The sequence below is a fragment of the Helicobacter apodemus genome, assembly GCF_000765745.2.
Classification (GTDB): Bacteria; Campylobacterota; Campylobacteria; order Campylobacterales; family Helicobacteraceae; genus Helicobacter_D; species Helicobacter_D apodemus.
In genome coordinates, this window is the sequence record NZ_JRPC02000010.1 from 1 (window position 1) to 57671 (window position 57671).

At 33.1% G+C, this 57671-nt stretch carries 56 protein-coding genes and 7 tRNA genes (1 of these 63 running past the window's edge); 39 read left to right on the top strand and 24 right to left on the bottom strand.

The genetic code is table 11. The features are described from left to right. Positions 1-50 precede the first annotated feature (50 nt). The 4 genes from LS72_RS04590 to LS72_RS11550 are packed head-to-tail and all read right to left on the bottom strand — an operon-like array spanning position 51 to position 1029. Positions 51-308, bottom strand: coding sequence for a hypothetical protein (locus tag LS72_RS04590; protein ID WP_138155110.1), 258 nt, complete (start codon positions 306-308; stop codon positions 51-53). 10 nt (positions 309-318) lie between these two features. Next, positions 319-519 (bottom strand): hypothetical protein, encoded by a 201-nt coding sequence (locus tag LS72_RS04595; RefSeq protein ID WP_034555712.1) that lies wholly within the window; start codon positions 517-519, stop codon positions 319-321. Positions 520-569: 50 nt separating this feature from the next. Further along, on the bottom strand, positions 570-902 hold the full coding sequence (locus LS72_RS04600) for a hypothetical protein (protein WP_138155112.1): 333 nt from the start codon (positions 900-902) through the stop codon (positions 570-572). After that, positions 895-1029: a hypothetical protein gene (locus tag LS72_RS11550; RefSeq protein ID WP_269149275.1), complete on the bottom strand. Its 135-nt coding sequence runs from the start codon at positions 1027-1029 to the stop codon at positions 895-897. The genes LS72_RS04600 and LS72_RS11550 overlap by 8 nt, the downstream gene beginning before the upstream one ends. A 408-nt stretch (positions 1030-1437) precedes the next feature. On the opposite strand from LS72_RS11550, the gene LS72_RS04605 reads away from it, so the two are divergent. The 7 genes from LS72_RS04605 (at position 1438) to LS72_RS04635 (ending at position 9317) form a co-directional block, all read left to right on the top strand. Beyond that, positions 1438-2622, top strand: a complete 1185-nt coding sequence (locus tag LS72_RS04605; protein ID WP_034553484.1) for an acetyl-CoA C-acetyltransferase — start codon at positions 1438-1440, stop codon at positions 2620-2622. Continuing rightward, positions 2619-3266 carry a CoA transferase subunit A gene (locus LS72_RS04610; RefSeq protein WP_034553483.1) on the top strand — a complete coding sequence of 216 codons (648 nt, stop codon included), beginning with the start codon at positions 2619-2621 and terminating at the stop codon, positions 3264-3266. Before LS72_RS04605 ends, LS72_RS04610 begins: the two co-directional genes overlap by 4 nt. A gap of 2 nt (positions 3267-3268) precedes the next feature. Then, positions 3269-3913 carry a 3-oxoacid CoA-transferase subunit B gene (locus LS72_RS04615; protein ID WP_034553482.1) on the top strand — a complete coding sequence of 215 codons (645 nt, stop codon included), beginning with the start codon at positions 3269-3271 and terminating at the stop codon, positions 3911-3913. A 10-nt stretch (positions 3914-3923) separates the two neighbouring features. Next, positions 3924-4688: a 3-hydroxybutyrate dehydrogenase gene (locus LS72_RS04620; protein ID WP_034553481.1), complete on the top strand. Its 765-nt coding sequence runs from the start codon at positions 3924-3926 to the stop codon at positions 4686-4688. Positions 4689-4698: 10 nt separating this feature from the next. Continuing rightward, positions 4699-5982: a GntP family permease gene (locus LS72_RS04625; RefSeq protein WP_034553480.1), complete on the top strand. Its 1284-nt coding sequence runs from the start codon at positions 4699-4701 to the stop codon at positions 5980-5982. Between the two features lie 11 nt (positions 5983-5993). Beyond that, the gene (locus tag LS72_RS04630; RefSeq protein WP_034553479.1) at positions 5994-7355 is read left to right on the top strand and encodes a TIGR00366 family protein; all 1362 of its coding nucleotides are present in this window, start codon (positions 5994-5996) and stop codon (positions 7353-7355) included. A gap of 204 nt (positions 7356-7559) precedes the next feature. Next, positions 7560-9317 (top strand): tetratricopeptide repeat protein, encoded by a 1758-nt coding sequence (locus tag LS72_RS04635; protein ID WP_034553478.1) that lies wholly within the window; start codon positions 7560-7562, stop codon positions 9315-9317. 237 nt (positions 9318-9554) lie between these two features. Here the strand turns inward: LS72_RS04635 and LS72_RS04640 are convergent, their stop codons facing one another. Then, the gene (locus tag LS72_RS04640) at positions 9555-10763 is read right to left on the bottom strand and encodes a hypothetical protein (protein WP_034553475.1); all 1209 of its coding nucleotides are present in this window, start codon (positions 10761-10763) and stop codon (positions 9555-9557) included. A gap of 608 nt (positions 10764-11371) precedes the next feature. Between LS72_RS04640 and LS72_RS04645 the strand changes: the two genes are divergently transcribed. Both LS72_RS04645 and LS72_RS11555 read left to right on the top strand, forming a co-directional pair. Then, positions 11372-11872, top strand: coding sequence for a PAS domain-containing protein (locus tag LS72_RS04645; protein WP_034553473.1), 501 nt, complete (start codon positions 11372-11374; stop codon positions 11870-11872). Positions 11873-11913: 41 nt separating this feature from the next. Further along, positions 11914-13263, top strand: coding sequence for a methyl-accepting chemotaxis protein (locus LS72_RS11555; RefSeq protein ID WP_269149276.1), 1350 nt, complete (start codon positions 11914-11916; stop codon positions 13261-13263). Between the two features lie 198 nt (positions 13264-13461). On the opposite strand, the gene LS72_RS04655 is transcribed toward LS72_RS11555, so the two are convergent. Next, positions 13462-15249 carry an aminopeptidase P family protein gene (locus tag LS72_RS04655; RefSeq protein ID WP_034553469.1) on the bottom strand — a complete coding sequence of 596 codons (1788 nt, stop codon included), beginning with the start codon at positions 15247-15249 and terminating at the stop codon, positions 13462-13464. Positions 15250-15410: 161 nt separating this feature from the next. Here LS72_RS04655 and LS72_RS04660 point away from each other — a divergent pair, with 161 nt between their 5' ends. Next, a complete protein-coding gene (locus LS72_RS04660; protein WP_034553467.1) occupies positions 15411-16157 on the top strand; it encodes an extracellular solute-binding protein in 747 nt (248 codons plus the stop codon). Positions 16158-16440: 283 nt separating this feature from the next. Here LS72_RS04660 and LS72_RS04665 read toward each other — a convergent pair whose 3' ends face one another. Then, entirely contained in the window at positions 16441-17886 is a 1446-nt protein-coding gene (locus LS72_RS04665) for a saccharopine dehydrogenase family protein (protein WP_034553465.1), read from the bottom strand. A 150-nt stretch (positions 17887-18036) separates the two neighbouring features. Here LS72_RS04665 and LS72_RS10645 point away from each other — a divergent pair. From LS72_RS10645 to LS72_RS04685, 5 genes are all read left to right on the top strand, one after another. Further along, positions 18037-18135 (top strand) — tRNA-Sec (locus LS72_RS10645). A 68-nt stretch (positions 18136-18203) separates the two neighbouring features. Next, on the top strand, positions 18204-21311 hold the full coding sequence (locus LS72_RS04670; protein WP_238700710.1) for an FtsK/SpoIIIE family DNA translocase: 3108 nt from the start codon (positions 18204-18206) through the stop codon (positions 21309-21311). Positions 21312-21494: 183 nt separating this feature from the next. Beyond that, positions 21495-22082 carry a hypothetical protein gene (locus LS72_RS04675; protein ID WP_034555056.1) on the top strand — a complete coding sequence of 196 codons (588 nt, stop codon included), beginning with the start codon at positions 21495-21497 and terminating at the stop codon, positions 22080-22082. A gap of 71 nt (positions 22083-22153) precedes the next feature. Then, a tRNA-Met gene (locus LS72_RS04680) sits at positions 22154-22231 on the top strand. Positions 22232-22234: 3 nt separating this feature from the next. Then, positions 22235-22311, top strand: a tRNA-Arg gene (locus tag LS72_RS04685). Between the two features lie 113 nt (positions 22312-22424). Here the strand turns inward: LS72_RS04685 and LS72_RS04690 are convergent. The 5 genes from LS72_RS04690 to LS72_RS04710 form a co-directional block, all read right to left on the bottom strand. Continuing rightward, positions 22425-22501, bottom strand: a tRNA-Asp gene (locus tag LS72_RS04690). Positions 22502-22504: 3 nt separating this feature from the next. Then, positions 22505-22580: transfer RNA gene (locus LS72_RS04695), tRNA-Val, on the bottom strand. 30 nt (positions 22581-22610) lie between these two features. Further along, positions 22611-22685: transfer RNA gene (locus tag LS72_RS04700), tRNA-Glu, on the bottom strand. 13 nt (positions 22686-22698) lie between these two features. After that, positions 22699-22774 (bottom strand) — tRNA-Lys (locus LS72_RS04705). A gap of 53 nt (positions 22775-22827) precedes the next feature. After that, on the bottom strand, positions 22828-23847 hold the full coding sequence (locus tag LS72_RS04710; RefSeq protein ID WP_034555057.1) for a CinA family protein: 1020 nt from the start codon (positions 23845-23847) through the stop codon (positions 22828-22830). Between the two features lie 74 nt (positions 23848-23921). Between LS72_RS04710 and ppk2 the strand changes: the two genes are divergently transcribed. Then, positions 23922-24782, top strand: coding sequence for a polyphosphate kinase 2 (ppk2, locus tag LS72_RS04715; protein WP_414458062.1), 861 nt, complete (start codon positions 23922-23924; stop codon positions 24780-24782). A gap of 21 nt (positions 24783-24803) precedes the next feature. Here ppk2 and LS72_RS04720 read toward each other — a convergent pair whose 3' ends face one another. Continuing rightward, the gene (locus tag LS72_RS04720) at positions 24804-25913 is read right to left on the bottom strand and encodes a phospholipase A (protein WP_034554888.1); all 1110 of its coding nucleotides are present in this window, start codon (positions 25911-25913) and stop codon (positions 24804-24806) included. A 136-nt stretch (positions 25914-26049) separates the two neighbouring features. Here LS72_RS04720 and kpsM point away from each other — a divergent pair, with 136 nt between their 5' ends. The 5 genes from kpsM to kpsS all read left to right on the top strand — a co-directional run bounded on the left by kpsM (position 26050) and on the right by kpsS (position 31584). Continuing rightward, a complete protein-coding gene (gene kpsM / locus LS72_RS04725; RefSeq protein WP_034554887.1) occupies positions 26050-26814 on the top strand; it encodes a capsule polysaccharide transporter KpsM in 765 nt (254 codons plus the stop codon). Next, positions 26811-27470: an ABC transporter ATP-binding protein gene (locus LS72_RS04730; RefSeq protein ID WP_034554886.1), complete on the top strand. Its 660-nt coding sequence runs from the start codon at positions 26811-26813 to the stop codon at positions 27468-27470. The genes kpsM and LS72_RS04730 overlap by 4 nt, the downstream gene beginning before the upstream one ends. Further along, positions 27471-28601 carry a capsule biosynthesis protein gene (locus LS72_RS04735; protein ID WP_034554885.1) on the top strand — a complete coding sequence of 377 codons (1131 nt, stop codon included), beginning with the start codon at positions 27471-27473 and terminating at the stop codon, positions 28599-28601. Beyond that, on the top strand, positions 28601-30337 hold the full coding sequence (locus LS72_RS04740; RefSeq protein ID WP_138155114.1) for a polysaccharide biosynthesis/export family protein: 1737 nt from the start codon (positions 28601-28603) through the stop codon (positions 30335-30337). The genes LS72_RS04735 and LS72_RS04740 overlap by 1 nt, the downstream gene beginning before the upstream one ends. Before the next feature lie 65 nt (positions 30338-30402). Then, on the top strand, positions 30403-31584 hold the full coding sequence (kpsS, locus tag LS72_RS04745; protein ID WP_034554636.1) for a capsule polysaccharide modification protein KpsS: 1182 nt from the start codon (positions 30403-30405) through the stop codon (positions 31582-31584). Here the strand turns inward: kpsS and galE are convergent. From galE to LS72_RS04765, 4 genes are read right to left on the bottom strand one after another with little or no spacing between them, the layout of a single operon-like run. Beyond that, positions 31576-32586: a UDP-glucose 4-epimerase GalE gene (gene galE, locus LS72_RS04750; RefSeq protein ID WP_034554634.1), complete on the bottom strand. Its 1011-nt coding sequence runs from the start codon at positions 32584-32586 to the stop codon at positions 31576-31578. The genes kpsS and galE overlap by 9 nt on opposite strands. Positions 32587-32595: 9 nt before the next feature. Next, entirely contained in the window at positions 32596-32949 is a 354-nt protein-coding gene (locus LS72_RS04755; RefSeq protein WP_034554632.1) for a hypothetical protein, read from the bottom strand. Between the two features lie 7 nt (positions 32950-32956). Next, positions 32957-34330: a cytochrome P450 gene (locus LS72_RS04760; protein ID WP_034554631.1), complete on the bottom strand. Its 1374-nt coding sequence runs from the start codon at positions 34328-34330 to the stop codon at positions 32957-32959. After that, positions 34323-35456, bottom strand: coding sequence for a hypothetical protein (locus LS72_RS04765; protein ID WP_034554630.1), 1134 nt, complete (start codon positions 35454-35456; stop codon positions 34323-34325). The genes LS72_RS04760 and LS72_RS04765 overlap by 8 nt, the downstream gene beginning before the upstream one ends. Positions 35457-35607: 151 nt before the next feature. Between LS72_RS04765 and glmS the strand changes: the two genes are divergently transcribed. Continuing rightward, on the top strand, positions 35608-37395 hold the full coding sequence (gene glmS / locus LS72_RS04770) for a glutamine--fructose-6-phosphate transaminase (isomerizing) (protein ID WP_138155116.1): 1788 nt from the start codon (positions 35608-35610) through the stop codon (positions 37393-37395). A 388-nt stretch (positions 37396-37783) separates the two neighbouring features. On the opposite strand, the gene ftsZ is transcribed toward glmS, so the two are convergent. The 4 genes from ftsZ to nusA form a co-directional block, all read right to left on the bottom strand. Beyond that, positions 37784-38935, bottom strand: a complete 1152-nt coding sequence (gene ftsZ / locus LS72_RS04775) for a cell division protein FtsZ (RefSeq protein WP_034554380.1) — start codon at positions 38933-38935, stop codon at positions 37784-37786. A gap of 20 nt (positions 38936-38955) precedes the next feature. Continuing rightward, positions 38956-40371, bottom strand: coding sequence for a cell division protein FtsA (gene ftsA / locus LS72_RS04780; protein WP_034554381.1), 1416 nt, complete (start codon positions 40369-40371; stop codon positions 38956-38958). A gap of 28 nt (positions 40372-40399) precedes the next feature. Continuing rightward, positions 40400-41863 (bottom strand): peptidylprolyl isomerase, encoded by a 1464-nt coding sequence (locus LS72_RS04785; protein ID WP_034554382.1) that lies wholly within the window; start codon positions 41861-41863, stop codon positions 40400-40402. 69 nt (positions 41864-41932) lie between these two features. Beyond that, positions 41933-43054: a transcription termination factor NusA gene (nusA, locus tag LS72_RS04790; RefSeq protein WP_034554383.1), complete on the bottom strand. Its 1122-nt coding sequence runs from the start codon at positions 43052-43054 to the stop codon at positions 41933-41935. Positions 43055-43228: 174 nt separating this feature from the next. Here nusA and LS72_RS04795 point away from each other — a divergent pair, with 174 nt between their 5' ends. The 17 genes from LS72_RS04795 to LS72_RS04875 all read left to right on the top strand — a co-directional run bounded on the left by LS72_RS04795 (position 43229) and on the right by LS72_RS04875 (position 56108). Then, positions 43229-43471 (top strand): HP0268 family nuclease, encoded by a 243-nt coding sequence (locus tag LS72_RS04795; protein WP_034554384.1) that lies wholly within the window; start codon positions 43229-43231, stop codon positions 43469-43471. A gap of 10 nt (positions 43472-43481) precedes the next feature. Continuing rightward, on the top strand, positions 43482-44798 hold the full coding sequence (miaB, locus tag LS72_RS04800) for a tRNA (N6-isopentenyl adenosine(37)-C2)-methylthiotransferase MiaB (RefSeq protein WP_084590165.1): 1317 nt from the start codon (positions 43482-43484) through the stop codon (positions 44796-44798). Positions 44799-44800: 2 nt separating this feature from the next. Next, positions 44801-45460, top strand: a complete 660-nt coding sequence (locus tag LS72_RS04805; RefSeq protein ID WP_084590166.1) for a lysophospholipid acyltransferase family protein — start codon at positions 44801-44803, stop codon at positions 45458-45460. Next, complete coding sequence (locus tag LS72_RS04810; RefSeq protein ID WP_084590167.1) at positions 45457-45948, top strand: hypothetical protein; 492 nt, start codon at positions 45457-45459, stop codon at positions 45946-45948. Before LS72_RS04805 ends, LS72_RS04810 begins: the two co-directional genes overlap by 4 nt. Positions 45949-46094: 146 nt before the next feature. Next, on the top strand, positions 46095-47162 hold the full coding sequence (locus tag LS72_RS04815; RefSeq protein ID WP_034554385.1) for a lytic transglycosylase domain-containing protein: 1068 nt from the start codon (positions 46095-46097) through the stop codon (positions 47160-47162). Positions 47163-47168: 6 nt separating this feature from the next. Continuing rightward, positions 47169-47978 carry a septal ring lytic transglycosylase RlpA family protein gene (locus LS72_RS04820; protein ID WP_138155118.1) on the top strand — a complete coding sequence of 270 codons (810 nt, stop codon included), beginning with the start codon at positions 47169-47171 and terminating at the stop codon, positions 47976-47978. Positions 47979-47980: 2 nt separating this feature from the next. After that, entirely contained in the window at positions 47981-48553 is a 573-nt protein-coding gene (hisB, locus tag LS72_RS04825; RefSeq protein ID WP_034553348.1) for an imidazoleglycerol-phosphate dehydratase HisB, read from the top strand. Next, entirely contained in the window at positions 48550-49044 is a 495-nt protein-coding gene (locus tag LS72_RS04830; protein WP_034553347.1) for a KdsC family phosphatase, read from the top strand. The genes hisB and LS72_RS04830 overlap by 4 nt, the downstream gene beginning before the upstream one ends. Continuing rightward, a complete protein-coding gene (locus LS72_RS04835; RefSeq protein ID WP_052087250.1) occupies positions 49028-49615 on the top strand; it encodes a hypothetical protein in 588 nt (195 codons plus the stop codon). The genes LS72_RS04830 and LS72_RS04835 overlap by 17 nt, the downstream gene beginning before the upstream one ends. Continuing rightward, entirely contained in the window at positions 49612-50088 is a 477-nt protein-coding gene (locus LS72_RS04840) for an LptA/OstA family protein (RefSeq protein ID WP_034553346.1), read from the top strand. The genes LS72_RS04835 and LS72_RS04840 overlap by 4 nt, the downstream gene beginning before the upstream one ends. Continuing rightward, positions 50085-50690, top strand: a complete 606-nt coding sequence (gene yihA, locus LS72_RS04845; RefSeq protein ID WP_034553344.1) for a ribosome biogenesis GTP-binding protein YihA/YsxC — start codon at positions 50085-50087, stop codon at positions 50688-50690. The genes LS72_RS04840 and yihA overlap by 4 nt, the downstream gene beginning before the upstream one ends. A gap of 2 nt (positions 50691-50692) precedes the next feature. Continuing rightward, positions 50693-51214, top strand: coding sequence for a GNAT family N-acetyltransferase (locus LS72_RS04850; protein ID WP_034553343.1), 522 nt, complete (start codon positions 50693-50695; stop codon positions 51212-51214). Next, positions 51181-51639 (top strand): hypothetical protein, encoded by a 459-nt coding sequence (locus LS72_RS04855; protein ID WP_238700712.1) that lies wholly within the window; start codon positions 51181-51183, stop codon positions 51637-51639. The genes LS72_RS04850 and LS72_RS04855 overlap by 34 nt, the downstream gene beginning before the upstream one ends. Next, on the top strand, positions 51636-53471 hold the full coding sequence (gene mrdA / locus LS72_RS04860; RefSeq protein ID WP_034553341.1) for a penicillin-binding protein 2: 1836 nt from the start codon (positions 51636-51638) through the stop codon (positions 53469-53471). Before LS72_RS04855 ends, mrdA begins: the two co-directional genes overlap by 4 nt. Next, positions 53464-54681, top strand: coding sequence for a bifunctional phosphopantothenoylcysteine decarboxylase/phosphopantothenate--cysteine ligase CoaBC (gene coaBC / locus LS72_RS04865; protein ID WP_034553340.1), 1218 nt, complete (start codon positions 53464-53466; stop codon positions 54679-54681). Before mrdA ends, coaBC begins: the two co-directional genes overlap by 8 nt. Further along, on the top strand, positions 54678-55433 hold the full coding sequence (locus LS72_RS04870) for a hypothetical protein (RefSeq protein ID WP_034553339.1): 756 nt from the start codon (positions 54678-54680) through the stop codon (positions 55431-55433). Before coaBC ends, LS72_RS04870 begins: the two co-directional genes overlap by 4 nt. Continuing rightward, a complete protein-coding gene (locus LS72_RS04875) occupies positions 55434-56108 on the top strand; it encodes a di-trans,poly-cis-decaprenylcistransferase (protein ID WP_034553338.1) in 675 nt (224 codons plus the stop codon). It abuts the gene before it with no gap. 7 nt (positions 56109-56115) lie between these two features. Here the strand turns inward: LS72_RS04875 and LS72_RS04880 are convergent, their stop codons facing one another. The 3 genes in view from LS72_RS04880 to LS72_RS04890 are tightly spaced (at most 22 nt apart) and all read right to left on the bottom strand, a layout consistent with a single transcriptional unit that may run on beyond the window. Continuing rightward, entirely contained in the window at positions 56116-56934 is an 819-nt protein-coding gene (locus tag LS72_RS04880) for a MetQ/NlpA family ABC transporter substrate-binding protein (protein WP_034553337.1), read from the bottom strand. 22 nt (positions 56935-56956) lie between these two features. Beyond that, positions 56957-57607, bottom strand: coding sequence for a methionine ABC transporter permease (locus tag LS72_RS04885; protein ID WP_034553336.1), 651 nt, complete (start codon positions 57605-57607; stop codon positions 56957-56959). Between the two features lie 9 nt (positions 57608-57616). Then, a protein-coding gene (locus LS72_RS04890) for a methionine ABC transporter ATP-binding protein (protein ID WP_034553335.1) crosses the window boundary here: on the bottom strand, positions 57617-57671 show its 3' portion. 902 nt of this gene lie beyond the right edge of the window; only the last 55 of its 957 coding nucleotides appear in the window; its start codon lies off the right edge, out of view; its stop codon occupies positions 57617-57619.

Consider the following 57671-nt stretch of genomic DNA (forward strand, 5'->3'; position numbering starts at 1 on the left):
GCTATAATCACTTATCCATTTGGCAAGATGGATACAAAAAGTAAAAACCTTTATAGTAAGCTAAAAGCTCGGTCTCTTTTTGAGGCTGAGCTTTTTTTTTGGCTATTTGGTTGGGGTGCGTGGGAGGAGCTTACCATAAAGGAGTCCATAATGCTGGAACTTCTAAATTTCTGCATTGCGATACTTGCCATATTGCTTACCTTATTTCGTGAAGAAATTAGGAAATGGTTAAGGTTAAAGTAATTGCCGTTTTTTACTTTGTCGCAAGGACTTGCCACCCTTGCGATTTTTAAATGTATTTCTCTCATTCTAGCTTCCTTAATGCACTTTCACTTTGCTTAAGACTTCTAGGGTTTGTATATATCCTTTCTCTCCTTGCAGAGTTGAAAGTAATCTGACTTTATAGCCTTTTTTCAATAATCGTTCTGCTTCCTCATTGACACTAAGTGTCAATTTAGCCATAGTTGGCTCACTTATATGCTTCATGTATAGAAAATGGTATTCTTTGTTTTTAAACATTGTTTCTCCTTAATTTTGTGATTATTGCCTCAACAAGTATTGAATGCATTTCATCTTGCACATACCATATCCCTCATTACTTCATTAACACCACTTAATATTCCGATAGTCTCTGCAAAATCATCAATTTTCCCACATTGGTGTTTAATTTTCTCTCCACTACTTAGAGGACAACGATTATTTAAACATTCTTTAATAGCAGTCTTGGTTGTGGTATTAGAATTTGTAGTTTTACTAAAAACCTCTATTAGCATAAGCATAAAAGATAAGATAATTAAACATAGAATAAAAATAGAAAGTATGGGTTTGGTGTTAATCTTGTTTTCTTTAAAAATGCTCCTTAAGGTATTTAATGCTTTATTTGGCAATATTTTACTACTCACCCATTTCCTCCATTGCTATAATCTTTTTAATAGCCTCACCAACTTCTAATCCCTTATCGGTTAATTCTTTTATCTTTGCCTTATCTTTTGGGTCTGTTGTTGTTAAATAATAAAAGAATCTATCCATTACAAGTCTATAAGGAATTTTTATTTCTCAGGTGTAAGTGGGATAACCCTAGCTCACACATTACTATTTAGGATTGTTAGGAGATTTGCTTGTCTTTTTCATCATAGACAGAGAACAAACCTTTGTCATTAAGTTCGGCATACACAATAGCCATATTTACTCCTTGTAATGTTTTAGCCCTCTCAAATTATACCCTCCCCCTATCTCTCTTATAAAATACTTAAATAAAGCTGAATTTTTAAAGTCTCTTAAATGGTTAATAATAAGGTTACTTTTGTAACAAAATTCCAAATTTTATGCTTAAAAAGCTCTATTTAAGTCTAATAAAAGAGGGGGGGGGGGCAAAATAAAAGAGATTTAGATAAGGAATCTAGCCTTATCTAAAATTATGATTTTTAGGAGTTATGAATGGAGGAAGTTGCCATAATTAGCGCAAAAAGAACCGCCATTGGGTCTTTTTTAGGAAGTTTAAAAAATACAAATGCCATAGATTTAGCCTCTGTGGTTTGCAAAGAAATTTTAAAAGAATCTAACCTTCAAGCAGAGTTTGTAGAAGAGCTTATTTTAGGGCAGATTCTTCAAGCTGGGCTTGGGCAAAATCCTGCTAGACAAATTGCCCTTAAAGCAGGAATGGGGACAAAAGCGGGGGCTTATGTAGTCAATAAGCTCTGTGGGTCTGGGTTAAAAGCTATTGCCCTAGCTGCACAAAGCATTATGCTAGGAGAGGCAGAAATTATCCTTGCAGGAGGAGTTGAGAATATGTCTTTATCCCCCTTTTTACTAGAAAATGTCCGCAATGGCTATAGAATGGGTGATAGAAACCTTATAGATAGTATGTTAAAAGATGCTCTAACTTGTTCGATAAATAACTACCATATGGGGATAACGGCTGAAAATCTAGCTAAGCAATATAAAATCTCAAGGAAAGAACAAGACGAATTTGCCCTCCTCTCCCAACAAAAAGCAACAAAAGCCATAAAAGAGGGCAAATTTAAAGAAGAAATTGTGCCAATCACCTTACAAAATAAAGGAGAAGCAAGAGTTTTTGATACAGATGAATTTGTCAAAAAAGACTTAGAGCTACAATCCCTCTCCTCCCTTAAACCTGTCTTTAGTAAAGAAGGTAGCGTAACAAGTGGAAACTCCTCTGGGATTAATGATGGAGCAGCTTTTGTCTTGCTTACTACTAAAGCAAAGGCTAAAGAGCTTAATCTCCCGATATTAGCTACTCTCAAAGCCTTTGCTAGTATCGGAGTAGAACCTAGTATTATGGGTATTGGCGCGGCAATGGCTGCTAAAAAAGTCTTAGAAAAAACAAAAATGCAGATTAATGATATGGACTTAATCGAATCTAATGAAGCTTTTGCAGCACAAAGCCTAGCTTGCCTAAAAGAGTTTCAACCAAAGCTTGATAGGGTCAATGTCAATGGGGGTGCTATTGCCTTAGGACATCCTGTTGGTGCAAGTGGAGCTAGGATTGTAGTAACACTCTTACAAGCAATGAAAAGGCAAAACAAACAATGGGGATTAGCCACATTATGTGTAGGTGGAGGAGCTGGAATTGCAGCTATTTTTGAAAGGAGTGGGCAATGAAAATAATCTCTGCAAAAGAAGCCGCAGACTTGATAAAAGAAGGGGATTCTGTAATGCTAGGTGGTTTTATGGGTTGTGGTAGTGCCATCTCTTGTATAGATGCCCTCGTAGAAAAAGGGACAAAAAACCTTACACTCATAGGGAATGATACCGCTAGAGAGGACTTTAGCTATGGCAAACTCATTAGGAATAAACAAATCAAAAAAGCCATCACCACACATATTGGAACCAATAAGGAAACAGGCAGACAAATGAGTGATGGAGAGCTTGAAGTTATCCTTGTCCCTCAAGGAACACTAGCTGAACGCATTAGAGCTAGTCGCTCTGGGCTTGGTGGTGTGCTTGTTACTACAGGATTAGGCACAGAAGTAGCTCAAGGCAAACAAATCATTAATGTAGATGGTAAAGATTATTTGCTAGAACGTCCTTTACGTGCTGATATTGCACTCATTTATGCAACCTATGCGGATAAATACGGAAATCTTGCTTATGATGGCACAACAAGGAACTTCAATGTGCTTATGGCTATGGCGGCAGATTTAGTTATCGTAGAAATAGAAGAAATGCTTGATACACCGCTTAATCCTAATAATGTCGTAGTACCGGGTATTGCAATAGATTATATCGTGCAACATAAGGAATAGAAATGCAAAAAGAACAAATAATAGAAATTATTGCTAAAAGGGTAGCAAAGGAATTTAAAGATGGAGATTTAGTCAATCTCGGCATTGGAATGCCAACGCAAGTGAGTAACTATATCCCAGAAGGCATTAACATCTACTTACAATCTGAAAATGGTATGCTAAAAATGGGTCCAACTCCCAAGAAAGAGCAAGAAAATAGCCGAATCACTACTGCAGGAGGTGCTCCATCAAGCATATTAGAAGGGGGTATGTTTTTTGATTCTGCTTTTAGCTTTAGTCTTATTCGTGGCGGATTTGTGGATATTACCGTGCTTGGTGCTTTAGAAGTTGATAGTGAAGGCAATCTTGCCAACTGGATAATCCCAGGTAAGCTAGTGCCGGGAATGGGTGGGGCTATGGATTTAGTCAATGGTGTAAAAAAAGTCATTATTATGATGGAGCATACTGATAAATATGGCAAAAGTAAGCTTAAAAAACAATGCATACTTCCGCTAACGGGGGCAAGATGTGTAGATTTACTGGTTACAGAGCTTGGAATCTTTAGCTTTAAAGAGGGTAAATGCAAACTTATGGAACTTCAACCCAATGTAAGCTTAGAGGAGATTAAGTCAAAAACTGAAGCAGATTTTGAAATTTGCCTAAATTAAAGGAGATCTTATGGAAAAAGTAGCCATTATTACCGGTTCTGCAAGTGGAATAGGATTTAGTATCGCAGAGGCTTTTTATCAAAAGGAGTATAAGGTTGTTTTCTCTGATATTCACAACAAAGCCTTACAAGATTGCACTGATAAATTCGATAAAACCAAATGCCTTGGAATCCCCTGTGATGTTAGCAAGGAAGAGGATATTAAACATTTAATCCAAACAACCAAAAATCACTTTGGCAGGATTGATGTTTTTATCAACAATGCAGGTTTGCAATATGTTGCAAACCTTGAAGATTTTCCTACTGATAAATTTGTCCAAATGCTAAATGTTATGTTAGTTGGCACATTCCTTAGCACAAAATATGTCTTACCCCTTATGAAAGCACAAAACTTTGGGAGAATCCTTAATATGTCCTCTATCAATGGGCTAATAGGATTTGCTGGAAAAGCTGCTTATAATAGTGCAAAACACGGAATTATAGGTTTGACAAAAGTTACCGCCTTAGAATGTGCGACCTATAATATCACCGCCAATGCCATTTGTCCAGGATATATTGATACGCCACTCGTTAGAGGACAAATGCAAGATTTAGCCAATACAAGGGGTGTAAGTGCGGAAAATGTCCTTAATGAAGTCCTCTACCCCCTAATCCCTCAAAAACAACTTATTGATACTAAGGATATTGCCGCTTTAGCGTTATTTTTAAGCTCTAATGAAGCCAAACACATAACAGGTGCTAATCTAGTAATTGATGCTGGATATACCGCACAATAAGGGAGATTAAATGTTAGGGATTATACTAGGATTAATTGTTTTAATGCTCTTAGCCTATCTTGGTTGGTCTATTATTTGGGTGGCCCCTATAGCGGCTGGGATTGTAGCTTTAGGAGGAGGATTAGATTTATTAGATTCTTATACTAATGTCTATATGAATGGTTTTGTAAGCTTTGCTAAATCCTGGTTTCCTGTCTTTATGCTTGGAGCTATATTTGGAAAGCTTATGCAAGTTACTAATATGGCAACTTCTGTATCTTTAATGATAGGTAAATTACTCGGAGAAAAAAGAGCGATTTTAGGGGTAATTCTCTCTTGTGCGGTGCTTACCTTTGGGGGAGTTAGTCTTTTTGTTGTAGTATTTGCAGTATATCCTTTAGCATTAGGGCTTTTTAAAGCTGCTAATATTTCAAGAAGACTAATACCCGCTACCCTAGCATTAGGTTCTTTTACTTTCACAATGGCAGCACTTCCGGGAAGCCCACAGATTCAAAACCTTATTCCTATAAAATACTTTGATACAACTGCTATGGCAGCACCCATTACTGGGATAGTAGCAAGTTTGATTATGTTTTTAGGAGGATATTTCTACTTAAAATATAGGGAAAACACTTTAAGGATTAATGGGGAGGGTTATTTAGAGCCAAAAGAAACTTACAAAGAGCAAAACAAGAATAAAATTCCTAACTTTTTACTCTCTTTAGTCCCCTTATTTTGCGTGGTTATCTTACTCAATATTTTTGACTTTAATATCATTAATGCTTTACTTTGTGGAATTATTCTAATCTTAATACTCAATATAACCCATTTTAAAAGATTCATTCCTGCTATTAATGAGGGAGCTTCTGGGTCTGTGGTTGCCATTATTAATACAAGTGCAGCTGTGGGATTTGGCTCTGTGGTAAAAAATGTGCCGGGTTTTCAAAGTTTAATTGATTTGCTCTTAAGCATCAAAGGAAGCCCTTTAATTTCTGAAGCCATAGCGGTTAATCTCCTAGCAGGTGCCACAGGATCTGCAAGTGGAGGGCTTGGCATAGCTTTAGAAGCTTTGGCAGATAAATACAAAGAAATAGCCCTCAATCAATCCATACCCTTAGAACTTTTTCACAGGATTGCTTCTATCTCCTCTGGTGGGCTTGACGCACTTCCTCATAATGGTGCTGTTTTAACACTACTTGCTATTACAGGGCTTAGCCATAAACAAAGCTATCTTGATATTTGTGTTGTTGCTGTGATAATCCCCATTGTCGCTTTAATAGTAGGGATTATTTTAGCAACTTTTGGAATCTATTAAAGGAGTTTGCAATGTTTCTTTTAAGAAAATTTACACAAGGCTGTGTTTTTCTTGCTGCAAAATGTTTGCCTGATTCTTTTGTTTTAGTGATTTTGCTTTCTTTAATTGTTTTTTGTCTAGGAATATTTACAACAGGACAAAGTCCGCTAGAGATGATTAATCATTGGGGAAATGGTGCTTGGAATCTTCTTGGCTTTTCTATGCAAATGGCTTTAGTCTTAGTCTTAGGACAAGCCCTAGCAAGTGCCTCTATTATTCAAAACATGCTCACAAAAATTAGTAAAATCCCACAAAGCAAAAGTGCAAGCATTATGTTAGTTTGCTTTTTAAGCCTAATAGCAAACTGGATTAATTGGGGATTTGGACTTGTTATTTCTGCTATTTTTGCTAAAGAAATTGCTAAAAATGTCAAGGGGGTGGATTATAGACTTTTAATTGCAAGTGCGTATTCGGGATTTGTCATCTGGCATAGCGGATTAAGTGGCTCTATACCATTAACTTTAGCAAGTGGAGGGGATTCTCTAAGCAAAACCACACAAGGATTACTCACAGAGGCAATCCCCACTTCACTCACCATATTTTCAAGCTATAATCTCATTATTACCGCTGTGATTATCATCTTTTTACCCCTACTCCTTAGCCTTATACACCCTGATTCTAAAAATATCCTAGAAATTGATAAAAAGCTCTTAGTAGAAAATGAGGAAAAAGAAATAATCTCACACAAAAGTGATCATACAATTGCTTCATTTTTGGAGCAAAGCCCTATCCTAACTGCCTTAATATCTTGCTTTGGTCTAGCTTATATTATTATGTATTTTTACAAGGGTGGGAGTTTGAATTTAAATATTATTAACCTTATTTTTTTATTCTTAGGGATTTTACTCCATAAAACGCCTATTTCCTATATCAAAGCCATTAATAAAGCCGCAAAAAGCGCCGCTGGGATTATTTTACAATTCCCTTTTTATGCAGGGATTATGGGCATGATGAATGGTGCTTTACAAGGCGGAGAATCCTTAGTAACCTTGCTCTCTGTGAGCTTTACAAATTTTGCTAATGCGGATAATTTTGCCTTTCTTAGCTTTTTAAGTGCGGGAATAGTCAATATCTTTGTCCCAAGTGGGGGAGGACAATGGGCAGTTCAAGCCCCTATTATGTTAAGTGCTGGAGCAACTTTAGGCGTTAAACCTGAAGTTATTGCGATGGCTATTGCGTGGGGAGATGCTTGGACAAATATGATTCAACCCTTTTGGGCGTTACCTGCTTTAGCCATTGCTGGGCTTGGAGCAAAAGATATTATGGGGTATTGTATAATAACTTTATTATTTGTAGGCTGTGTCGTATCTTTAGGATTCTTATTTTTAACTTAAAATTCCTGTATCCATTGCGTTTTAGACTGCATTTTTTAAAAGGGAACTAGAAATACTCCCTAATTCCTTTATTTGACAATAGATTAATTAAATAATAAAATCCTAAAATTCTCTTGATAATAAAGCCCCATTTCATCATAAAATCTGTATAATCTATCTTCATTATTTACCATCAGCCAAGGAATATAAATTTCAGGGAAAATTATGTTTGATAAAATTGCTTATTGTTATTTTAATGCAGATTATGAAAAAGCTTTGAGTTTAAGTGAAAACTTTTTACAAGATAATGCAAAATTTGCTCTTAAATACGCAATGCTCTCTTCTTTTAAGCTATCACTCTTTGATAGATCTTTATATTATGCCAAGGAGCTTTTTATGCTTGACCCTACAAGCTTTAATGCCCTTATACTTGCTTCTAGCTATACTAAAAATCAAATGTTTGATGAAGCATTAGATTTATTGCAACAATCTTTAGCAAAAGATGATGATTTAAGGGATGAAATTAGCCTAGAATTAGCCTTTCTTTATAAATCAACCAATAGGCTAGAAGAGGCGGAAAGCACCTTTAGAGATTTGATTCAAAGAGATTTATATAATTTAGACCTATGGAAGCATTATGTGGAAGTTTATTTTATGCACGATTTTCAGAAAGCGTTGTTAGCACACGAAGAGCTTTGCAGTTTTATATATAGTATGATTGAAGACTTAAAAAAGGGCTTACTAACCAAACAAGTAACAACTCCCATTCAATCAAATTTACAAGATAGACTTTCAAATAGCACCAAGGAAAATCTTGATATTATAAAAATACAAGACTTCCTAAATACTAAAATTTTACCCCAAAAAGCCTACTTGCTTTTTAAGCTTCTTAAAATACCCGAATCTTTAGAGCTTTTCCAATCTTTATCACAGACTAACCAAAATCACGCACAATTTTGGCAAAACTATGCAAAAGTCTTAGAATTTAGCGGTAATTATCAAGGAGCTTATGATGCTTATCAAAACGCTTTAAACTTACACCACCACGCAACTTATGAATTTGATTTAGCCTACCTATTAATGAGAATGGGAGTAAGTGAAAATTTTGAGGAGGGTAAAAAACTCTATGAAAGCCGATTATTTTACGCACATAATGAAACTTTTTCTACTTTTCACTATAATGAAAGCATAAAGGCTTTTAATAATTCTGGCGTGGATGCTTTTAGGGATAAAGAAGTTTTAGTCTTTTGTGAGCAAGGCTTTGGAGATACTATTATGTATTGCAGATGTTTAGAGAAACTTTGCAAAATTGCTTCAAAAGTCCTTTTTGCTCCACAAAGTGCTATGTATGAAATGTTTAAAAATCAAGTAGAGCTTTTAAATAAAAAAAATGCTTTTAAAAACTTAAAAGTGCTACAAGATTTCCCCACAAGCTTTGATTATGCGCTGCCTATTTGTTCTTTACCCCTACTTATTGATATTAAATTTGATGAAATACCCAAATTAAAAACCCCTATAATACCACTAAAAAAACCCCAAAATAAAAAGAAAAAAATAGGAATTTATTATTTCACCCCTAATGCTGTAAATTCTGATGTCTCTAGAAATTTTGAATTTGAATTTTTATTTTCTGCTTTAGAGGGATTAGATTGCAAACTTGTCTCTTTCCAAATGGGAATAAATGAAAATCTACCAAAGGGCATAGAAAATAGGGCTAAAAAGATAGAACATTGGGATGATACTTTAAAAAATCTAGCAGATATTGATTGTATGATAAGTATTGATAGTGCTATTACGCATTTAACCTTAGCTTTAGATATACCAACTATAGTTCTCCTACACCCTCGATTTGATTGGCGTTGGGGGAAATTTGAAGACCCTAAAAGTTATTTTTGGCAAAAAGCAAAATGTTTCATCCTTAAAGAAGACACCAAAAAGGATTTAAAGCCATTAGTTGAAAAAACACTAGGGATAACAGATTAATAAGTAGTTTGCAAATATTTTCTATCTAGGTATATATGATATTAAATTTTATGGGATTGGGGTTTAGAGATATATGATACAGGAATAAATCTTAGGGGGGAATCTCTAAGTTTTAGAGGGATTTTCTTAAGCTTAGGGGCTTTTAGCTTTTCTATACGACTATGCAAACACCCTAAGAACCCTTAAGAGATTCTTAAATTTGAGAGCTTAAAGGTTTGTTATGATAAACCCTTAACCCTACGCCATTTTTTCAAACAAACTCACATCCCCATTACGCACTTGTGTGCGGATAGAATCAATCACAGAAATTAACCCTTTATCCACTTCTAAAAGATTGTTGTTAGAAGTATCACTTTCATCTAAAGAGCTTTTAAAGACTCTTTGTAAATCTTCTTTATTAACTCCTATTGCTTCACTAATAACCTTAAAAGAATTTGCATCTACTTGCTTTTGTAAATCTTGCATTTCTTTCTCATTAAGATTATCTTTTTGTGTAAGATTAGTTAGTGATTTTTTCTCCTCCGCATTGAGGGCATTCATATCGCCTCCATTATTTTTAAGTGTTTGCAAAGCTTTTTGCTGTGTTTGAATCTCTTGTAGGGATTTTTCACCCTCTAAAGTCTCTCCCTTTTCTCGCTTTTCCATTAGTCGTTTTCTATATTCTTCCATCATTTTTTTGATATTATCGGTTAGTTTCTTATTATTTTCAAACATTTTATTCATCATATCCGTAATAAATTCTCCAGAAAAATCATCCGCTAATATATCATCCATCACACTATCCATAATATTGCCAAACCCATCTAGACCATTTCCCATAGCTCTTTGAATCGCTTTCATTGTCCATTGTTTAGCCTCCTCTTCGCTCTGGTATTCCCCAAGCCTCTCTAAGTTTCCATCAAGATTTTTATCTTTAGCTAAGATAGCATTAAGGGCATCTTGGATAGTCCCAAAAGAGTTGTCTCCCCCTTTTATATAACTAATGAGGGCTTCATCCACAGCAGTTGTTCCATCAAATACCCCTGTAGAACCAGCCCCTGTTTTTAAAGCATCCTTTTCTTTGCCACTAATAACGCCATCTTTGTTAGAATCTGCTTCTAAATAACCTTGCTTATAGGCAATATCCCCAAACCAACCACTTACAAAAGACTCGGCTTTGCCATTTAAACGAATAGTCCCATCTTTTCGTTCATAAAAGTCCTCACTTCCAAAAGCTCCTTTAAGTTTTTTAAGATTAGCTTCATCTAAGCTTAAAGCAACCCTTTGCTTGGTTTTTGGATCATCAAATAGCACAACACTACCATTTCCACTCCCTAAAGGCTTATCACTGACTAAAAACTTATTTTCCCCTACTAAGGCAGCTGCATTATTTAGGTTCTTCACCCTATCCCTCTCCTCCTCTGCAGCTAAATCCGCTTGGTTTCTGTTATTAATATCTGTTTTCATCGCCGAAAAAACACTACCATTTTAAAAGCCTAAAATTTGTTACCATTTTTTCTCCTTTTTAAAATTTCATTTTTAAGATTTCAAGATAGACAAGTCTATCTTGAAGTTATCTAGCTCCTTAAAACTTAAGCACCTATTATTCTCTTAATTTACCATCTTAGTTTTAGTTTCACAGGAACATAAATAGAAGGTCTATTTTCCTTTATGGCTTGTTGGTGATAAATCCAACGCAATCGCTCGTTTGCATACCAAACACCAAGATTCATCCTTTCTTCTATTTCAACATTTTGCTGATTTTTCCCCTGATAACCATTATTATTGCTTTGTGCGGCAAAGAGAGGAATGCAAGATTAATACTAAAAGTAAAACTTTATTCTTAATGCTTTTCATAAAAGCCTCCTTTTTAAAAATAATTTGCCTCTTTTAGGGCATATAGTTTATATCGACAATTTCTTTAAAAAAGTAAAATTTTTAAAACCCATATCTTTAATTTTTAATGCAATATTACTTTTTGTAACTCAAGATTAAAAAGATATTTTTCCTCATAACATCTATGAATCTGCTATAATCCAACTTTTATTTTATAAAAAGCTCTACAAGGATGAATAATGATTGATTTAGGTATAGAGTTAAGCAATTCTACATTAATTACTTCAAAAACAGACCTGCAAGGAAGGATCACCTATTGCAATAAAGATTTTATACAATATAGTGGCTTTAGCGAACAAGAAGTGTTTGGCAAACCCCACAATATAGTAAGGCATCAGGATATGCCTCGTGTAGTATTCAAGACATTATGGAAATATATTAGAAATGGTGAAGAAGTCTTTGCCTTTGTCAAAAATAAAACCAAAGACAAACAATATTATTGGGTGCTTGCTAATGTAACTCCCTCTTTAGATGCTAATAACAACACCATTGGGTATTATTCTGTGCGTAGGAAGCCTAATCCTAAGGCTATTGAAAAAATTATTCCTTTATATGCTGCTATGGTAGCCGCAGAAAAAACCTCACTTGAAGCTAGTGAAGCCCTACTTAACACCATACTTAATGAGCAAAATTTACCCTATAATGAATGGATATTTTCTATGCAAGAAAATCTTGCATAATGAAAGAGTGGCTTATGAAACTATCAAACAATATACTTTTTATGCTTATAATATTGGGCTTTGCATTAGATATATATTTTAATTCTTTTAGTCTTGTTAGCATCATACTTATATGCATTACTATTGTATATTCTATACAACTCTACAAACAAAGCAATGATGAGATTCTTTTGAAAAAACTTTTAAACATTACAGGTGAATATGCTTTAGGTAAATTTGAAAAACGTATTACACATATCAAAGGAAGAAAGGATATTGTGCAAATTTGCGAACAAATCAACGATATTATCGATCATTTAGAAGCATTTTTGCGGGAAATAAAAAGTGCCATTGAATGTTCCAAAGAGGGTAAATTTTATCGCAAAGCCCTAAGCGGTGGATTAAACACAACCTTTTCTCAAAATATTAAAGGAATTAATAATGCCTTAAATGCCATTGAACACAATGCTAAAGATTCTATAGACAATGCGCTCTCTAAGAACCTTATGAATCTTAGCCTAAAAAGCCAAAACAATAACCTTGAAAAGATTTCACATACTTTAAATGAAGATATTACTTATATGAAAAAAGTAGATTCCAATATCCGTGATATTCGTTACACCGCTATTGATAGTCGCAATGATATAAGCAATCTCACACAATCTATCAATGAGCTTTTATTACTCATTCAAGACAATAACCACTCTATTCAAGATTTAACAAACAAATCCCAAGACATTGGCAATATCCTTAATCTTATTAATGATATTGCCGGACAAACCAACCTCTTAGCACTTAATGCCGCTATTGAAGCAGCAAGGGCTGGAGAACACGGAAGAGGCTTTGCGGTGGTTGCTGATGAAGTGAGGAAATTAGCAGAAAAAACGCAAAAATCTATCAATGAGATTGCCCTATCTATCCAAAATATGCAACAAGAAGTAAGTAGCATTCAAGAGGGGAGCAATAAGGTAAGCACTATTACCTCTACTTTAGAATCTAAGTTAGAGAATTTCAATATTGCTTTTAATAAAATGGAGCAAAATAGTGCTTCACTGGATACAATTTTTGCAGAACTTTCTACTAAACTTATTTTATCAGTAACAAACTTAGATCATATCTTATTTAAATCTAATCTTTATCTTTGCCTTAATACACGAGAGAAAAATGAAAATCTCCACACTCTCCACCCCATCTCTCACCTACTAGAAGATAAAGATACGCAAAATATAATCTACAAGTTCCTGCCACACAATGAAGCACAAGCTTTATCTAAAACACTCCATCAAGAAATGTTAGACGCGACTACTTTTATAGGGGAGGAGATTACACTTAGCAATTCAAAAGAAACTATTGAGCATGTAAAATCCCTAGAAGATACCTCACAAATACTTCTTGCTAAACTTACTTCTTAGTGAAGTTTAAGATTTGTATTCAACACAAATAATACAAATCTTATAAGCTAACAAAACTTTTACAAACTTATTTTCTCTCTCATCCACAACAATGTATCCCCTTTAATGCTTCTAAAAAGGCTTATTGTCTCTTTTGCTATATTTTATAATTATTGTCTCACTTCAAGCGTTAAAATATAAACTTTGGAATTAACCCTATTAATTAATAGCCATAGTTTTTTGCTTCAGCCACTCTTTAGCCCTGCCCTCTAGTTTATCCCCAAGCTTTTGGAATACTTGTTTATGGTAATTATTAAGCCAATTTTTCTCCTCATCATTAAGCAAAGCTACCTCTATACAAGACTTTTCAAAAGGGCAAAGCGTAAGGGTCTCAAAACAAAGAAATTCACCAAATTGTGTTTCTTTTGGTTGTTGCACGGGTTTATTAACCACAAGGTTTTCTAATCTCACTCCCCACTGATTAGGACGATAAATACCGGGTTCTATGGAGCTTACCATACCTACTTTAGCTTTGGTTTTCTCTAAAGGTGGAGAGAAGTAAGAAATAACTTGTGGTCCCTCATGCACATTTAAAAAATACCCAACACCATGTCCAGTGCCGTGCATATAATCTAGTTGCTCTCTCCATAATGCCATTCGCGCTATGGAATCTAATAATGGCATAGCGATACCTAAAGGAAAAATGGCACAAGAGAGGGCGATATGAGCCTTTAACACAAGGGTATAATCCCTCTTTTGTGCTTGAGTGATATTACCAATAGGGACAACCCTTGTAATATCTGTCGTCCCATTGGTATATTGTGCGCCAGAATCAATGAGCAACAAACCATCGCCTTGTATAAAAGAAAATTGCTCTTTTGTAGCACGATAATGAGGCTGTGCTCCATTAGCATTAAACCCAGCTATCGTAGCAAAACTATCGGAAATATAATTTTCACGCTCTAAGCGGAACTCTCTAAGCTTCTCATCAATATCTAATTCACTAATTCTTTGCCCCTCCTCTAAAGCATCCTCTAACCACATATAAAACTTACATAAGGCAATACCATCTTGTATCATTGCAACTTGTATTTGCTCTAATTCTTGCTCACTCTTAGAAGCCTTTAATCGACAACTAGGATTAAGGGATTCAATAATTTCATTGTGTTGTTTTAAAATATCCGCTAAAGCAGCAGTTGTTTTTGTGGAATCAATTAATATTTTTTGATTTTTGATGCTCTCTAAAAAAGATTCAATTTGGCAATAAGGCTTGATTGTAAAGCCATCCTTATACAGATTTTCTAATACTTCTTGAGGGATTTTTTCTTTATCAACAAATAAAATCACTTCTTCCTTGCTAATAATAAGATAAGATAAAAATACAGGATTATAAGAAACATCACTCCCCCTTAAGTTACAAACCCAAGCAATATCATCTAAAGTAGAGATGCAATGATAAGTAGCTTTTAAATCTTGCATCTCTTGCCTTAAACGTTGAATCTTCTCTATTCTATTATGCGGGGATTGTATATGTTCATAGATAGGATTAAGAGGTAAGGGAGGTCTTTTCTCCCATAAAAGAGTAAGAAAATCTTTATTGAGTAATGTAATCTTTTTATCTTGTAATTGTGATTGTAAATCTTTTTTCATTGATAAGGGCAAAACCCTATAATCTGTAGCTAATTTAGAATATTCCCCCAAATTCGCTTTAAGCCATTTTATGGGGGTGTTATGGGAATCTTGTTTTTGCAATTGTAAGGAAGTATCTTGAAGTTCTTTTTGTGCTTGTAGCCAATACCTCCCATCTGTCCAAAGCCCCGCATAATCTTGTGTTATAAGAATACTTCCAGCACTTCCGCTAAAACCGCCTATCCATTCTCTACTTTTCCAATAATCTGGAATATATTCTGATAAATGCGGATCTGATGTTAAAATCAAATAAGCATCAATAGAATCATTTTTCATTAATTGCTGCAAAGCTTTAATTCTTGTTGCATAAATATTCATTAATTCCCTTTCTTTATATTTCTTAAATAAATACAACTATACCAAAATTATGTCCCAAAAAATTTTAATACAATAGCAAAACTTTCATTAGATATTTACAATTGATTTACTATTTAATGCAAGAATTCCAGACTAAATTTTATTACTTTAAGGATAACAATATGAGATATTTAATGTTTTTGTTATGTTGTTTAAGCTTAGGTGTTGCTTATGCTGATATTAATCTTTATGGTCCTGGTGGTCCTCACACGGCATTAAAAGAAGCTGCAGCTAAATTCACGGAAAAGACAGGCATAAGAGTCAATGTTAATTTTGGACCTCAAGCGACTTGGTTTGAAAAAGCAAAAAATGATGCAGATATTTTATTTGGAGCTTCTGATCAATCGGCTCTTGCAATAGCAACGGACTTTGGAGGTAGTTTTAATGTCAATAAAATCAAACCCCTTTATTTAAGAGAAGCCATTATCTTAACACAAAAAGGCAACCCTTTAAAAATTAAAAGTCTTAAAGACTTAGCCAACAAACAAGTAAGAATAGTAGTTCCAGAAGGATCAGGAAAAAGTAATACTTCAGGAACAGGTGTTTGGGAAGATATGATAGGCAGAACTCAAGATATTAAAACTATTCAAAAATTTAGAAATAATATCGTAGCTTTTGTCCCAAATAGTGGTAGTGCAAAAAAACTATTTGTAGAAGATAAAGCAGATGCTTGGATTACTTGGAGTGACTGGGCAAAGAGCAATCCAAACTTAGGAACTGCTGTAGCAATAGAAAAAGACTTGGTTATATATAGAACCCTAAATGTTGTAGCTAAAGAAAATTCCCCTAAAGAAGTTTATGATTTTATTAATTTCCTAAGCACTAAAGAATCTAAAAGCATTTTTGCTAAATATGGCTGGAGAGAATAATATTCTCTCTAATATTCTTTATAATGTTTTCAAACACATTAAAAAGCTAATTCTTAATAACACTTCAAAAAACATAATATTTAGGATATAGCATTTACCTCTAAACATTAACATTAAACAAAAAATCTATAATCCACTTTTATATACTTGTATTAACTTTAGATAAATTTTTGTATAAAAGCTCAAAAATACAAAAATCTTAAAAATTTCTAGGATAGCTTTTAAAAACTTTTTGGGTTTTATAAAAGGGGTTTTAAAACTAACAAAATATTAACCTTTAAACCTATTTTCTCCCATCTTCCAATATTTCATAACCTCCATTAGGCTTCATTTCTAAAACCACAAAGGGAAGTCCTTGCAAATTCAACTCTTGCATAAAAAAATCAGGATCATTTTGTTCCATATTCCACACACCAGCCCCCTTATTAGAATCTATTCCTTGATTTTCTCCACCCTTTGGCATATCACTATTATCTGCATTATTAGTAAGCTTTATTTGATTAATCCCCCATTTCCCCTCTACAATAAGTTTAGCCCCAATCATCGCAGGTACACCTGTAGTATAGCTCACACCTTGTGCATTAACTTCCCTATAACACTCCTTATGGTCGCAAATATTATAAATATAAAGAGTGCGTTCCTTGCCATTTTTTCTGCCCTTTATATAACAACCAATATGCGTTTTACCCTCCGTCCTACTAGCAAGACTTGCTGGATTAGGCAAAAGTGTTTTTAACACTTGAATAGGGATGATTTTGTTACCATTATGTTCTACCTCATCTACTCTTAAAAGCCCAACATTTTCTAAGCATTTCATATGCGTAAGATAAGATTCCCCAAAAGTCATAAAAAAGCGGATTTTTTGCAAACCCTTGATATTGCGAATAAGGGATTCTAGCTCCTCGTGATAGAGCAAATAACTATTTTTGATACCAACTTCAGGATAATTCCATTCTTTCATTAAAGAAAGCGGTGCAATATCTCTCCATTGCCCCTTGCAATAATCCTCTTGTTTTAAATCTTGGGTATTAGCTTGCAAAGCAAAATGTTTTTCCTCCCTTTCAAACTTGCGGTAAATAGTATCTTCTTTTAAATCAGCATTGTCTGCTAAATCACCCTTAGAGTCCCTAACCCAATAACGCGCCTTAGAGCTTACTTCGCGTAAATTAATCTCTGGATTAAAATTGGTCGCAAACGCATATCCGTGGTCTCCTGCGTTACAATCTAAAATATCAATGCTCTCTATCTCATCAAAATAATGTTTTAGGGCATAAGCACAAAAAACATTCGTAACACCCGGGTCAAATCCACTGCCTAAAAGCCCAAAAATACCCGCTTTTTTAAAAGATTCATCATATGCCCATTGCTCTTTATATTCAAAATGTGCGGAATTGGGATGTTCATAATTTGCAGTATCTAAATAATGGGTTTTTGTCCTTAGGCAAGCTTCCATAATAGTTAAATCTTGGTAAGGTAGGGCTACATTTACTACAAGTTCGGGTTGGTATTTGTTAATGAGGGCAACTAATAATTCTATATTATCGGCATCCACACAATCCACTTCAATCTCACCTAACCCCTTAAGTCGTATAGATTCCGCAATTGCTTGAGCCTTACTAAGTGTGCGAGAGGCTAAAATAATACGCGAGAAAACTCCTCTATTCATCGCCATTTTATGCGCTACCACACCACCAACGCCACCTGCTCCTATTTGTAAAACAACTGCCATATAAAGACCTCTTGATAAAATTTGTTGCAATTTTACAAAAACATTATAAAGATTGCGTAAAATGACTATATCTTAATTTAAATACTTTCTATAGGGGTTTTAATATTTTTAAGAAAAATCTTAGTAAAATACACTTCTTTAAAAAACAAAGGAGGGTATATGCCTCTGGTGAGCATCGTGGGCTTCAAACCCATTTGAGCGGATAGGTGTCTATTTGCTGGAGAGTTCGATTCTCTCACCCTCTCGCCACTTAAATCTAGAGGTGCATTATTAAAACACTACCAAAATTCAATTATAAAATAATACTTATTACATTTTTGATTATTGCTGGGATATTTTCAATATTAGGAAGTTTTGGTTGGCTAGGAAATTTTGGGTATTCTTATGCAAATTTACATTTCAGGCTTTTTGGTTACTTGGGATATATTTGGCTCTTTTCACTTGCTTATTTATGCTCTAAAATCAATTTTCCCTTAAAATTTGATGAACAATTTTTAGAAAAATCCTTAGGCATTGTCTTAATTATTATTGCTCTTTTAACATTACAAAGCCTTTTTCTAGCAGATAGTGGTATGTTTGGGATAGCACTTAATAGCATATTACAACCCCTCATTAAAGCTACTGGAGTCTTTTTATTAAGCTGTATAATTTTATTCTTTGGGATTTTGCTTTTTACACAAAAAAGCTTGCAAGAATTTTATGCTTTTTTTATCAAAGATATTAAAAAAGATTGGCATGCTTTATCAAAAAATCTTCATTTTAAAAATTTTAATTTTTATAAAAAATATCAAAACCTATTCTCATTTCTTAAAAAATCTTTCAACAAAGCACAATCTTCATCTCCCTCTCCTCGTCCTCTAACCCTTGAAGAATTAATGAATAGAAGCTCACAAAACCAAGAAAATTTAAAAGAAAAAGAGGATAAAACCCAAAATACCCCCTATGATCTCCAAATAGCACAAGATACTCAAGAAAATATTGAAGAAGATTCTTTGCCCCCATTAAATACCACTGAAAGTATTGATGAGAATAGAGAGGGAAGCGAATTACTCATTTATGAAAAAGATGAACAAAATCCTAAAGATTTATCATTACAAGAAGAAAAGGATATTGCTTCAAAAATTAAATTAATCCCCATTAAGGATATTCAACAAAAAAACCTACAAAATTTCGTGCATATTGACCCAAAAGAGGCTATGGAGAAATTAAAAAAAATCGAAAAAACACTCTATAAAGAACCACAATCCCAAGAAAATACTTTAAAATTAATCCCAAAATCAGAAATTCAAACCCCACAAACCCTAGAACAACCTCTAGAGATTCCTAAAGAGACTCCCAAAGAACCTAAAAAAATTAAGCCTATTAAGACTTATCCAAAAGACCTCTACGCACCTAAGCCCTTTAGTGCTTATCTAGAAAATAATGATACTCCCACAAAGGAGATTATTCCTGCTATTAACGAAGAATCAACACTCCCTAATACGATTTTTTATTATAGTAAAAAAGACAACCAAACTCCAAAAGAAACGCCACAAAAAGAACATCTACAAACTACAGAAAATTCACAAAACCTTACTTTAAATTCCCCTATATCACAAACAGAAGAATCTAAAGAAAATCGCACAAAAAACCATTTATCTACAACTAACCAAATAGAAACAAAATCTAAAACCTTACAACCTATACCACAAAATCAAACCTATGAAAACCCTAAAGATTATTCTACAAATTTCTTCTCTAACAATGAAATTCCACTTTATGGATTTACCAATATACCATCTCCCCCTCCCTCTTACCAAAATTCCACAACACAAGATTCATTATCTTATTCTATTAATACACAATTACAACCCAAACAAGATAAGATGCAACCTACACCAACAATCCAACAATCCAAAAATATAACTCAAGAAACCTTAAAAGAAACCTTAAAAGAAACTTTGCCACTTAAAGCACCTCAAGTAAAGACCCTAAAAGAAAATGAGGCTTTGCTTCACCAAATGGATTACAATACCTCCCAAGAGATCAAAGAACAAGATTTTATATTGCCAAAATTAGAATTTCTACAACGACCTCAAGAAGAGAGGATTGAAATTGATGAAAGCGAAATTGATAGAAAAATCAATGATTTATTAAGTAAATTACGAATGTTTAAAATTGAAGGCGATATTGTCTGCACTTATTCTGGACCTATTGTAACAACCTTTGAATTCCGACCAAGCCCTAATGTCAAAGTTTCAAGAATTTTAACCCTCCAAGATGATTTAGCAATGGCACTAAGGGCAAAAACTATTAGGATTCAAGCACCTGTTCCGGGTAAAGATGTAGTGGGAATAGAAATCCCTAATAATCAAATCCAAACTATTTATTTAAGAGAGATTTTAGAAAATGATTTATTCCAAAGTTCTACCTCTCCATTAACCTTAGCATTAGGCAAAGATATAGTTGGAAACCCTTTCATTACAGACTTAAAAAAACTTCCCCATTTACTCATTGCAGGAACCACTGGAAGCGGAAAAAGCGTTGGCATTAACGCAATGATCCTCTCTTTACTCTATAAAAATACGCCCGATGAGTTGAAGCTTATTATGATTGACCCTAAAATGCTAGAATTTAGCATTTATAATGATATTCCACACTTATTAACTCCTGTTATCACACAACCCAAAAAAGCTATTATTGCATTAGATAACACCGTTAAAGAAATGGAGAGACGTTATTCGCTAATGAGTGAGGTTAGGACAAAAAATATAGAAGGTTATAATCAAAAAGCTCATATAGAAGGATTTGAACCTTTTCCCTATATTGTTGTTATCATCGATGAATTAGCGGATTTAATGATGAGCGGGGGTAAAGAAGCAGAAATCTCTATTTCTCGTTTAGCGCAAATGGCAAGGGCTAGCGGAATTCACTTAATTGTTGCCACACAAAGACCAAGTGTCGATGTAGTAACAGGGATTATTAAAGCCAATTTACCATCTCGTATTAGCTATAAAGTAGGGCAAAAAATAGATTCTAAAGTAATTTTAGATACCTTTGGGGCTGAATCTCTGCTAGGAAGAGGAGATATGCTATTTACTCCACCAAGTGGGGGAATAGTCCGCCTACACGCACCCTGGAGCACAGAATATGAAATTGAAGAGATTGTAAATTTTATTAAATCCCAAAGAGCTGCTAACTATGATGAAAACTTTATGCCAAGTGAGGATGAATCCTTAGGATTGCGCTATGAAGGAGAGACTGATGAACTCTATGAAGAAGCTAAACGTATTATCTTAAATGATAGAAAAACCTCTATTAGCTATATACAAAGACGTCTAGGAATTGGCTATAATAAAGCAGCAAATATCATTGAACAAATGCAAACAAGAGGCTTTTTAAGTGAGCCAAATGCAAAAGGTGTGCGAGAAATTTTAGAGGAATAGATAAACTAATAAAAATCCCACTTTAAACACTTTCAATATTATAATCACAGCTCTACCTAATATAGAGCATTATCTCATTAAAATCTCAATGCAGCATAAAAAATCCATATTTCAAAAACGCTAAAGCATAGTGGAATCCTTTTTGCTTTTTTCATAAAGAAAATTCAAAATTTAGAGGTCATTATGGTTATTGGTCAAAATTTAGGGGGATTAAATGAAGTCTTTAATGAAGCCAATCGTTTATTAAATAGCAGCAAAAAAACGCCCTCAATTTCAGAAGCAAATAAAACAGAGGCAAGTGATTCTAATAAAAAAGAATATACCACCCAACAAGCAAGAAATACTTATGGAATGATTAGTCTAGAATTAATGAGTGATGAACAATACAAAGCATTCCAAAGAGTAACTGCTGGAATGTCCCCTAATGAAAAAATCTCTGTAGCACAAATGCTAACAAGGGCAGGAAACTTGAGTGCAAGTGTAGAAAAGGTAGAACAGCAAGAAAAAGAATTGACTCAAGATAAAGAAAAGAATACAGGGTTTTTAGGTATTACACAACAAGGATGGAAAAATATTGCGGAGGACTTTCAAAATAACCTTAACAATCTTGATAACTTAAACAATCTCTATTCAAAAACTTATAATAAGAATCCAACTAGCAACTACAATGATATTTTAAGAAAAAATCAAGAAGCAAAAACACAAAGAATATTACGAGAATTTAGCCATGCTATACATACAGGCAATACACAAATTGACACTTTAAGCTAAGACTTTTAGCTAAGACTTTTAATGATATTTTAAAGCAAAAATGCTACAATTCACTTCTTTTTCTTTGGTATGCCAAGGTAGCTCAGCTGGTTTAGAGCGCTGGTCTCATAAGCCGGAGGTCGGGGGTTCGAGTCCCCCCTTTGGTACCAAATGCGCTCATAGCTCAGCTGGATAGAGCAACGGCCTTCTAAGCCGTAGGTCAGAGGTTCGAATCCTCTTGGGCGTACCACCATTTTCTCAAACATTATTTCTTGTTATTTTTATCTACAATAGTCTTATCATTCTATAATGCATTTAATTGCTGCTAAATTTATCAAAGTATAAATAATAAGCTAAAGGGAATGGCGGAGCGGACGGGGCTCGAACCCGCGACCCCCTGCGTGACAGGCAGGTATTCTAACCAGCTGAACTACCGCTCCAAATGGTGGTCGCTATAAGACTCGAACTTATGACATCCACCTTGTAAGGGTGGCGCTCTACCAACTGAGCTAAGCGACCTCGTTGAAGTTAAACTATATATAATAAAAGTGGTGACTCCTAGGGGACTCGAACCCCTGTAGCCACCGTGAAAGGGTGGTATCCTAACCGCTAGATGAAGGAGCCACTTTTATTTAAGTGGTGACCCGCGTTGGATTCGAACCAACGGCCCATTCCTTAAAAGGGAATTGCTCTACCAACTGAGCTAGCGGGTCTTCTAAATTCTAAACAAAAAGAGCTGCAATTATATAGATAAAATATTCAAAAGTCAATAGACTTGCAAAAAAACCTTTAGGAATAAGCCATAAGCATACCAACAAGCCTGCTCTTGTATATAATTTCTATCCCCCTTAAAAATAACAGATTCAATGATTTCTTTGCCACTCTTAGATTTTACCCCCATAAAAACCAACCCAACAGGCTTACTTGCACTACCTCCATTAGGTCCGGCAATACCACTTGTAGCAATTGCAAAATCTGCAGATGAAATCTCTAAAGCCCCCTCTAGCATCTCCCTAACTACAATTTCACTAACTGCACCAAAACCCATAAGAGCATTAGAAGAAACTTTTAGCCAAGATTCTTTAATAGAGTTTGCATAACTTACTACCCCCCCATCAAAAACCTCACTAGAGCCAGACTCCCTTGTCAAATAATAAGCCAACAAACCGCCTGTGCAACTCTCTGCGGTAGTAATCTTTTGATGAGAGGATTTTAAAAGATGAATAATAGTTTTTGTCAAATTAAAACTAGGAACAATTTTATTCCCAAAAACATTATTAACCTCTACTAAAAAGTTTTCTAAATCACCATTTTTAGCAACTAAAACCTCTAATCCTGAAAAATCACTCATTATTTCTAAATCTACTTCAAAGGCTTTCATTATAGGCTTAAGCAACTCTAAAGCACTTTTACAATCCAACCCCAAAAGGAATAAAATAAGGTGTTTATGATAAAAAGCACCTTCATAATCTTTAGGATAATCTTGTAAAAATACTTTTTTCTCCCCACAAATTATCTTATAACCCTTAACTTCTTCTTGCATAGATGCAGTATAATTTTGATTTATCCATTCTAAAATTAATGAAAAACATTCCTTAGGGGATAAAATCAAACACTGCTTAGAGTCTTGTAATAAAAATCTTAGAGTATGAAAATCCATAGGCTCTAAATCAGAAAAAACGATTTGATGAATCTTCCCCAATATGTTTTCTCCGTAACGGATAGAAAAATCCCTAAGAGGCTTTAGGGTATAAAACTTTTCTCCCACACAAAATAGGCTATTCAATTTCTAATCCTTTAAGGTAGAATTTAATCTTTTTAATAGTAAAATAACTTAGCTTTAGAATTTATTTGGAGGTGATTATGAGTAAAGTGTTAGTGGTTAGACCAGAAGATGAAAATCCAGAAGAAGTGTATAATGCAAAAGGAAAGTTAAACAAAAAGTTTTATGAAAAAGAAATAGAAAAACTACAAATAGAACTTATCAAACTACAAAATTGGGTTAAAAAATACCAAAAAAAGATTATTGTCATTTTAGAAGGAAGGGATGCAGCCGGAAAGGGTGGGACGATCAAAGCCTTAAGAGAACATTTAAATCCTAGAGGTGCAAGAGTAGTAGCTCTACAAAAACCTAGTGACGTAGAAAAAACACAATGGTATTTTCAAAGATATATTGATGAATTGCCAAATGGTGGAGAAATAGTATTTTTTGATAGAAGCTGGTATAATCGTGCTGGAGTAGAAAAAGTAATGAACTTTTGCACCAATGAACAATATAAAGAATTTATTATTCAAGTCTCTCATTTAGAACAAATGCTAATTGAAAGTGGTTATATTTTGTTTAAATTTTTCTTAGATGTTGGAAGAGAAGAACAAAAAAAGAGAATAGAAAGTCGTAAAGATGAGCCATTAAAACGATGGAAATTAAGTCCTATTGATGAGCTTTCACTCAACTTATGGGATGAATATACAGAAGCTTTTGAAAAGATGTTTTCCCGCACACATACCCCTTTTGCACCTTGGCTTATAGTAGATTCTAATGATAAAAAACGTGCAAGAATAAATCTTGCTAGAATCCTTTTATCAAAGATTGATTATGAAGATAAAGACGCTACAAGTGTTTGCTTATTAGCTGACCCGGGAATTGTTACACATTATTCAAGCGTAAAATCCTTTTCTGTAGAAAATGATAAAAAAGAAAAAAAGAAAAAGAAAAAATAGCTCTACTTAGGGCTTTTTGTCTTAACGATTTAAAAGCACCCCTATCCCAAATCGGTTAATGGAATTATTATAATCACTCAAGCTCTCTCCATAACCATTAAAATACTGCAAATAAAGATAAAAATTTTTGTAAATAGGATAAGAATAATCCACTAAAATAGCTCCTTTATTAGAATATTTTAGATTATTCCTTATAGAAAGGGTGAGGAGATGCTTAGAGTATAAATACCCCAAAGATAACTCCCCAAAACCTAAATAATTCGTAATATCAGGATTATCATCTTTCTCTATCTTTTCTGGTATTCTATACCACGCCTTTAAACCCATAACAAAATTATCCTTACTATAAGTTCCCTTTATAAAAAGCCTATCCCAACTCCTAGAGTTTAACAAATTCCCCCCATTACTTTGATGCACATAGCCAACATCGATTCTATGGAAAAATAAAGGATACTCTTTGGTAAGATAACTAAGATAAAGAGCTGGTTCATAATTGCTCTCCCGGAATGGTCGAGAATTTTTATTATCATAAAGCTGCCAAAAACTCCTTTGCGTGTAAGCAAAATATAAATCTAAATCTTTAACAAACAAATTACTATATAACCGCTTTTTAATGCTAATTTGAAATTTTGCCTCGACTTTTTTACTTTGTTTTGGCTCTTTATTATGACTTACATTAAAGGGTAAAATGTAATTAAACTTATCAGGTTCAAATCCTAAAAATTCGCTAAAAAACCGATTGCGTTCAAAATAGCCCTCATAAGCTGTTTTTTGATTAATTTCTACTGCACTAGAATTAGCTAGACTATTTTTATCTCTTGATATTTTATCCTCTAAATTATTATTTTTTAAAGATTCCACAAGCTCAGTCATATCTTGGGAATCATCTTGCAAAATGGTAATATAAAAATTTTCATTATTAGGCAGTATTAAATCAAGTTTTTTTGTTTGTTGTGTATTAATATCTATAATTTCTCTAATCTTCATATTATTATCTAAAATAAGGAATTTTACATTTTTATTAGGTTGAAATTTAAAACTCTCCTCATCAATATTGATTTGTTCGCCCAACAAATCTATCAAAGATGCTAAAAATAAGAATAGAATTTTTATAAGTTTCACAACAAACATCCAGATTAAACTTTTAAGAAAGGCTAAAAATTATAGCAGCTTACAAAAACTTTTGTCAATTCTTTGATATGTGTATTTTAAGCTAATTTAGAATATAATAATGCAGATTGTGTAAAATTTGGAAATTAGGCTTTAGATGACTCATATTATAGGTGCTTTGTTTTTACGTGAATTAAAAACACGATTTGGAAAAAATAAAAGACTTGGTTATTTTTGGATAATTGGGGAACCAATGTCTCATATTATTTTTTTTCTTATTATTTTTACACTTATTCGTGCTAGAAGTGTTCCACAAGTCCCTTTTGAAATGTTTTTAGTAACTGGATTTGTCCCCTTTTTTATGTTTAGAAATATTATCCAACAAATTATGGCAGGAGTTTCTGCCAACCTTGCTTTAATGGCATATAAACCCGTTAAACCTATTCATATTTTCATTGCTAGGGCATTACTAGAAGTATGTATTTATTTTACAGTTTTTGTCTTATTTATGGTTGGCTTTGGTTGGTTTTTAGATTTACCCATTTTGCCTATGAATTTTTTAGAAGTTGTGATTGCTTTTATAGGATTAGCATTTTTAGGCTTTAGCTTGGGAGTTTGTTTAGCTTTTCTTAGTAGTGAATTAGAATATACACAAATTTTTATTAACTATGGAATTAATATTTTATACTTTGCTTCAGCTGTCTTATATCCTCTATGGATTTTACCTAATCATATTGTAGATGTTTTACTTTATAATCCTATATTACAATTCCTAGAAATCCTGCGAGAAAATTATTTTAGAGGGTATCCTCACATACCAGGCGTTAGTTTTATCTATCCTTTTTCTTTTAGTATCATTATTCTTTTTATTGGGCTTTGGTATTATTATTTTAGGTATAAATATCTAGGACGTATCAAATGATTGCATTTAAAAATGTTACAAAATCTTATCCCTTAAGCAATGGAAAAAGGCATTATGTTTTTAAAGACTTAAGCTTTGAATTTCCTGATGATTGTAGTATTGGGCTTATGGGTAGAAATGGTGCTGGAAAATCAACTTTGATGCGAATATTAGGGGGAATGGATATGCCAGATAGGGGCAAGGTCATTACAGATAAAAAAATATCTTTTCCTATAGGACTTGGCTCCTCTTTTCAAGCTTCCCTTAGTGCTAGAGATAATATAAAATTCCTTGCACGTGTTTATGGCAACAAAGGAGATAAACTAAGAGAAAAAGTTACTTTTGTAGAAGATTTTGCAGAAATTGGAAAATTTTTTGATGAGCCTGTTGGGGTTCTGTCTTCTGGTATGCGTGCTAGAGTAACTTTTGGAATGAGTATGGCATTTGATTTTGATTATTATTTAGTAGATGAAGCAGGAGCCGTGGGAGATCCTACTTTTAAGAAAAAAAGTGAGGCACTTTACCAAGAAAAACTAAGTAATGCAAAAGTCATTATTGTCTCTCACGATGTTACAGAAATTAAAAAATGGTGTGATAAAATTATTATTTTAAAAGAAGGGGTTGCTACAATCTATGATGATGTTGATGAAGGTATCCAAATCTATCAAGGACAATAAATGGGAAAACTAGAAAGACTATTTCAAAAACAACCCACTTTTCAAAAGACACTACCCTTTTTTAAAAGCTTCAAAATTGTCTATGTATTAATGATTCCCGTTGTGATTTATTATCTTTTCATAGCTTCTGATCGCTATGTAAGCTCTATTATTTTAAGTGTTCATTCTGTCAATAATGATATTGCACCTGCTTTAGGTCTAGCTTCCCTTGTAGGTATCAACACAGGAGCTAGAGAAGATATTTTATTCCTACAACGATATATTCATTCTATAGATATGTTAAAAATACTAGATAAAGAGATTGATTTACGCACACTCTATGAGAAGAAAAAACTAGATTTATTTTTTACTCTATCTCACAATAATAGTATAGAAACCTTTTTAAAATTCTATCAAAATCGCACAAAAATTGTATTAAACCCAGATTCTGGATTATTAGAAATTGAAGTTGAGGGCTTCACTCCCCAAGATTCACAAACTATCGCTAATACTATTTTAAAACAATCTGAACGTTTCGTCAATGAAATCTCTCACAAAGCCGCAAGAGAGCAAATGATTTTTGCAGAAAAAGAACTCTCTAATGCAAAAGAGCGCTTGCAAAATTCCCAAAATGCCTTATTGACTTTTCAAAGTCAATATGGAGTTTTTGATCCTTTAAAAGAAGCTGAGGCTAAAGCAAAATTAACCGCTGATATTGAAAGTAAATTAGCCCAAAAAGAATCACAACTCTTTACAATACAAAGCTATCTTAATGATAATGCACCCCAAATCATTCTCTTAAAATCCGAAATTCAAGCCCTGCAAAGACAATTAGACAAAGAGGTTTCAAAAATAATCTCTTCTAAAGCCTCCAAACGACTAAATGATCTAATAGCTAAATTCCAAGATTTAAGTATTCAAGTAAAATTTGCACAAGATGCTTATACTACTGCTTTAAAAGCTATCGAAGCAGCACGTATTGAATCAAGTCGCAAGATTAAGCAACTTGTTGTCATACAAGGGGCTAATGAACCACAATCCCCAACTTATCCCAAAAAACTCTATAATATTCTTACAATTTTTGTTATTTTAGCACTTTTATTTGGGATTATAAAACTTATCAATATGATTATAGAGGAGCACAGATATTAATGAAAACTTTATTAAAATTCTTATTTATTTATTTACTTCTTTTTTCTTTTGGTTATAGCATAGATCCCTCTACAATTTCTGCTAATATTCCTCAAATTTCTACTCAAGCACAAAATAATACAGAAACAATATCCGCTAAACCAACAGATATGACAACAACCGACGACCAAACACTAAACCCCCAAAATGCCCCCTATTCTATTCAAAATTCAGCAATTACAAAAGTAGTATTTGGCTTCCATCTCTTTAATGGGAACTTCACCCAAGCCTCTCAATTCCTTTACAATCCAGATTATAAAATTGCTATAGGCGATAAGATAAACTTCAGAATGTGGGGTGCTGTTGAATTTCATCAAGAATTAATGGTAGATTCTCAAGGAAATATTTTCATTCCAGCGGTTGGAGCTGTTAATCTTTTGGGTGTTAGGAATGGGGATTTAGTAAAAGTCTTAAAATCTAGTATCGCTAAAATTTATAAAAACAATGTATTTGTTTATGCAGATATGAATGTTTATCAAAATGTCTCTATTTTTGTTACAGGAAATGTGAATAAACCCGGTCTCTACCAAGGATTAAGTTCAGATTCTATCGTGCAATACCTAGATAAAGCCGGTGGAATTAATTTAGAATATGGTAGTTTTAGAGATATTGAAATACTACGTGATAACAAACCGGTTTTAAAAGTAGATTTATACAATTTTCTCTTAAATGGCAAAGTGCAGTTATTTCCTTTTAGAACAGGTGATGTTATTTTAGTAAAAAATCTCCAAGAATATGTTTCAGTTAAGGGAGAAGTGCAAAAGCCTTACCGATTTGAATTAAAAGATGATATTAAAACCTTAGAGGATATTGCCATTATCTCTGGTGCTAAACCCATAGTAACCAATGCCATTGTCCGCTCTTATCTTCCAAATAATATTTTAGATATTATCTCTTATAATAAAAATCAGTTCCAAAATGTCTTATTAAAAACTGGGGATGAAATAGAATTTCGCCCAGATTACAATAGTAAAAATATTAGCGTCTCTATTGAAGGCGAACACGATGGCTTACATTCCCTTATAATCAAAAAAGGCACAACACTTAAAGAGCTTATTAGACTAATTAAAGTCAATAAACAATCCAATATAGAGGCTATTCAAGTTTTCCGCAAAAGTGTCGCAAACTCTCAAAAGCAATTAATAGAGTCTCAACTAAAAGAGCTTGAAACACTTGCACTAACCTCATCTTCTATAACAACACAAGAATCAGCTGTAAGAAGTAGTCAAGCTAATATGATATTAGAATTTATCCAAAGGGCTAAAAATATACAACCCAAAGGACAAATCGTTCTTGATAGCCAAGAGGCTTATGCTACTACTATATTAGAAGAAGGTGATATTATTAATATCCCAACGAAAAATAATCTTGTGCTTGTTCAAGGTGAAGTAGCCATTCCCGGAGCTTTTATTTATGAACCCAATAAAAACCTACAATACTACATTAAATTAGCCGGTGATTTCACAGAAAGGGCAAATAAAAAAAGGATTTTACTCATACGAGCCAATGGTAAAGCGGAACGTTATAATGGTAGTTGGTATGCTCTCTCTAGTGCTCCGGGATTAAATCCCGGAGATTCATTATTAGTCCTACCTGCTATAGAGACAGGCAGAAACTTGCAGATTACAAGCATCCTAACACAAATTCTTTACCAAATCGCTATTGCTACAAAAGTAATATTAGATATTAATAAATGATTAAAAACTAAAAAAAGGGGGAGGGGGTGGGCATTACACCCCCCCCCCTAACTAGAGAAAGTGAAATGCGGTTAGATAACATAATTAAAAAATTTCAATCTCAAAATATACTTCTTTTGCAAGGTCCTGTGGGACCATTTTTCTATTCTTTATCAAAAAAACTTAAAGAGCAAGATTGCAAAGTTTATAAGATTAATTTTAATGGGGGAGATTTCTTATTTTATCCATTTAATGCCTTAACCTATCGTAAAAGCTTCGAGGCTTTTCCTGAATTTTTAGAAAAAATTATTAAAAAATACGCAATTGAATGCATTATTTTATTTAATGATTGTCGCCCTATTCACAAAATATCCCTTGACCTTGCTAAAATTTTACAAATCCCATGCTATGTGTTTGAAGAAGGCTATATCCGTCCAGATTTCATTACTTTTGAAAAAAGCGGGGTTAATGCTTACTCTAAAATTCCAAAAAGTAAAAATTTCTATCTGCAATACAGCGAGCAAACTACATTCCCGATAAAAAAAGTTCAACACTCTTTTAGAAATATGGCTTGGTTTAGCTTTTTATATTGGTTTGCTTCCTTTTGCTTCAGCTGGTATTTTAACAACTTACTCCACCATAGAAGTCTTAGTCCCAAAGAAATGTTCCCTTGGTTTTTATCACTTTTTAGAAAATGGCTTTATATTTGGAGTGAAAAAAACGATAATAAACGTATCTTAGCTTCAAAGAAAAAATACTTTATTGCCATTTTACAAGTCCATAATGATACGCAAATTAAAAATCACTTCACAGGTAGAAGGATTGAAAACTTTATTAAAAATACCATTAAATCTTTTGCCAAAAACTCTAAACCCAAACACTTTTTAGTTATCAAGCATCATCCTATGGATAGAGGGTATCGTAACTATAAAAACTTTATCAAAAGACAAACGAAAAAATATAATATTACCCATCGCGTTATCTACATCCATGATTCCCACTTACCAACTCTTCTCCATAATGCTTTAGGTTGCATCGTTATCAATAGCACAACAGGCTTATCTGCCCTTTTGCATAATTGCCCTACTAAAGTTTGCGGAAATGCCTTTTATGATATTGACGAATTAACTTTTCAAGAAAGTTTAGATAAGTTTTGGAAAGCCACTAAAAAGTATAAAATCAATCTGCAACTTTATAAGAAATTTAGAAGCTATCTTATTGATAATACACAAATCAATGGAAGTTTTTATGGAAAACTCTCAAATTAAGCTTTTCTCCCATAAATAAGCGCTTTTACAAATAATTTCTAAATTAGCGTATTGGGGTCTCCATTGTGTAGATGATAAAATCTTCTTATTATCACTCACCAAAACTGCAGGATCTCCTGCTCTTCTTGGTTGAATCCTCACAACAAAATCCACCCCACTAACAGCTTTTACACACTCTATCACCTCTTTAACGCTAAAACCTTTGCCATATCCTACATTATAAATTTGTGAGCGTGAAGTTTGCTCTAATGTTTTTAAGGCTTCAAAATGTGCATTAGCTAAATCATCAATATGAATATAATCACGGATGCAAGTTCCATCATAGGTAGGATAATCATCCCCAAAGATTCCCATCTCTTTGCGTTTTCCCACTGCACATTCACACGCAATTTTAATAAGATGGGTAGCATCTTTCGTCCTTTGTCCTAATTTAGGGCTATCCATTAAAGCACCCGCGACATTGAAATAACGCAAAATAACACTTCTAAACTCTGATGAAGCCACCTCAAAATGCGATAAAATCTTCTCCACCATAAGTTTAGATTCCCCATAAGCATTAATAGGATACGTTATAGCACTCTCTGCTATACAATCCTTTTGTGTTGGTTCTCCATAAACTGCAGCCGTAGAACTAAAAATAAAGCGATGAATATTAAATTTTTGCATAGCTTCTAAAAGGATTAAAGTATTAGCAACATTATTATAAAAATACATTAAAGGCTTTTGCACTGATTCTGCAACAATCAAGCTCCCGGCAAAATGAATAACTGCCTTACAAGAATATTGCTTAAAAATACTCTCTAATAACACCCTATCACCAAAATTACCTTGTATAAATTCTACCCTATTAGAAAAACTCTGCTGTAAAAAGAAAATATTTTCTATAAAACCGGTGCTTAAATTATCCAAAATAATAATTTTACAATCACAACTCCGCAAAAAAGCATAGGCTGTATGCGACCCAATATAACCAGCAGCACCTGTAAATAAATAAACCTTCATCTTTAGTCCCTATAATTGCTTACCTATAGTTTGTTGGTTTAGACCTTTATGCAAGATTAGATCAATGACAGGTTGCTCCCTTTGATTAGCGCGTTTGCAATGATTTTTTTGAAATAAATCAGTGATTTGTATAACAATCTTTGCCCACCTTTTCTCCCTCTCTCTCCATGCATGAGAAGAAATAGATTCCCAAGCGTATCCATTAAATAATGTTGCATTTACAAAATGATCTAAAGCTCTAACCCCTTGCCGCACACGACTAACTTTGCCAAAAATCCCTACGATGACAATGAATAAATAGCCTATAATCATCAAAGGCACAAGAATGCAAAGCAAAAGAGTTCCGGCTAATTTTTCTCTCATTGTTTATTTATTCTCTCTTTGTGAATTTAATATACATTCCATTATTAGAACGGATTGTCAAACGACCTACAACATCTGGAACGAAATTCTCTTGCAATTCTATCTTATAAGTCCTTAAAATATTGGCTAAAATCAACACTGCTTCTTGCATAGCGAAGCCTTGCCCTATGCAAATCCTCTCACCCATACCAAAAGGAATATAGGTATCTTTTATAATCCCTTGCTTCTCTTCAAACCTTGAGGGGTCAAACTCGTGAGGATTCTTCCAATAATCACTATGCCTCTGTATAAGCCAAGGGGCTACCACCACACCAGAGCCTTCTTTAAGGAGTTTATTCCTAATTTTTGTTTTCTTTATAGCCGTGCGGGCAAAAAATCCAACAGGAGGATAAAGCCTCAAAGACTCCTTAAAAATATTCGTTAAATATTTCACTTTTCTTAAATGTTGCAAACTAAATTCCTCTTCTTTAACAACTTCACAAATCTCTTTATAGGCAATCTCTTGTTCTTTGGGTGCTATACTTAAAATATAAAGAGTCCAACTCAAAGCACTCGCACTTGTCTCATGACCAGCTAAAAAAAGCATAGCCACTTGATCTAAAATCTCTTCAAAACTAAATCTTTGTTTCCTCTGTTTATCCACTACTTCTAATAAAGAGGACAAAATATCTTGATACTCTCCCTTCTCTCCCCTTTGAATCTCTTCATAGCGCGGTTTAATAATATCACTTAAAGCTTTGCGGATAACTTCTCCAGCTTTCATTCTCTTCTTCTCACCAAGAATATAAGATAACCACTTAGGGAAACAAAACATTTTCCAAATAGCCGTATGGACAGTCTCCTTTTGAAAAATAGCAAAAGCCTCTAAGACTTCTTTACCTTTTAGAGAATCAAGCCTTTTAGACATAATTGTTCTAAAAATTACATCAGCAGTTACAAAAGTCATTATTTCATCAATCTCAATAATGCTATTATTAGGATATTGATGAATTTTTTGCATCATCTCATCAACAGCCTCTTTCATTAAACCAAATACTTTTGTGATTCTTGCTTGTTCAAAAGATGGACGCAAAAGCTCTCTTTGTTTCTCCCATAACTCCCCATTTGTTGTAAAAATACTCTCCCCTAAAAGCGGGCTTAATAATTCGTGCAATAAATCACTTTTAGGAAAATCTCTTACCTCATCAACCATTATCCTTCTAATATCTTGGGGGTGATTAGCAATATACAAATCAAATCCGGGCATTTTAACTCTCCCAGATTTCATTGTGTAGCTTTTCTCATATAATCCATCAAGCCAAGATCTCCTTTTAAGAAAAAAGGTAGTCCATAAAGTTGCTTTATTTTTATGAGGTTTTGGGAAAAAAGGGCATTCATTCATTCTTACTCCTTAAAAGTTTAGCTTCTAAAGTATCAGCCCCACCAATAAAATTAAAATAATCATAGACTCCTATTATTTCCGTGGCATAAAGATACAAAAAATGTGCTAGATATCTATTTTTACGAATCTTTTTATAACTTTGGGGTGTAAAAAGTTTATGAAATCTAGCCGGGAGATAAATAGGGGGGAACTTTGCTTCAATCTTAGCAATTTTTATAAAATCTACAAGAGGAAAACAAGCACCATCAATGGCTGAAGTAATATCAAACCACACAATAGGGGTATTTACCAAAAGCTCTAAATCTTCCCTAAAAGCTTGATAGTTTTTTTGAAAACTCACCAAAGGAATACATTCTCCAAGCGTTAATAGCTTAAACTTTTCTAAAGAAATACCTTCTTGATTAGCCATTGTAATAACTTTTGCAACTACATTAACAGCTAGGATTGTCCCTACACTATGGGCAGATAAAATAAGTTCATAATCCCTAATATTTTGATGTTCCTTGAATTTTTCATAAATCACTTTTGCAAAACTCTCATTTAAATAACCCATCTCATCAATCTTATTTAAGGCATATTTTGCGCAAAAAACATATATATTTGAAAGCCAAAAAACCGCTATTTTCTTCCCCCCATAAATAATAAGCTTACTACAAACAAATATCATCACAATAACTATAAAAATTCCAACAAAAAGATTCCACTCCTTAAGGGTTAAAAATACAAAATAAGCCAAAACAAAAGCTATGCTATACCCAAAAATAAAATAGAAAATAGGATAAAGTCCAGCGACTAACTGCACTTTAGATTCTTTAATAAAAGTAACAAAAATCCCTGATAAAATATACATTTTTAAAAAATATATAAAATCTAAAATAAAATCTAAAAGATTCTTTGACCAATATTTTTTAACAATTGCATTCCACTCTAAAAAATAATAATAACTTAAAGATTGTTGATGCGTAATTTTACAAAAGGGAGTTTGTGCCTTATTAATACAAGAAGAAATCTCTAAATTAAGGTTATTAATAGCATTTTGCTTCAAAAGATTCTTTTTGAGTAACATATAATAATAACGATAACTTCGAGGATCATATCCCCCTATATAAAAAACATCTCGCAACATTCAACCAACTTTAATTTATAATAGTAATTATATTAGATAATAACTAAAAAACGCCTATCTTTTAAAACTGGGTATTTACAATTCATGCCTAATTTACTTTTCTTTTACAAATTTTATGCAAGAATCTAAAAAATTCTTTAAGGATATATATATGTGTGGAATCGTTGGTTATATAGGAAATTCTGAAAAAAAATCTATGCTTTTAAATGGATTAAAAGAATTAGAATATCGCGGTTATGATTCTGCTGGAATTTCTATCTTATCAGAGGGGAATTTACAAACCTTTAAGGCGGTAGGAAAAATTAGTAATTTAGAGAGAAAATGCCACAACTTTACTTCTGAAGGTTTTGGGCTTGGCATAGGGCATACGCGTTGGGCAACACATGGAAAACCAACAGAAGTAAATGCGCATCCACATTTTGGGACTTTTAGCAATATTGTCCATAATGGGATTATTGAAAACTACCAAAGCCTTAAAGAATCTCTCCAAAAAGAAGGAAAGCATTTCATCTCCCAAACAGATACCGAAGTGATTGTGCATTTATTTGAATCCTATGTAGAAAAATCCCAAAACATTCTTGAAGCTTTCACAAAAACCATTCACAATCTCAAAGGTGCTTATGCCATCTTACTTATCACCCAAAAATCTGCAGATACTATTTATTATGCTAAAAATGGCTCACCCCTTATTATTGGTAAAAATAACAATGAAATCTTTTTTGCTTCTTCTGATGCACCTTTAATAGGACTTGTTACAGAAGTAAGCTATCTACAAGATGGTGCAATAGGAGCTATGAATCTACAAAATTTTAAAAACCTAGAGAATATCCAACCCTTATTACAAGACAAATTAACCGCACAAAAAGATGGTTTTGCTTTTTTTATGGAAAAAGAGATTTATGAACAACACAGAGTTTTATTAGAAACAATGATAGGGAGAGTGCAAGAAGATTGCTTTATCTTAGAGGAGCTAAGAGCTATAGACTTACAATCCATTTCCTCTATTACCCTATGTGCTTGTGGAACAAGTTATCATTCTGCACTAACTGGGAGCTATTTACTAGAAAAAATAGCAAAAATTAAAACTAAAGTCGAAATCGCTAGTGAATTTCGCTACAAAGAGCCTATTTTAAATAGTGGAGAATTATTTGTTGTTATCTCACAAAGTGGTGAAACCGCAGATACACTAGAAGCTTTAAAGCTGATTAAAAGACAAGGATTCCAAACCCTTAGTATTTGTAATGTCGATAATAGTAGTATTGTAAGAGAAAGTCATACAACAATCCTTACAAGAGCTGGGATTGAAAAGGGAGTTGCAAGCACTAAAGCCTTTTCAACACAAGTAATGGTTTTATGGATATTAGCAGGATTCTTAGCACAGATAAAAGGAATATTACCAAAAACTGAAGCTCAAAAAATCATTCAAAGTATGTTTAAAGCTACCCATTTAACCAAAGTTAATATTAAAATGCACGAACATATTAAACGTCTTACAAAGCGGTATTTGCACGGACATGGCTTCTTTTTTATCGGGAGAGACATTTTCTATCCTTTAGCCCTAGAGGGGGCGTTAAAACTCAAAGAAATTAGCTATCTCCACGCGGAGGGCTATCCAAGTGGAGAGATGAAACACGGACCTATCGCCTTAGCAGATACACGATTATTTTGTGTAGCACTTATGCCACAAAACCTTTTATATGAGAAAATAAAAAGCAATGTGGAAGAACTTAGTGCTAGAGATGCGACAATTTGTGCTGTTACTTCTGAATATTATGAAGGGAGTGATGATTGGATTAAAACATCCCAAGCACAAACTTATATGGAAGAATTTTTTGAAATGATGGTAGCATTACAGCTTTTTGCACTAGAAGTTTCTTTAAGATTGGGCAATGATGTAGATATGCCTAGAAATTTAGCCAAAAGCGTAACTGTGGAGTAAAAATCTACTTAGAATTTATTTTCTTATGCTCTTGCATAAATACCCCCTATAAAAAAGCAAAATGAAAGTTTTAAAATGTGCTTTTACTCACTCAAAGAAGCTACTAAACTTCATATAAATTTTAAAACCCTAAAGAACAACCACAAAATAAGAGAATAGATTAAAAGTAGCGTAAGCCTAATGAGGGTTAAATCCTTTTTATTTCAAAGTGTTTTGATTTAAAAAGAGCTTTATCAAAAATGATTGTATTTTTCAACTACAAAATAACAATTATTAAAAACTTGCTTATATTTTATAAAATAAAGCTATAAATAAAGAAATTTATTTTTGGTTATTGACAGGTATAGCCAAAGAAAAGCATTCAAGAATGCAAATCTCCTTAATGATTTTAATCCATTTGGTTACGCAAAAAAGTTGGGACATCCAACATTTCTTCTCCTATAAAATCTGCCCCACTGACTTTTTTCTTTACCATATCCACTTGATTAATCTTTTGACTCATATCTTTCGGACTCACAAGCTTAAGAGGTGCTGCGTCAATTTCTGCAGAAATATTTTGGAGGGCTTCTTTTTCAAATCCAGTAGCTATAATGGTAACTCTAACTTTATCACGTTCTATACTTTCATCGGTTGTCGTTCCAAAAATAACTTCTGCTTCTGGATCAGTATTTTCGTAAATTATCTCCATTGCATTTTGCATCTCATAAATTGGATAATCCGGATTAAAATAAAAATGTATTAATACCCCTTTTGCTCCATTAATAGACATATTATCAAAAAGTGGGGATTCGATAGCAATTTTAATCGCCTCCCTAGCAGCATCTGCTCCACTTGCTTCCCCAATACCCATTAATGCCAATCCTTTATGATTCATCACGGTTTTGACATCGGCAAAATCCACATTAATATCCCCTGCACTATGAGAAAGAATTACTCCACTCATACCATTTACAGCACGCACTAGCACATCATCGACAATCCTAAAACTATCTTTCAATCCAAGATTTTTATCAACAATAGAAAGAAGTTTATCATTAGGAATCACAACAATAGAATCACTCTCTGCCTTAAGTTCTTTATACCCATCTTCAGCTAATCTTGCCCTCTGCCTCCCTTCCCACTTGAAAGGCTTAGTAACAATAGAAACCGTTAATGCACCAGCTTCTTTAGCTGCTTTAGCAATAATAGGTGCTGCACCTGTGCCTGTTCCTCCACCAAGTCCGGCAGAAATAAAAACAATATCTGTGCCTTCTAAAAAGATCTTTAAATCCTCATAACTCTCTAAAGCAGCATCCTTTCCTACTTGAGGTTTCATTCCAGCACCTAAACCTTTAGTCAATTTCGCACCAAGTTGAATTCTAATAGGAGCATTAGATGTGCTAATAGCCTGGGCATCAGTATTTGCAACAGCCAACTCAATTCCATCATAAGTTCCTGTGTTAATTAAATGTGCTACCATATTGCTACCACCACCACCAACACCAATTACCTTGATTTTAGCACTAAAGTCATTAGGATTAACTTCTTGAATCTCTATCATATCTACTCCTTCTTAAAATCTCAAAACATTTGGGTTAATCTCTGCCATACTTGGGAAAAGAGATTATTATTCCTAACTTGTATTTTTTTAATTTCTGTAATTTTAGACAAATCCTGCTTAATATCTGTAGCACTTTTAGAAACGCTATTAACCGCCACTGTCGCTCCCATCTTCTCATGAAGAGGATTAAGTGTTGAAGCAGAAGCCATAGGCGTCTTATTAAATGGTGTTAATTCTTCAGCTACTTTATCACTTTTATAACGTATTTTCTTCTCTGAATCAATCTCATAATTTGTATATTTTCCAGAAGCATAGAGGATTAATCCAATGGCTGTTGCAAACTCTGGACCTTTAAGATTATCAAACAAGCCTTCAATTTCTAAAGGTTTAGCAAGACGAACAGGAATGCCAAATAATGAAGATGCTAATTCTCTTAAACCTTCTAAATGAGTCATTCCACCGGTTAAAACAATACCACCTCCCAATTGTTCTTTAAGCCCACTTTGCTCAAAATTTTTAAGAAGAATAATTAAAGTTTCTTCCACCCTTGCATAAATAACATCATTGACTAATTCTAAAGAAACTTGATGGGTTGCTCCATCATCCCCGCCAATTACAGGAATTTCTATAACATTTTCTAAATCTTCTTGCTTTTTATAAACTTTCCCATATTCTATCTTTACTTTTTCAGCAATAGTTTGGGGGGTATGGAGTGCCATCGCCAAATCATTAGTAATATGATTAGAACCAACGCCTAAAAAATCATTATACCGCATAGAGTTTCCGGCATGTATCATCAACTCACAAGTGCTTCCACCCATATCAATACAAGCAACTCCAAGCTCTTTTTCATCTTCACTTAAAACAGCTATTGAGGAAGCATAAGCAGATAAAACAATATTTTCAATTTCAACCCCAGCAGCTTTGACTGCTTTGCGTAAATTTCCTAAACTTGACTTTTGCACCGTTACAATCCTAACAAAAACTTCTAAACGACCACCTGTCATTCCCATTGGATCATCAATAAAATCTTGCTCATCAAGTTTGAAATTATAAGGCAAAATATGAATAACCTCATATTCACTAGGGATTGAAGCATTGTAAAGTGCAGTTTGTATAACGCGATTTATTTCCTTAATTCCAATCTCATTATTAGGAATATTCACAATACCTGAACTATTAACACTTCTAGTATAAACTCCAGAAATAGAAATAACAGCTTTATCAATAGTTGTTCCAGCTACCCTTTTAGCATCATTAACAGCATTTTTTATAGCACGACTAGCTTGTTCGATATTGGTAATAGAACCCTTTTTTAGACCTTGAGATTTATGACAACCTGTGCCAATAATGTGCGGTACATTGTCTTTAGAAGTGGCGATAATTGCACAAATTTTTGTTGAGCCAATATCAATACCTAAAATGGTCTGTTCCAAGAGTATTCCTTTATAATGCTATTCCATTTTAATTCTTAGAGTTTCTAACAACTTTATAAATCTTTGATAAATACTCTAAAAATTCTGATTCAACCAATCTTCCTTTGACTTGAATGCCATTTTGGATAAGAAATTCCAAATTATGCGAAATTATATCAGATTTTTTAACTCTTTGTCGTAAAATTTGATACAAAACTGCTTTATTTGTTAGCAGAATGTATCCTTTTTCTTTTTTTACACTCAAGAGTTGATTAATAAAATCTCTACTTTCATTTTTATCTAACCCCTTAAATACTTCTGTAGTATCCTTATTCACATAACCAACATCAATCCCCTTAAAATTTACCAATTCCTTTTTTGCATTTTCTTCTAAAATTTTTGCTTTTTCAAAACTCACATAATCTTCTCTAGCATCATTTTTAGCCTCTTCATAAGTTTTTGATTGACTAGAGATAATCTTAAGCACCTCTGCGGTAATATAGGAATCATTAACTTTAATGGGCTTAAGCGTTTCCTTTTCATTAGCTTGGCTTAAAAGATTTATAAACTCAACACCATAACGATTATCCCCCTCATAAACAATAGAATTTTTTGCCTTTTGATTTTCACCTTTACGCAAACTAATATATTCTTTTAACGCTTCCTTTTGAGCTTGTGAATCCTTATAATCTTCAATCACTCTATTTTTTACTTCTAAAAAAGGCAAAACCTGCCCTTCCTCATTAAGAAATTGATTCTTAAAATCTTCATAATATTTTTTAATATCCTCTTCATTATAATTTATATCTTTAACATTAACACTTACACTAGAAATTTCATAACCTCTCTGTGTCTGATAAATATCTTGATTTTCTTCCCAATATTTTTTAATATCCTCTTCTTTTGCAACAAATTTAATATCCTTTTTATCTAATACTTTAATTTGCACCCAATCTTCAACAAAATAAGCTGCCTTTAACATATCTTCTTCTAAGGGAGTAAGGGGCATATCTAAAAGTGCATTGAGTTTTTGGAGCAATAAACTCTCTTGGACACTTTCTTCAAAATCCTTAGGTCTTAAATGATTCTCTTCTAAGGTATTTTTATAAAGCCCCTCATCAAAAACTTCATTATTTTTAAAAACCTCCATACTAGTAATCTCTTTTATTATCTCTTCCTTACTTACTCTAAGTCCTAAATCGTGAGCATAATTTAACATAAGTGCATTGATAATAAGGTTATTAAGGGCTTGTTCTTCAATTCCCATTTTTTTTGCTTGTTCTTCATCAAGCTCCCCACCCATTAATTGATTATAAATACTATAAAGCCTTCCATATTCTCTTTGCATTTTTTCAAAGCTAATTTTTGTATCACCCACAATAGCTACAGCATTATTCGTTAAAGAGAAATTATAATTCCCCCAACCAACAAAACCAGCACCTATAAAGGCTATCGTGCTGACCCAAACAGTGATAATAAAATATTTTTTATGTTTTTGCATAAAACCAATCATAGAAAACCTTACTCATAAATTTTGCAATTCTAAGTTAAAAATATTTAAAAGTGGTTAAATTTCAAGTATTTAACCCTTAAAAAGTGATGAGAGAATATCTAAATTATTTTTTGTGTTTTCTTGTTCTTTATTATTGTTTTCTAAATTCTCATTAGTATTTTCTGCTTCCTTTAGCTCTATCTCATAGCCTGTAAGCATAGAAGCTAAACGAATATTAATACCATTCTTACCAATTGCTTTTGGTTTTTGATCGCTTGAGATGGTTACAATTGCTTTTTTATCCTCAAGAATCACGCTGATAACTAATGCCGGAGATAACGCCCTTGCTATATAAATTTCTGGCTGGGAAGAATATTCAATGCAATCAATGCTCTCATTTTTTAACTCTTTAGAAACAGCATTAATTCTCACACCTTTAACACCTACAGTCGCACCTACAGGATCTATTTTTGCTAGAACACTCTTTAGTGCAACCTTTGCTCTCTCACCAGGTATTCTAGCACAATTGACAATTTCAACATCACCATCTTTAATCTCTGGAACTTCTAATTTTAGAAGCTCTTCTAACATCTTAGGGGTAGTTCTACTAAGCTCAATAACAATCCCATTTTGCCTATCAATATTAATATGACGCAAAATAGCACTCACAACTTGCCCTACATTAAACTCTTCCCCTTTAATGCGATTCTTTTTAGGCAAAATTACACGAATCTCATCAATTTCTATATAAGTATTCCCAAGATTATCTATCCTTACAACACTTCCACTAACTATTTTTCCTAACTGGGCTTTGTATTTATCAAAAAGTTGGGTTTCTATAAGCCGTTGAATCTTATATTCTAACTCCCTAAAAAGTGCATTAATGGCACTCCTGCTCATATCTTCTAAACTTAATTCATAACGTAATTCATCACCAACTTTAATCTCACTATCGTGCTTTTTAGCCTCTAAAAGCGTAATAAAATTGTTTTTATCTTCTTTTACCTCATCATCATCAGCACATACACTTATAACTTGATAGAGATGAAGGGTTTTATTTTTTTTATCAATTTCAGCATCATAATGGATATTTGAATCTAAAGTTTGTTTTGCTACTTTGATAATAGATTCTTTAACCGCCAATGAAACGCTCTCTATAGATAACCCCTTTTCATAAGCAATACCCTCAATAATATCTAATATCCTTTCCAAATCTTTCCTTTTCTTGACCAAAAAATATGAATTTTAACTTCTTTAAAAAGCAAAGATTCTAGCTTAAATTTTCTTTATAAGTGCTTTATTAAATTCTTAAAAGGACAAATATTATTCTTTAAGCAAATAGAATATATAATTAGCCATTTTCTCTAAAAATTTTAAGGAAAACTTATGGATATTAAATTAGCACGAGAACATATTAATCAAAAACCCGTAAAAATAGCTATCAAAAAATTAGAAGAAATGTTAGAAGCCAAAAAAACCGATATTTTTTATTGCGATAAAGAAAACTCTCATAAAGAAATTACAAATTTAATAGAATATTTTGCAAAAAAGGGAAAACACGCTTATTGTAGGGAAGTTCGTTATGGATTAGATGAAGGCGATTATATGTATGAAATACATATTATGTAAAGATTGACCCTTGAATAAAAAGCTTTATATTCAAACTTTAGGTTGTGCCATGAATGAACGTGATAGCGAGCATATCATCGCAGAGCTAGAAGAAAAAGAAAATTATCAAATTACAACCAACCCACAAGAAGCTGATTTGATTTTAATTAATACTTGCAGTGTTAGAGAAAAACCTGAAAAAAAATTATTTTCAGAAATTGGACAATATGCAAAGATAAAAAAAAATGACGCTAAGATAGGCATATGTGGTTGCACAGCAAGCCATTTAGGTGAGAGTATTTTAAAACGTTCCAAAGCTGTTGATTTTGTCTTAGGGGCTAGGAATGTCTCTAAAATCTCCCAAATTATTCACCAAAAACGCGTTGCTTGGGTGGATATTGATTATGATGATAGCTCCTATATTTTCAGTTCTAAACAAAATTCAATCCTTAAAGGAATGATTAATATCTCTATTGGTTGTGATAAAAAATGCACTTATTGCATTGTTCCCCACACAAGAGGTAATGAAATATCCATTCCCACCCATTTAATCATCAACGAAGCCAAACGTCTAGCCAATCAAGGCACTAAAGAAATATTGCTATTAGGACAAAATGTCAATAACTATGGCAAAAGATTTAGTATCCCCCATCGAAAAATTAATTTTACGCAACTTCTTTATGAAATCTCCCAAATTGATGGCATACAAAGAATCCGCTTTACTTCTCCCCACCCTCTGCATATGGATGATGAATTTATCGAGGAATTTGCGCATAATCCGAAACTTTGTAAAGCCATTCATATGCCCTTACAAAGTGGCTCAACAAAAATACTACAGAAAATGAAAAGAGGATATACAAAAGAATGGTTTTTAAACCGCGTAGAAAAAATGTATTCTCTTATCCCCCATCTAAGCATTAGCACAGATATTATTGTTGGATTCCCTACAGAGAGTGAAGAGGATTTTTTAGATACTTTAGATGTATTAGAAAAGGTGCAGTTTGACACACTCTATAGCTTTATTTACTCCTCACGCCCACATACAGAGGCTGCTAAATGGATTGAAAATAAAGAAGTTGGAGAAATTGATGAAGAAGAAGCTAAAAGGCGTCTTATTCTCCTAAAAGATAAGCATAGAGATATTCTCACTCAAAATAACCAAAAAGAACTTAATAATATACATTCTATTCTTTTTGAAAGCTATGACGAACAAAATAAACTCTTAGAAGGAAGGAGTGATACTAATAAACTCATTAGGGTAAAAGCAGGAAGAAATCTTGTAGGAGAAATTTGCAAAGTTAAAATTTCTGAAATCAAAGGCGCCCAACTCATAGGTGAATTAATGTAATTATGAAAATTACTAGGAAAAAACTACAAAAAATACTTCTTCAAAAAATATTCCTTTATGGAATTCCTTTTTTTTCTTTTATTGCTGTTAGAATGCTTGCATTTGTATGCCGCTTTGAATACAAAATATCTTCACAAACCTTAGACTTTATTAAAGCTAATCAAACTTTTATTGTCGCATTTTGGCACGGAGAATTGTTTATGCAACCCATAGTCTTAAGGCATTTTTATAAACATAGGAGAGTTTATGTATTAATTAGCCAACACTTTGATGGAGAAATTATTAGCCGTTTAGTGAAGTTTTTTAAAATCTATTCCCTTCGTGGTTCTAGCTCCAAAGGTGCAATAAAGGCTTTATTAAAAGCTATTAAAAAACTACAGCAACAAGACTTAGTTGCTATCACACCTGATGGTCCAAGAGGTCCTTATCATAGTATAGCAGATGGTATCGTATTGCTATCCCAAAAATCTAATAAACCCATTATTATCTCTCGTATTTATTACCACAATGCTTGGGAATTTAAAAGTTGGGATCATTTTAAGATTCCAAAACCCTTTAGCAAAATAACTTGCGTCATTAAAGAACCTTTCTTATTAGAAAATTTCTCCTTAGAGAAAGCAAAAGAATATATCAAATCCAAAATGGAAGAAGATAGATTTTGAAAATATTACTTATTGGGCTCATAATTAGTATAGTAGGGTATTTTTTCCTCTCTCCCTCTTACACTTTAAGCCGAAAAGCCCAAAAAGCTTATGAACAACAAGACTTTCAAAAAGCCTATGAATTCTCCGCACAAGCTTTAAAGAAAGATAGGTATAACAAATCTGCTTTTCAAATCCATAACCAATCTAAACAAAGAATCAATATCCAAAACTTCCTAAAAAGAGCGAAAAAGGACTTTGAAGATGCACTAACAATTCTTAAAAAGTCAAAACTTAACCCCCAAGAACTCTTAGAGCTTCAATGGATTTATGATGATTTTTTAGCACATTATAATAATTTATTCTTTACCAACAAACCCACAGAACAAGAAAAAAAAGCGATAGAAGAATATTTTAATTGGTTTAAACAATTAAAAAATAAACTCTTAGAAGCTAAAGAAAAAATGAACTTAGCTAAAGATTCCCAATCCCTTCAAATATTAAAATGATTCTTATAAATTTTAAATTTCTAAAACCCAACAAATTTAAACTTATCTTTAAATTTCATTGAAAACTTTGTAATTTTTAGATAAAATTAAAAAATAATTCAGCAAGATACATAACACAAACACAACAAGATATTTAAGGCTTTTAGATGAAGTTTTTTTCTTTATTTTTATTACTGCTTAATTTTAGTTTTGCACAATTTGATACCATTACTTACAACACAAAGAGCGAAGAAATTTTAAAAACTTTTGATATAGAGCCAGATTTTTTAAATGATGAATATTTTATTAATGTTAAAAATAATTTTCTAACTGATATGCGTCAAGAACGTTTATTAGAAAAATTTCAAGAAGGCTATAACTTTATTCCCACACTTAAAGAAATGTTCCTTAAAGAGAATATTCCTCAAGAATTTTTATATCTAGCAATGATTGAATCAGAATTTTCACTTTCAGCAAAATCCAGCAAACAAGCTGTTGGGATGTGGCAATTTATTCCAACAACTGCAAGATCCTTAGGATTAGAGATTAATACACAAATTGATGAACGTAAAGACCCTATTAAATCCACACAAGCAGCTATAACCTACCTTAAAACATTGAAGCAAAACTTTGGAAAATGGTATCTAGCCGCCATAGCTTATAATTGTGGTGAAGGAAGGCTAAGAAGAGCCATAGCGACAGCAGGTAGCGACTCCTTAGCCATTTTACTAGATCCCAATGCAAAATACATTCCTCTTGAAAGCCGTATGTATATTCGCAAAATCCTTTCAGTATCATTATTATTTCACAATATAAATACGCTAAAAACTAAGGATTATGATTACTTTTTAAATCGCGGTGCTACTTCCATTTTAACTTCTATTGAAGTCCCTCCAGCAACACCTCTTAGCCAAATTGCTAATCAAGCTGGATTAAGCCTTAAAGAATTAAAACAATATAATCCTCATTTCAAAAAAAACTTCACTCCAACAAAAGCAAAAACTTACACGATTCACTTCCCCTATAAATTCCTAGCATCCTATAAAGAAAAAAGTGCCAATCAACAAATGCCATTATCTTTTCTCATTCATCGTGTTAATAAAGGAGATACTATTTCATCCATTGCCAAACGTTATGGGGTATCTTTAAAAACTATTACACAATACAACGCCATTAAGAACGCTAATTCTCTGTCTATTAATCAAGAAATTATCATTCCCATAAACAAAGGATAAGGTATAATGAATAAACCCCATTACTTTTTATTTGTTTTCATTAGTTTTATTTTTATAAGTTGCAGCTATAAAAGCACCTCTTATACTCCTGGAATAACTCCACCCAATTATGGTTCTATGAATAACAGCCATCAAGTACATAAAGCCACTATGCGCCCCTATCAGATTAATGGGAAATGGTATTATCCTACCACAGTAGCTTTAGGAGAGAACTATGATGGAATTGCAAGTTGGTATGGACCCAATTTTCATGGCAAAAAAACCTCTAATGGGGAAACCTATAGTATGTATGCCCACACAGCAGCACATAAAACTTTGCCTATGAATACCATTGTTCGCGTAACCAACAAAGAAAATGGCAAATCAACCATCGTTAGAATTAATGATAGGGGTCCTTTTGTAGCAGGTAGAATCATTGATTTATCCAATAGTGCTGCAAAAGATATTGATATGGTAAAAAAGGGCACAGCAAGAGTTAAAGTTGAAGTTATCGGATTTAATGGTGCTATTTCTAATTCTATACCTTTAACTAAAAATGTGTTAGCCCAAAGTGAATACAAAGTAGCCCAAACACAAACAAGTATGCAACTCTCAAAATTTCTCGTCCAAATTGGTGCTTTTAGAAACAAAGAAGGTGCTATACGATTCCAACGCACACACGCTTCATCACACGGATATAAAGCTATCATTAAAGAATATATGCTAGATGGAACACCAATTTATAGAGTAATGCTAAGTGGATTCCAAAGTGAAAATGAAGCTAGAGACTTCATTGCGTCTCAAAAAATTAGTGGTGCATTTATCACAACGGAGTAAAAATGGAATCTTTAACAAGAACAACAAAAGAAACAAATATCACGGCAAAACTTGATATTTATGGCAAAGGGGAAGCAAATATACAAACAGGTATAGGTTTTTTTGATCATATGCTCCACTCTCTTTGCAAACACGCTAGGTGGAATCTAGAGTTATGTTGCAAAGGGGATTTACATATTGACTTCCACCATAGTGTAGAAGACTGCGGCATTGTCATAGGACAACTACTCAAGCAATCCCTTTTCCCTATCCAAAAGATAGAGCGGTTTGGGAATGCCTCTGTTGTAATGGATGAAGCTTGTGTAGAATGCGATTTAGATATTAGTAACCGACCATTTTTGGTCTTTGAATTAGATATTAAAGGAAAAGTTGGGGATTTTGATTGTGAATTAATAGAAGAATTTTTTCGTGCTCTAATTTTCAATGCAGGCATCTCAACACACATTATTCAAAAACGTGGTAAAAATAATCATCACTTAATAGAGGCCGCCTTTAAAGCCTTTGCTGTAGCAATCCGCAGAGCTTCTTTTAAGGATGAAAACATAGAGATTCCAAGCACTAAGGGAATTTTATGATAAAACTTGTTGTTTTAGATGTTGATGGAACATTAAGTGATGGAAAAATCACCTATACTAGCAATAATGAGGAAATTAAATCCTTTAATGTCAAAGATGGTCTAGGAATTGCAACTTGGCTACAATTAGGTAGAAAAGTAGCTATTATCACAGGGAGAAATTCTAAAATTGTAGAAAATCGTGCTAAAGAGCTTCAAATCACTTATTTAAAACAAGGTATTCATAATAAGGCAAAAGCCTTAAAAGAAATTTTAGATCACTCTAATATTTCTAGTGATGAAGTCGCTGTAATAGGGGATGATATTAATGATTTGAGCATGATAAGAGCTGTAAAGTACTCATTTGCACCTAAAGATTGTGCAAAACCCCTTAAAAAAGAAGTTTATAAAGTTCTTAAAAAAAGAGGTGGAGAAGGAGCGGTTAGAGAAATGATTGATTATTTAATCAAAAAAGAAAAACTAAAAAAGCAGTTTTATGAAATCTTTATCTAATCATCAGCAACTCCAAAGATTTCTAATTGCATCACATTTTACAAGAGGGAATCTTGTCATTTATTTTTTTCTTATTTTAAGTCTTTTTAGTATTCTTATGGTGGGTGTTTTAGGTATTGACAAAGAAAATAAAACGTTGTTTCCTCAAGAAGCTATTGTACGTTTTGAAATTTTTGATTTTAATTATTACAAAATATCCCCTTTAGGGGTTGAAATTTTTGCTTATGGAAAAATTGGAAGAGAGAATAAAAAACAAGAAAATGAATTGGAAGATTTTAATATCAATCATTATCTTTTTGACACCCACACTCAAGAAACTTTGCATTCCCACTTTGCCCTCTACGATAATAATACTATCAACTTTCCTCAAGGGGTTTATTATATCCGTAACGACACGCAATTTTGGAGCCAGAGAGCAACTTATACTCCCTCTTTAAAAGAACTTTTAGGGAATGGGGATTTTATCATTGCCTCTAATACTTACCGCATTAAAGGTAAAAATATTACCTATAAAGATAATAAAATCTCTGCAAATACCATAAAAGGTATCTTAATAACGGATAAAGAATGAAAAATCTAATATTTTTGCTATTAATAATAATGCTTTTGCATAAGAATGGATTTGCTGATGAAATTGAAGTAAGTGCTCAAGAATTTATGGGTGATGAGAAAAAGAAAATCACACATTTAAAAGGGAATGTAGATATTAAACGCAAAGGTGATAGACTACAATCTAGTCAAGCTTATATTTATTTTGATAACAAAAATAAGCCCAATAAAATGCAAGCAGTGGGTAATGTTCAATTTTGGCTCACTTTAGAAAATAATCGCAAAATAGAAGGAACTTGCAATGAAGTAGTCTATCTACCTAATATTGAAGAATACCAACTATTAGGCAATGTTATCGTTAAAGAACCTGCACAAAACAATGAAATAAAAGGGGATAAAATCATCATTCGCTATAAAGATGGCTATATTAATGTTATAGGTAATAACAATAAACCCGCTCGTTTAATCTTTAAACTTGACAAAGAACAACAATGATTCACTATCAACTACTACGAAGCTCTTTTGTTACTTCCGCACAGAATATCTTAGAATGTCCCTCACCCCTTTTTAGTGAAGTAGTATTCTTAGGAAGGAGCAATGTAGGAAAAAGCACCTTTATTAATCTCCTTTGCAACCAAAAAAATCTTGCAAAAAGCTCACAAACACCCGGTAAAACACAACTTATTAATTTCTTTTTAACAGAATGGTTTAATCAAAATCAAGGAATCTTAAAATTCTATTTTGTGGATTTACCGGGATTTGGTTATGCAAAGGTTGCAAAAACCCAAAAAGAACTATGGAATAAAAACCTTATAGAGTTTTTACAACAACGTGATAACATTAAGCTTTTTGTCCATTTAATTGATAGCCGACATCCTTTTTTAGAAATTGATAAAAACTTGGTAAGCTTTATCACAAGATTTTTAAGAAAAGACCAAAAATTCCTACAAATTTTTACAAAATTTGATAAACTCAATGCTAATGAAAAAGCAAAACTCAAAAAAGCATTTACTACCGCAAAATTTAGCAGTAGCCTACAAAAAACAAATATAGTAGAGATTCGGGATTTTCTTATTCAAAACACTTTGGGGAAATAGCTATGATTATTACACAACCCACCCTTAAAGATATTCCTTTTATGCGTGAGCTTTTAGCTCCAGAAGTTGAACGTGGAATTATTTTAGAACGTCCTATTGAAGTTATGGCAAATATGATTCGCTCTTACCATATTGCTTGGGAAGAAGAAGAAATTTTACAAACGCAGCAAAAACTTCATCTATCGCCTAACAATTTAGAGGAGCTTAAAAGACCAAAAATGCTTGGCTTTTGTGCTTTACATATCCATTCACAAACATTAGCAGAAATCCGCAGTCTTATTGTCGCACCCTTTATGCAACGTAAAGGAATCGCAACCGCTTTAATTTTAGATTGTATCAAGGAGGGAGTAAAACTTAATATCAGTGAAATTTTAGTCTTGACTTACAAAAAAGTCTTATTTGAAAAATTAGGATTTATTGAAATTCCTAAAGAAAAAATTCCTAACCAAAAAATTTGGGCGGATTGTATCTTATGCAAACATTTCCCTCTATGCGACGAAGTAGCACTCATAAAACATATCTAAAAATTTCTTTTTGGATTTTTCTTGTTATTTATGTTTCTATCACAGATATTATTTATTATTTGCCTCCGCTTTTTGGGATTATTTATGTCCTAGCACAAGAACATTATGAAAATGAGGAATTTAATATCTTCTATTTTCTTGTCCCTTTTTGTATCTTTTTTGAAGCAAGCAAAGGTTTTCCTTTTTTAAGCATTGTGCTTTTTATGGCTTTTTCTTTTAAAATTATCCTGCCAAGATTTAGAAAACTCTTTGGCTATCATAAAGCTTTTATTCCACTTTTTATTTTTTATGCCTATTTTGGCTATTTTGGATTCTTATACCTTTTTCGCTTTTTTTATGAGGTTCCAAGTTTTTCTTGGCTACTACTCTCTTATGCAATATGTGAATCTATCCTTGTTTGGCTATTTTTATGGATTATAGAATGAATAATAGAATCATTATTGTTTTTGCAGTCTTTCTTGTGTTTTGGATAGTATTATTAATAAAAATCTTTAATGTTAGTGTGCTATCTTATAAATTTTATGAAGAAAAAGCCATTAATAACACTTTAAGGGAAGATCCCATTATCCCCACTAGAGGTCAGATTTCAGATCGCAATGGAATTCCCCTAGCTACTAATACTGTTGGGTTTATGATTTCGCTTCCACCGCGTTTATCTTTACGTTCTCAATCTAAAATCCTAGAAGAAGAAATAGAAAGGATTCTGCCATTTTTTCCACAATACACCAAAGAAAAGCTCATTAGCAATTACAAAAAGGGCGATTCCCCTTATAATCACGATTATATCCCCATTATTAACTTTGTAGAACACGATGTGATATTAAAATATTATCCAGAACTTTCTCAAAGTGAAATCTTACGCATTATCCCTTTTGCTAAACGTTACTACCCAAACCTTACAAGTGCCTCCCACGTTATTGGATATGTAAGCAATGCAAACAATCAAGATATACAAAAGCAGCCTATTGCCAAATACACCAATATCATAGGCAAAGAAGGATTAGAGAAGCAATATGATACCTATTTACAAGGTGAGATAGGATCAAGAATTGTTAAAGTAACCGCCCTCAATAAAGAAGTTGAAGTTGTATCTTATAAAGAAGCTATTGAAAATAGAGACTTAACCACTACCCTAGATATTAGAGTGCAAAAAGAAATGGATAAAATTTTTGAAGGACAAAATGGTGCAGCTATTATAATGAATGCACACAATGGAGAGATTCTAGCAGCAGGAAGCTATCCAGAATATAACCTTAACCACTTTATTGGAGGAATCTCTCACGAAAATTGGAATGCCCTGCGAGATAGTCCCTATAAACCCTTAATTAATAAATTCATCAATGGACTTTACCCACCTGGTTCTGTGATAAAAATGGGAATGGGTTTAGCCTTTTTAGAATACGCCCAAATTGATGAAACAACAGAAATTAAAACTCCACCCTTTATTGAATTAGGAGGAAGAAAATTCCGTGATTGGAAAAAAGATGGGCATGGAAGCTCTGACCTTTTAAAAGCCATCAAAAGAAGTGTTGATGTGTATTTTTATATACTCTCACAAAGAACAGATTTTCAAAATATTGCTAATATTCTTAGACAGATGGGCTTAGGACAAAAAACCGGGGTGGATTTACCTAATGAATTTATAGGAATTGTTCCTTCTCCAAAAATTAAAAAAGAACGTTACAAACAAGATTGGTATACTGGTGATAGTATCGTTAGCTCCATTGGACAAGGTTTTTTCTTAGCCACTCCTTTACAAATTGCTAATTATACTGCCCTCATAGCTTCTGGAAAACTCCCTACTCCACATTTTGTTAGTCAAATGGGAGAGAATATAATTACCATACCTCCTAAAGATACCTTAACAAACTTTCAAAAAAGCAAACTCCCTATATTAAGAGAGGGTATGCGTCAAGTTTGCAGTGAAGTAGGAGGGACAGCTTATTTAGCTACACAGGAGAGCAAAGCTTATTTAGCGTGTAAAACAGGCACAGCACAAGTTATAAAAATTTCTCAAACCGATCAAGAAAGGCTTAAAGAATCAGAGCTAGATTATTTTCATCGCTCACAAGCTTGGATTACAGGCTTTCTCCCTGCTAATAATCCACAATATGTGATTACTATTATGGTAGAACACGGAGGCAGTGGATCAGGAACTGCTGGACCGATATTAGCTAAACTTTCTAATGTTTTAGTTGATCTAGGCTATGTGCCAAACAAACAAAATAGCTTTATGAAGGATACAACCAATGATTAATCATTTGCCAAAACTTTTAGAGGGGAAAAAGATTATTTTGGGGGTTTGTGGTAGTATCGCAGTTTATAAATCCATTGAAATTTTACGCTTCTTAGAAAAGCTTGGTGCAGAAATTCGAGTAGTTATGAGTGAAAACGCTAAGGAATTTATCCAACCTCTTCTTTTTGAAGCCCTTAGTCATCATCAAGTTTTACATAAAGATTCACAAAATTGGAGAAAACCTCCTTGCAATCATATAGAATTGGCAAGATGGGGCGATATGTTTTTAATAGCCCCAACAACTGCTAATACCCTTAATAAAGTTGCTTGTGGCATTGCTGATAATATACTCTTAGAGAGTTTTTTGGCTTTTGATAAGATTAAAGCCATTGCTCCAGCGGCAAATACAAAAATGATAGAAAATCCCATAACCAAAAAATCCTTAGAGGTTTTATCACAAATGAATATCACCATTATTGCCTCTCAAAGCAAAGAATTAGCTTGTAAAGAAATAGGTAATGGGGGGTTAGCAGAGCCTTTAGAGATTATTTATGAAGTCTTAAGAATGTTTTTTAAAGATAACTTTTGGTTACAAAAAAAGGTTTGTATTAGTAGTGGTGGTAGCAAAGAAAAGATTGATAATGTTCGCTATTTATCAAATTTTTCTAGCGGAAAAATGGGGGCTAATCTTGCTTTAAGTGCTTACTTTTTAGGGGCAGAGGTACGCTATATCTACTCAGCAGAATCTTATCCCCTCCCACTAGGTATAAATAAAATAAAAGTGCAAAGCACACAAGAATATTTACAAGCCATACAAAATTGGCAACAAAAAATCCAAAATCCAAAAAACTCCTATTTAATAATGAATGCAGCCATTAGTGATTATATTCCACAAACATCTGCTTCTAAAAAACTCAAAAAGCAAGAAATAGGCAAAGAATGGAATCTTCTTTTAAAAGAAAATATAGATATTCTACAAAGCATAGAAAAATCTCAAATTACCATTGGTTTTAAGCTAGAGGATGAAAATGGTATCAATAACGCCTTGCAAACTTTACACAAAAAATCTTTAGATGCTATTTGCCTTAATGAAATTTCATCGAACTTTACCCCTATGGATTCTAAAGAGAATAAAATCCTTTGGGTAACAAAAGATTTACAAAAAAATCTAGGATATGCTGATAAACTGCATTTAAGCTTTGCTATTTTTAATGAGGCAAAACATCTATGATTAAGCAATTAGGGCAACTTGCACAGATTCAGAATAATTTACAAAATTCTGCAACACAAGCTACACAATTTAACGCAACTTTACCTATGCGTTTAGAGGTAATGGAGAAAATGCAAGGTATCCGATATATGCTAAAAATTGGTAATATCACTATGGAAACTAAGAGCCTAAAAGAGCTAGAAATTGGCGGAAAATATTGGGCGATGATGGCAAAATCTAATGGCTCTATCACACTTTCTAATCTCATTAAACAGCCCGATTTACTCAAAACACAAAATATCCCCTTAAGGCTCAACCCAGAGGCTATGGCACAATTCCTAAAAGAAGGAGAAAACCCTTTTGAGACAATGAAAGGATTTTTAATGGATAGACTAGCACAAGCAGAATCTAAATGGGAATTTGCCTTTTTAAGCCATATGCTAATGTCCCTAAGACAAAAAGTTCTAACACTTCCTCTGCACTATGATGAGAAAAAAGATGGATTCTTACAATTACGAAAAAAGCGAGCAAATAACCACGACTATTTAGAGTTTTATTCTGTTTTTGCAAATCTTGGTGCTACTTGGGGATATTTATACAAACTTAATAATGGAATTAAACTAGATATTAGTGTAATGTATGAGAGCATTGCGAAATTACTAAAAAATAATCTTAATGAATTAGAATTTATCAATCAAGTTAATATTCATACCAATAGCGAAATTAAACCCCTCTATGACTTTAATGATTTTCTTCTTGATTTAGAGGGATAAATGGAGGTTAAACACTTAGCTATCATTATGGATGGTAATGGGAGGTGGGCACAGAAACGTTTAAAACCTCGTTTTTTTGGTCATCAAGAAGGGGCTAAAAAGATTCAAAATATTACAGAATCTTGCCTATATTTAGGAATAAAATATTTAAGCCTTTATGCCTTCTCAACAGAAAATTGGAAACGTCCCCAAAAAGAAATTGATTTTTTAATACAGCTTTTAAACCAATACCTCACACAAAAAAAACAAATCTACTTAGATTCCAATATCCGCTTTAGAAGCATTGGAGACATCTCCATTTTTCCACAAAAGTTACAAGCAAAAATCAAAGAGCTAGAAAATTTCACAAAACATTGTAATAAACTCACGCAAATCCTTGCTCTTAACTATGGCTCTAAAGATGAGTTAAGACGCACATTTTTAAAACTTCATAAAAATAATTCTATTATTACCCAAGAAAGCATTACACAATCGCTTGATACAGCAGATTTTCCAGAAGTTGATATGCTTATACGCACAGGAGGAGAACAAAGGTTATCGAATTTTTTATTATGGCAAAGTGCTTATGCGGAATTATTTTTCACCAAAACACTTTGGCCAGACTTCTCTCACAAAGAACTAGCCCAAATGCTTGAAGAATTTTCTTTACGGCAAAGACGTTTTGGTGGGATTTAAGGCATTCCTAGAAAGCAGGAAGAATGCCTCCTCCATATTTTTGCATAATAAAATCTTTTACGCTTGGACTCTGTAAAGCCCTAATGAGCTTTTGGATATTTTCATCATTTTCCCTACCTTGTTTTACAACTAAAATATTTACATAAGGAGAATCTTTACTCTCTATGGCAATAGCATCATTAAGAGGATTAAGCCCAGCTAAAAATGCAAAATTCGTATTAATAATACTAGCACTAACATCATCTAATGTTCGCGTAAGTTGGGGAGCATCTATTTCTTTAAAGCTTAGATTCTTAGGATTTTCTATAATATCTTGCACAGAAGCAAGTTCCACATCTTTTTTAAGTGTGATAATGCCTTCTTTTTCTAAAATCCTTAAGGCTCTAGCTCCATTTGAAGGATCATTAGGAATAGAGATTAAATCGTTATTCTTTAATTCTTTCAAACTCTTGATTTTATTAGAATATACTCCCATTGGTTCTAAATGCACACCAGCAACATTTACAAGTGCAGTTCCTTTTTCTTTATTAAAGGTATTCAAATAAGGTTCGTGCTGAAAAAAATTTGCATCCAAAGAACCATCCTGCAAAGAAAGATTAGGGGTTACATAATCGGTAAATTCCTTTATCTCTAAACTAATTCCATCCTCTTGTAGCAAAGGAATAATTTGCTCTAATATCACTGCGTGAGGCTCTGGTGTAGCACCTACCACTAAAATAGTTTTTTCTTTTGTGCCATTATCTAAAGCCACTTTCATATCATCGCCACAACCACCCAATACTAAAGCAATGATTACTCCAAAAATACCTACAATTGTTTTAAACATTCTATTCCTTTTAAAATAAAAATTAATGTTTTAATTTTCTATACAAAAAATCTCCAAAGCTTTGAATAACTTGCACTAAGAAAATTAAAATCACGACAGTATATAACATAATATCACTTTGAAACCTATAATAACCATATTTTATAGCTATATCCCCTAAACCTCCACCACCAACTGCACCAGCCATAGCACTAAATCCAATCACCAAGATTAAAGCCAATGTAATGCCTGAAATGATACTTGGCAAAGCTTCTACCAACATAATCTTAAAAATAATTTGGATATTCCCAGCACCAAAACTTTGTGCTGCTTCAATAACGCCTTTATCAACTTCTTTAAGAGCATTTTCTAAAATTCTAACAATGAAAGGAGAAGCCCCGATACTAAGAGGGATAATCGCTGCCGTAGCACCGATACTCCTACCTAAAATCCATTGTGTTAGTGGAAATAAAACAATCATAAGGATTAAAAAGGGGAAAGAGCGTAAAGTATTAGTAATAGTGTCTAAGATTCTAAAAATTATTACATTAGGTGATAATCCCTTAGGGGAACAAAGAACAAGCAAAACAGCAGGCACAATTGCCAAAAGGGTTGCAATAAAGGTAGCCATAACACTCATATATAAAGTATCTAAAGTCGCCTCAAAAAGTAATTTTAGTATTTTAAAATCCATCTATTCTCCTTAAACAATCTCCCAACGCACTCCACTCTTGCTAAGATAGCTACAAACACCCTCT

What these genes read in the sequence shown, in the direction of transcription:
- LS72_RS04590 (WP_138155110.1), bottom strand. Translation starts at nt 308, where the DNA reads ATGAGAGAAATACATTTAAAAATCGCAAGGGTGGCAAGTCCTTGCGAC.
- LS72_RS04595 (WP_034555712.1), bottom strand. Translation starts at nt 519, where the DNA reads ATGTTTAAAAACAAAGAATACCATTTTCTATACATGAAGCATATAAGT.
- LS72_RS11550 (WP_269149275.1), bottom strand. Translation starts at nt 1,029, where the DNA reads ATGGATAGATTCTTTTATTATTTAACAACAACAGACCCAAAAGATAAG.
- LS72_RS04605 (WP_034553484.1), top strand. Translation starts at nt 1,438, where the DNA reads ATGGAGGAAGTTGCCATAATTAGCGCAAAAAGAACCGCCATTGGGTCT.
- LS72_RS04610 (WP_034553483.1), top strand. Translation starts at nt 2,619, where the DNA reads ATGAAAATAATCTCTGCAAAAGAAGCCGCAGACTTGATAAAAGAAGGG.
- LS72_RS04615 (WP_034553482.1), top strand. Translation starts at nt 3,269, where the DNA reads ATGCAAAAAGAACAAATAATAGAAATTATTGCTAAAAGGGTAGCAAAG.
- LS72_RS04620 (WP_034553481.1), top strand. Translation starts at nt 3,924, where the DNA reads ATGGAAAAAGTAGCCATTATTACCGGTTCTGCAAGTGGAATAGGATTT.
- LS72_RS04625 (WP_034553480.1), top strand. Translation starts at nt 4,699, where the DNA reads ATGTTAGGGATTATACTAGGATTAATTGTTTTAATGCTCTTAGCCTAT.
- LS72_RS04630 (WP_034553479.1), top strand. Translation starts at nt 5,994, where the DNA reads ATGTTTCTTTTAAGAAAATTTACACAAGGCTGTGTTTTTCTTGCTGCA.
- LS72_RS04635 (WP_034553478.1), top strand. Translation starts at nt 7,560, where the DNA reads ATGTTTGATAAAATTGCTTATTGTTATTTTAATGCAGATTATGAAAAA.
- LS72_RS04640 (WP_034553475.1), bottom strand. Translation starts at nt 10,763, where the DNA reads ATGAAAACAGATATTAATAACAGAAACCAAGCGGATTTAGCTGCAGAG.
- LS72_RS04645 (WP_034553473.1), top strand. Translation starts at nt 11,372, where the DNA reads ATGATTGATTTAGGTATAGAGTTAAGCAATTCTACATTAATTACTTCA.
- LS72_RS11555 (WP_269149276.1), top strand. Translation starts at nt 11,914, where the DNA reads ATGCTTATAATATTGGGCTTTGCATTAGATATATATTTTAATTCTTTT.
- LS72_RS04655 (WP_034553469.1), bottom strand. Translation starts at nt 15,249, where the DNA reads ATGAATATTTATGCAACAAGAATTAAAGCTTTGCAGCAATTAATGAAA.
- LS72_RS04660 (WP_034553467.1), top strand. Translation starts at nt 15,411, where the DNA reads ATGAGATATTTAATGTTTTTGTTATGTTGTTTAAGCTTAGGTGTTGCT.
- LS72_RS04665 (WP_034553465.1), bottom strand. Translation starts at nt 17,886, where the DNA reads ATGGCAGTTGTTTTACAAATAGGAGCAGGTGGCGTTGGTGGTGTGGTA.
- LS72_RS04675 (WP_034555056.1), top strand. Translation starts at nt 21,495, where the DNA reads ATGGTTATTGGTCAAAATTTAGGGGGATTAAATGAAGTCTTTAATGAA.
- LS72_RS04720 (WP_034554888.1), bottom strand. Translation starts at nt 25,913, where the DNA reads ATGTTTGTTGTGAAACTTATAAAAATTCTATTCTTATTTTTAGCATCT.
- kpsM (WP_034554887.1), top strand. Translation starts at nt 26,050, where the DNA reads ATGACTCATATTATAGGTGCTTTGTTTTTACGTGAATTAAAAACACGA.
- LS72_RS04730 (WP_034554886.1), top strand. Translation starts at nt 26,811, where the DNA reads ATGATTGCATTTAAAAATGTTACAAAATCTTATCCCTTAAGCAATGGA.
- LS72_RS04735 (WP_034554885.1), top strand. Translation starts at nt 27,471, where the DNA reads ATGGGAAAACTAGAAAGACTATTTCAAAAACAACCCACTTTTCAAAAG.
- LS72_RS04740 (WP_138155114.1), top strand. Translation starts at nt 28,601, where the DNA reads ATGAAAACTTTATTAAAATTCTTATTTATTTATTTACTTCTTTTTTCT.
- kpsS (WP_034554636.1), top strand. Translation starts at nt 30,403, where the DNA reads ATGCGGTTAGATAACATAATTAAAAAATTTCAATCTCAAAATATACTT.
- galE (WP_034554634.1), bottom strand. Translation starts at nt 32,586, where the DNA reads ATGAAGGTTTATTTATTTACAGGTGCTGCTGGTTATATTGGGTCGCAT.
- LS72_RS04755 (WP_034554632.1), bottom strand. Translation starts at nt 32,949, where the DNA reads ATGAGAGAAAAATTAGCCGGAACTCTTTTGCTTTGCATTCTTGTGCCT.
- LS72_RS04760 (WP_034554631.1), bottom strand. Translation starts at nt 34,330, where the DNA reads ATGAATGAATGCCCTTTTTTCCCAAAACCTCATAAAAATAAAGCAACT.
- LS72_RS04765 (WP_034554630.1), bottom strand. Translation starts at nt 35,456, where the DNA reads ATGTTGCGAGATGTTTTTTATATAGGGGGATATGATCCTCGAAGTTAT.
- glmS (WP_138155116.1), top strand. Translation starts at nt 35,608, where the DNA reads ATGTGTGGAATCGTTGGTTATATAGGAAATTCTGAAAAAAAATCTATG.
- ftsZ (WP_034554380.1), bottom strand. Translation starts at nt 38,935, where the DNA reads ATGATAGAGATTCAAGAAGTTAATCCTAATGACTTTAGTGCTAAAATC.
- LS72_RS04785 (WP_034554382.1), bottom strand. Translation starts at nt 41,863, where the DNA reads ATGATTGGTTTTATGCAAAAACATAAAAAATATTTTATTATCACTGTT.
- LS72_RS04795 (WP_034554384.1), top strand. Translation starts at nt 43,229, where the DNA reads ATGGATATTAAATTAGCACGAGAACATATTAATCAAAAACCCGTAAAA.
- LS72_RS04805 (WP_084590166.1), top strand. Translation starts at nt 44,801, where the DNA reads ATGAAAATTACTAGGAAAAAACTACAAAAAATACTTCTTCAAAAAATA.
- LS72_RS04815 (WP_034554385.1), top strand. Translation starts at nt 46,095, where the DNA reads ATGAAGTTTTTTTCTTTATTTTTATTACTGCTTAATTTTAGTTTTGCA.
- LS72_RS04820 (WP_138155118.1), top strand. Translation starts at nt 47,169, where the DNA reads ATGAATAAACCCCATTACTTTTTATTTGTTTTCATTAGTTTTATTTTT.
- hisB (WP_034553348.1), top strand. Translation starts at nt 47,981, where the DNA reads ATGGAATCTTTAACAAGAACAACAAAAGAAACAAATATCACGGCAAAA.
- LS72_RS04830 (WP_034553347.1), top strand. Translation starts at nt 48,550, where the DNA reads ATGATAAAACTTGTTGTTTTAGATGTTGATGGAACATTAAGTGATGGA.
- LS72_RS04835 (WP_052087250.1), top strand. Translation starts at nt 49,028, where the DNA reads ATGAAATCTTTATCTAATCATCAGCAACTCCAAAGATTTCTAATTGCA.
- LS72_RS04840 (WP_034553346.1), top strand. Translation starts at nt 49,612, where the DNA reads ATGAAAAATCTAATATTTTTGCTATTAATAATAATGCTTTTGCATAAG.
- yihA (WP_034553344.1), top strand. Translation starts at nt 50,085, where the DNA reads ATGATTCACTATCAACTACTACGAAGCTCTTTTGTTACTTCCGCACAG.
- LS72_RS04850 (WP_034553343.1), top strand. Translation starts at nt 50,693, where the DNA reads ATGATTATTACACAACCCACCCTTAAAGATATTCCTTTTATGCGTGAG.
- LS72_RS04855 (WP_238700712.1), top strand. Translation starts at nt 51,181, where the DNA reads ATGCGACGAAGTAGCACTCATAAAACATATCTAAAAATTTCTTTTTGG.
- mrdA (WP_034553341.1), top strand. Translation starts at nt 51,636, where the DNA reads ATGAATAATAGAATCATTATTGTTTTTGCAGTCTTTCTTGTGTTTTGG.
- coaBC (WP_034553340.1), top strand. Translation starts at nt 53,464, where the DNA reads ATGATTAATCATTTGCCAAAACTTTTAGAGGGGAAAAAGATTATTTTG.
- LS72_RS04870 (WP_034553339.1), top strand. Translation starts at nt 54,678, where the DNA reads ATGATTAAGCAATTAGGGCAACTTGCACAGATTCAGAATAATTTACAA.
- LS72_RS04875 (WP_034553338.1), top strand. Translation starts at nt 55,434, where the DNA reads ATGGAGGTTAAACACTTAGCTATCATTATGGATGGTAATGGGAGGTGG.
- LS72_RS04880 (WP_034553337.1), bottom strand. Translation starts at nt 56,934, where the DNA reads ATGTTTAAAACAATTGTAGGTATTTTTGGAGTAATCATTGCTTTAGTA.
- LS72_RS04885 (WP_034553336.1), bottom strand. Translation starts at nt 57,607, where the DNA reads ATGGATTTTAAAATACTAAAATTACTTTTTGAGGCGACTTTAGATACT.